48 protein-coding genes and 1 tRNA gene (1 of these 49 running past the window's edge) are annotated in these 57,671 nt (G+C 68.0%); 27 read left to right on the top strand and 22 right to left on the bottom strand.

Features of this window, described 5'->3' with window-relative positions; all coding sequences use genetic code 11:
- The 5 genes from LGR64_RS16945 to mdlC form a co-directional block, all read right to left on the bottom strand.
- Positions 1–1,083, bottom strand: the 5' portion of a protein-coding gene (locus LGR64_RS16945) for an efflux RND transporter periplasmic adaptor subunit (protein WP_230356281.1). 138 nt of this gene lie to the left of the window's left edge; 1,083 of the gene's 1,221 nt are visible here — the first part of the coding sequence; it begins with the start codon at positions 1,081–1,083; the stop codon falls past the left edge of the window.
- Between the two features lie 448 nt (positions 1,084–1,531).
- A complete protein-coding gene (locus LGR64_RS16940; protein ID WP_230356279.1) occupies positions 1,532–2,530 on the bottom strand; it encodes a Bug family tripartite tricarboxylate transporter substrate binding protein in 999 nt (332 codons plus the stop codon).
- Between the two features lie 78 nt (positions 2,531–2,608).
- Positions 2,609–3,583 carry a Bug family tripartite tricarboxylate transporter substrate binding protein gene (locus LGR64_RS16935; RefSeq protein ID WP_230356277.1) on the bottom strand — a complete coding sequence of 325 codons (975 nt, stop codon included), beginning with the start codon at positions 3,581–3,583 and terminating at the stop codon, positions 2,609–2,611.
- Between the two features lie 42 nt (positions 3,584–3,625).
- On the bottom strand, positions 3,626–4,564 hold the full coding sequence (locus LGR64_RS16930) for a ketopantoate reductase family protein (RefSeq protein WP_230356275.1): 939 nt from the start codon (positions 4,562–4,564) through the stop codon (positions 3,626–3,628).
- Positions 4,565–4,592: 28 nt separating this feature from the next.
- Positions 4,593–6,140 carry a benzoylformate decarboxylase gene (gene mdlC / locus LGR64_RS16925; protein WP_230356838.1) on the bottom strand — a complete coding sequence of 516 codons (1,548 nt, stop codon included), beginning with the start codon at positions 6,138–6,140 and terminating at the stop codon, positions 4,593–4,595.
- A gap of 229 nt (positions 6,141–6,369) precedes the next feature.
- Between mdlC and LGR64_RS16920 the strand changes: the two genes are divergently transcribed.
- Both LGR64_RS16920 and LGR64_RS16915 read left to right on the top strand, forming a co-directional pair.
- Complete coding sequence (locus tag LGR64_RS16920) at positions 6,370–7,299, top strand: LysR family transcriptional regulator (RefSeq protein ID WP_230356273.1); 930 nt, start codon at positions 6,370–6,372, stop codon at positions 7,297–7,299.
- Positions 7,300–7,474: 175 nt separating this feature from the next.
- The gene (locus LGR64_RS16915; protein WP_230356271.1) at positions 7,475–8,257 is read left to right on the top strand and encodes a 3-hydroxybutyrate dehydrogenase; all 783 of its coding nucleotides are present in this window, start codon (positions 7,475–7,477) and stop codon (positions 8,255–8,257) included.
- Positions 8,258–8,295: 38 nt separating this feature from the next.
- Here the strand turns inward: LGR64_RS16915 and LGR64_RS16910 are convergent, their stop codons facing one another.
- The 7 genes from LGR64_RS16910 to LGR64_RS16880 all read right to left on the bottom strand — a co-directional run bounded on the left by LGR64_RS16910 (position 8,296) and on the right by LGR64_RS16880 (position 15,103).
- A complete protein-coding gene (locus LGR64_RS16910; protein ID WP_230356269.1) occupies positions 8,296–9,300 on the bottom strand; it encodes a tripartite tricarboxylate transporter substrate-binding protein in 1,005 nt (334 codons plus the stop codon).
- A gap of 165 nt (positions 9,301–9,465) precedes the next feature.
- Positions 9,466–10,347, bottom strand: a complete 882-nt coding sequence (nadC, locus tag LGR64_RS16905; RefSeq protein WP_230356267.1) for a carboxylating nicotinate-nucleotide diphosphorylase — start codon at positions 10,345–10,347, stop codon at positions 9,466–9,468.
- Between the two features lie 124 nt (positions 10,348–10,471).
- The gene (locus tag LGR64_RS16900) at positions 10,472–11,422 is read right to left on the bottom strand and encodes an NUDIX hydrolase (RefSeq protein WP_013804059.1); all 951 of its coding nucleotides are present in this window, start codon (positions 11,420–11,422) and stop codon (positions 10,472–10,474) included.
- A 69-nt stretch (positions 11,423–11,491) separates the two neighbouring features.
- Entirely contained in the window at positions 11,492–12,472 is a 981-nt protein-coding gene (locus tag LGR64_RS16895; RefSeq protein ID WP_230356265.1) for an SMI1/KNR4 family protein, read from the bottom strand.
- Positions 12,373–12,915 carry a CbrC family protein gene (locus tag LGR64_RS16890; protein WP_230356263.1) on the bottom strand — a complete coding sequence of 181 codons (543 nt, stop codon included), beginning with the start codon at positions 12,913–12,915 and terminating at the stop codon, positions 12,373–12,375. The genes LGR64_RS16895 and LGR64_RS16890 overlap by 100 nt, the downstream gene beginning before the upstream one ends.
- A gap of 157 nt (positions 12,916–13,072) precedes the next feature.
- Positions 13,073–14,167, bottom strand: coding sequence for a redox-regulated ATPase YchF (gene ychF, locus LGR64_RS16885; protein WP_012203464.1), 1,095 nt, complete (start codon positions 14,165–14,167; stop codon positions 13,073–13,075).
- 69 nt (positions 14,168–14,236) lie between these two features.
- Positions 14,237–15,103: an MOSC domain-containing protein gene (locus LGR64_RS16880; RefSeq protein ID WP_230356261.1), complete on the bottom strand. Its 867-nt coding sequence runs from the start codon at positions 15,101–15,103 to the stop codon at positions 14,237–14,239.
- Positions 15,104–15,277: 174 nt separating this feature from the next.
- Between LGR64_RS16880 and LGR64_RS16875 the strand changes: the two genes are divergently transcribed.
- The 5 genes from LGR64_RS16875 (at position 15,278) to LGR64_RS16855 (ending at position 20,394) form a co-directional block, all read left to right on the top strand.
- Positions 15,278–16,423 carry an FAD-dependent monooxygenase gene (locus tag LGR64_RS16875; RefSeq protein ID WP_172642969.1) on the top strand — a complete coding sequence of 382 codons (1,146 nt, stop codon included), beginning with the start codon at positions 15,278–15,280 and terminating at the stop codon, positions 16,421–16,423.
- Positions 16,424–16,569: 146 nt separating this feature from the next.
- Complete coding sequence (locus LGR64_RS16870) at positions 16,570–17,286, top strand: DsbC family protein (RefSeq protein WP_096915224.1); 717 nt, start codon at positions 16,570–16,572, stop codon at positions 17,284–17,286.
- A 128-nt stretch (positions 17,287–17,414) separates the two neighbouring features.
- Positions 17,415–19,334 carry a M61 family metallopeptidase gene (locus LGR64_RS16865; protein ID WP_141830176.1) on the top strand — a complete coding sequence of 640 codons (1,920 nt, stop codon included), beginning with the start codon at positions 17,415–17,417 and terminating at the stop codon, positions 19,332–19,334.
- Positions 19,335–19,408: 74 nt separating this feature from the next.
- The gene (locus tag LGR64_RS16860; RefSeq protein ID WP_012203459.1) at positions 19,409–20,188 is read left to right on the top strand and encodes an enoyl-CoA hydratase; all 780 of its coding nucleotides are present in this window, start codon (positions 19,409–19,411) and stop codon (positions 20,186–20,188) included.
- 129 nt (positions 20,189–20,317) lie between these two features.
- Positions 20,318–20,394 (top strand) — tRNA-Met (locus LGR64_RS16855).
- Positions 20,395–20,488: 94 nt separating this feature from the next.
- Here LGR64_RS16855 and LGR64_RS16850 read toward each other — a convergent pair.
- From LGR64_RS16850 to LGR64_RS16835, 4 genes are all read right to left on the bottom strand, one after another.
- Positions 20,489–21,691, bottom strand: a complete 1,203-nt coding sequence (locus tag LGR64_RS16850) for a DUF1513 domain-containing protein (protein ID WP_141830178.1) — start codon at positions 21,689–21,691, stop codon at positions 20,489–20,491.
- Positions 21,675–22,760 (bottom strand): imelysin family protein, encoded by a 1,086-nt coding sequence (locus LGR64_RS16845; protein ID WP_328511979.1) that lies wholly within the window; start codon positions 22,758–22,760, stop codon positions 21,675–21,677. The genes LGR64_RS16850 and LGR64_RS16845 overlap by 17 nt, the downstream gene beginning before the upstream one ends.
- Entirely contained in the window at positions 22,760–24,259 is a 1,500-nt protein-coding gene (locus LGR64_RS16840) for a di-heme oxidoreductase family protein (RefSeq protein ID WP_141830183.1), read from the bottom strand. The genes LGR64_RS16845 and LGR64_RS16840 overlap by 1 nt, the downstream gene beginning before the upstream one ends.
- Before the next feature lie 104 nt (positions 24,260–24,363).
- Positions 24,364–25,560: an imelysin family protein gene (locus LGR64_RS16835; protein WP_071954426.1), complete on the bottom strand. Its 1,197-nt coding sequence runs from the start codon at positions 25,558–25,560 to the stop codon at positions 24,364–24,366.
- Between the two features lie 727 nt (positions 25,561–26,287).
- Between LGR64_RS16835 and LGR64_RS16830 the strand changes: the two genes are divergently transcribed.
- On the top strand, positions 26,288–27,445 hold the full coding sequence (locus LGR64_RS16830; protein WP_224986381.1) for an MFS transporter: 1,158 nt from the start codon (positions 26,288–26,290) through the stop codon (positions 27,443–27,445).
- Between the two features lie 94 nt (positions 27,446–27,539).
- On the opposite strand, the gene LGR64_RS16825 is transcribed toward LGR64_RS16830, so the two are convergent.
- The 3 genes from LGR64_RS16825 to LGR64_RS16815 form a co-directional block, all read right to left on the bottom strand.
- Entirely contained in the window at positions 27,540–27,950 is a 411-nt protein-coding gene (locus LGR64_RS16825) for a hypothetical protein (RefSeq protein ID WP_141830186.1), read from the bottom strand.
- 107 nt (positions 27,951–28,057) lie between these two features.
- Complete coding sequence (locus LGR64_RS16820) at positions 28,058–28,333, bottom strand: hypothetical protein (protein ID WP_012203452.1); 276 nt, start codon at positions 28,331–28,333, stop codon at positions 28,058–28,060.
- 181 nt (positions 28,334–28,514) lie between these two features.
- The gene (locus LGR64_RS16815; RefSeq protein ID WP_230356257.1) at positions 28,515–29,342 is read right to left on the bottom strand and encodes a TOBE domain-containing protein; all 828 of its coding nucleotides are present in this window, start codon (positions 29,340–29,342) and stop codon (positions 28,515–28,517) included.
- Between the two features lie 103 nt (positions 29,343–29,445).
- On the opposite strand from LGR64_RS16815, the gene modA reads away from it, so the two are divergent.
- The 9 genes from modA (at position 29,446) to LGR64_RS16770 (ending at position 39,498) form a co-directional block, all read left to right on the top strand.
- A complete protein-coding gene (gene modA, locus LGR64_RS16810) occupies positions 29,446–30,207 on the top strand; it encodes a molybdate ABC transporter substrate-binding protein (RefSeq protein ID WP_230356255.1) in 762 nt (253 codons plus the stop codon).
- A 155-nt stretch (positions 30,208–30,362) separates the two neighbouring features.
- Complete coding sequence (gene modB / locus LGR64_RS16805; protein ID WP_013804076.1) at positions 30,363–31,043, top strand: molybdate ABC transporter permease subunit; 681 nt, start codon at positions 30,363–30,365, stop codon at positions 31,041–31,043.
- Positions 31,040–32,170, top strand: a complete 1,131-nt coding sequence (modC, locus tag LGR64_RS16800; RefSeq protein ID WP_230356253.1) for a molybdenum ABC transporter ATP-binding protein — start codon at positions 31,040–31,042, stop codon at positions 32,168–32,170. Before modB ends, modC begins: the two co-directional genes overlap by 4 nt.
- A 52-nt stretch (positions 32,171–32,222) precedes the next feature.
- On the top strand, positions 32,223–33,155 hold the full coding sequence (fdhD, locus tag LGR64_RS16795; RefSeq protein ID WP_230356251.1) for a formate dehydrogenase accessory sulfurtransferase FdhD: 933 nt from the start codon (positions 32,223–32,225) through the stop codon (positions 33,153–33,155).
- A 73-nt stretch (positions 33,156–33,228) separates the two neighbouring features.
- Entirely contained in the window at positions 33,229–33,627 is a 399-nt protein-coding gene (locus LGR64_RS16790) for a hypothetical protein (protein ID WP_088166355.1), read from the top strand.
- A gap of 144 nt (positions 33,628–33,771) precedes the next feature.
- Positions 33,772–35,100 (top strand): tRNA (N6-isopentenyl adenosine(37)-C2)-methylthiotransferase MiaB, encoded by a 1,329-nt coding sequence (miaB, locus tag LGR64_RS16785; protein ID WP_012203445.1) that lies wholly within the window; start codon positions 33,772–33,774, stop codon positions 35,098–35,100.
- A gap of 203 nt (positions 35,101–35,303) precedes the next feature.
- Entirely contained in the window at positions 35,304–37,592 is a 2,289-nt protein-coding gene (locus tag LGR64_RS16780; protein WP_230356249.1) for a hypothetical protein, read from the top strand.
- Complete coding sequence (locus LGR64_RS16775; RefSeq protein ID WP_230356836.1) at positions 37,589–38,827, top strand: hypothetical protein; 1,239 nt, start codon at positions 37,589–37,591, stop codon at positions 38,825–38,827. The genes LGR64_RS16780 and LGR64_RS16775 overlap by 4 nt, the downstream gene beginning before the upstream one ends.
- Positions 38,824–39,498, top strand: coding sequence for a DUF1266 domain-containing protein (locus LGR64_RS16770; RefSeq protein WP_230356247.1), 675 nt, complete (start codon positions 38,824–38,826; stop codon positions 39,496–39,498). The genes LGR64_RS16775 and LGR64_RS16770 overlap by 4 nt, the downstream gene beginning before the upstream one ends.
- 48 nt (positions 39,499–39,546) lie before the next feature.
- On the opposite strand, the gene LGR64_RS16765 is transcribed toward LGR64_RS16770, so the two are convergent.
- The 3 genes from LGR64_RS16765 to ffh form a co-directional block, all read right to left on the bottom strand.
- On the bottom strand, positions 39,547–39,942 hold the full coding sequence (locus tag LGR64_RS16765; protein ID WP_141830204.1) for a helix-turn-helix domain-containing protein: 396 nt from the start codon (positions 39,940–39,942) through the stop codon (positions 39,547–39,549).
- A 62-nt stretch (positions 39,943–40,004) separates the two neighbouring features.
- On the bottom strand, positions 40,005–40,559 hold the full coding sequence (locus tag LGR64_RS16760) for a C40 family peptidase (RefSeq protein WP_012203440.1): 555 nt from the start codon (positions 40,557–40,559) through the stop codon (positions 40,005–40,007).
- A 106-nt stretch (positions 40,560–40,665) separates the two neighbouring features.
- A complete protein-coding gene (gene ffh, locus LGR64_RS16755; RefSeq protein ID WP_012203439.1) occupies positions 40,666–42,060 on the bottom strand; it encodes a signal recognition particle protein in 1,395 nt (464 codons plus the stop codon).
- Positions 42,061–42,317: 257 nt separating this feature from the next.
- Here ffh and LGR64_RS16750 point away from each other — a divergent pair, with 257 nt between their 5' ends.
- The 10 genes from LGR64_RS16750 to LGR64_RS16705 all read left to right on the top strand — a co-directional run.
- The gene (locus LGR64_RS16750) at positions 42,318–46,214 is read left to right on the top strand and encodes a response regulator (protein ID WP_141830206.1); all 3,897 of its coding nucleotides are present in this window, start codon (positions 42,318–42,320) and stop codon (positions 46,212–46,214) included.
- Positions 46,207–47,133, top strand: a complete 927-nt coding sequence (locus LGR64_RS16745) for a GGDEF domain-containing response regulator (RefSeq protein ID WP_034390527.1) — start codon at positions 46,207–46,209, stop codon at positions 47,131–47,133. The genes LGR64_RS16750 and LGR64_RS16745 overlap by 8 nt, the downstream gene beginning before the upstream one ends.
- A gap of 83 nt (positions 47,134–47,216) precedes the next feature.
- A complete protein-coding gene (locus LGR64_RS16740) occupies positions 47,217–48,032 on the top strand; it encodes a cytochrome C assembly family protein (protein ID WP_012203436.1) in 816 nt (271 codons plus the stop codon).
- The gene (locus LGR64_RS16735; RefSeq protein WP_141830209.1) at positions 48,029–48,289 is read left to right on the top strand and encodes a PP0621 family protein; all 261 of its coding nucleotides are present in this window, start codon (positions 48,029–48,031) and stop codon (positions 48,287–48,289) included. Before LGR64_RS16740 ends, LGR64_RS16735 begins: the two co-directional genes overlap by 4 nt.
- Before the next feature lie 2 nt (positions 48,290–48,291).
- A complete protein-coding gene (locus LGR64_RS16730) occupies positions 48,292–50,055 on the top strand; it encodes a sensor histidine kinase (protein ID WP_141830211.1) in 1,764 nt (587 codons plus the stop codon).
- Positions 50,055–51,602 carry a sigma-54-dependent transcriptional regulator gene (locus LGR64_RS16725; protein WP_141830214.1) on the top strand — a complete coding sequence of 516 codons (1,548 nt, stop codon included), beginning with the start codon at positions 50,055–50,057 and terminating at the stop codon, positions 51,600–51,602. Before LGR64_RS16730 ends, LGR64_RS16725 begins: the two co-directional genes overlap by 1 nt.
- Positions 51,589–52,224 (top strand): 1,6-anhydro-N-acetylmuramyl-L-alanine amidase AmpD, encoded by a 636-nt coding sequence (ampD, locus tag LGR64_RS16720; protein ID WP_013804091.1) that lies wholly within the window; start codon positions 51,589–51,591, stop codon positions 52,222–52,224. Before LGR64_RS16725 ends, ampD begins: the two co-directional genes overlap by 14 nt.
- 529 nt (positions 52,225–52,753) lie before the next feature.
- The gene (locus tag LGR64_RS16715) at positions 52,754–55,675 is read left to right on the top strand and encodes a ribonucleoside-diphosphate reductase subunit alpha (RefSeq protein ID WP_034390517.1); all 2,922 of its coding nucleotides are present in this window, start codon (positions 52,754–52,756) and stop codon (positions 55,673–55,675) included.
- Positions 55,676–55,881: 206 nt separating this feature from the next.
- Positions 55,882–56,973: a ribonucleotide-diphosphate reductase subunit beta gene (locus LGR64_RS16710; protein WP_012203430.1), complete on the top strand. Its 1,092-nt coding sequence runs from the start codon at positions 55,882–55,884 to the stop codon at positions 56,971–56,973.
- A gap of 177 nt (positions 56,974–57,150) precedes the next feature.
- Positions 57,151–57,671 (top strand): hypothetical protein (locus LGR64_RS16705; protein WP_230356245.1); only part of this gene is annotated, 521 nt, incomplete at its 3' end.

Genomic DNA, 57,671 nt, shown 5'->3' with positions numbered 1-57,671 from the left:
GACGCGCGTGCTGACCTGGCCCTGCAGCAGCGCCGCGGCCGGCACCATCACGGCCTGGCGCGCCGGGGCGTCGAAGCCCACGCGCGCAAACATGCCGGGGCGCAGCCGCCCTTCGGGGTTGTCCACCGCCACGCGCACCTTGACGCTGCGCGTGGCGGTGTCCACCAGCTCGCCCACGTACTGCACTCGGCCCTGCAGCTGCAGGTCGGGATAGGCGGCCAGCGCGATGTGGGCCTGCTGGCCCACGTCCACATGGGCCAGGTCGCGCTCGCTGACGCTGGCGCTGAGCCAGACCTTGCGCAGGTCGGCCACGGTCATGACGGAGGCATTCACATCGTTCCAGTAGCCGCCCTGCGAGCCCGCCATCTCGACCACGCGGCCGCTGATGGGCGACTTGACCACGTAGCTGCCGCGCGAGCCTTCCTGCACGGCCGCACCCAGCTGGGACAGGTGGTCGGAGGCGGCGCGCGCATCGGCACCTGCTGCGGCCAGCGACTGCTGCGCGGCCTCGTAGTCCTTGCGCGCGGCGATCTCGGCATCGAACAGCAGCTTCTGGCGGTCGAATTCCTGGCGCGCGTGCAGCAGCGCGGCCTGGGCCTTGGCGTGCTCGGCACGCACGCTGGAGATCTCGGAGGAGTCCATGGTGATCAGCGCATCGCCGGCCTTCACCGCATCGCCCAGCTGGTGGTGCAGGCGCACCAGGCGGCCCGCCACGGGCGGCGTGATGCGGACCAGCTTTTCAGGCTCGGCCTCGATGGTGGCGGGGGCCGACAGGCGGGTCTGCAGCGGCTGCAGCGCGATCTCGGCCACCTGCATGCGCTCGCGCAGCGGCGAGCCTTCGGGCACCACGATGAGGTTGCCTTCGCGGCGCACGGGAGCCGGCTGCGGAGCGGTGGTGGCTGCATGCGCGGCTGCCGTGGGCTCGGCCGGGCCGTTGCAGGCGGCCATGGCCACGCTGATCAGCAGCCCGCCCACAGGCCAGGCGGCCGCCAGCAAGGGATGGCGCTGTTGCAGGCCATGTGGTCGGCCATGTGGTTGGCCATGGGGTCGGCCTGGTCGTTCAGAAGCGAGAAAGCGGGTCATCCTGAGGTCTCCGGGCGCCACGGACCCGCGCAGACCTCTCGCCCCTTCAGGCGATCACAGGCCTCCGCCCGGGTCCGGGCAGATCAAGAAATGGAAGAAGGGAAAGACGGAAAGGGACGGCGCGGCAGCGCCTGGCAGGATCGGGATCGGAATCAGGATCGGGGTCCATGGGGTACTCCTTTGCGTGTGGGTGGCGCAGTCCCCGTGCAGGCCGGGAGCCCTGTTTGCTGCAGTGCAATATGTGCCCGGAATTATCAAAGGCGAAAGTGCCTGCGGCCAGCCTTTGTTGGGAAGGCTGGCCTGTTCATTGGTGGATGCGGGATATACCTTCGTATAGAAGATGGCCGGCACAAGGCCACCTCGGCCCGGCCCGGCCCGGACCGGACCGGAAAGAAAAAAGCCGCCAGCGCGGAGCGGGCGGCTTGCGGGCGATGGCCTGCGGGAAAGGTCAGTCCACTTTCAGGCCGATGGCTTTCACCAGTTCGCCAAAGCGCTCGCGCTCGGTGGCGTGGTGGTCGATGAAGGCCTTGCGGCTCAGCGGCGCGGGCGTGGCGCCCAGGGTGAGGATGACGTCGTTGACGTTCTTTTGCTCCAGCGCCTTGGCCACGGCAGTGCGAACGGCCTCGATCACCGATTCGGGCGTGCCCGTGGGCGCGTAGATGCCGAACAGCGTGTCCGCGTCAAAGCCCGGCAGGCCGCTTTCGGCCAGCGTGGGCACGTTGGGGTACTGCGGCGAGCGGTGCGGGCTGCCGATGGCCAGCAGGCGCAGCTTGCCGGCCTCGACCTGCTTGAGGCCCGGACCCGGGTCGAACCAGAACTGCAACTGCCCGCTGAGCACGTCGCTGAGCGCCGGGCCCGCGCCCTTGTAGGGGGCGTGCACGGCATCGACACCGGCCATGCGCTTGAACATCTCGCCGGCCAAATGGGGCGAGCTGCCCTGGCCCGGCGAGCCGTAGGACAGCTTGCCGGGGTTGGCCTTCAGATGCTTGATGAACTCGGCCACATTGTTGGCGGGCACGGCGGGATTGGTCTCCAGGAACACATGCACGCGCGCCACGGCAGCCACGGGCGTCAAGTCCTTTTCGGGATTGAAGGCCAGCTTGCTGTAGATCATGGGGTTGATGGTGATGGCCCCGCCCGAGCTGAGCAGCAGCGTGTAGCCATCCTTGGGCGCGCGCACGGTTTCGCTGATGCCGATGTTGCCGCCCGCACCGGGCTTGTTGTCCACCACCACCGACTGGCCCAGCACCTGGGACATGGTGGGCGTGATGGCGCGCGCCAGCACATCGGCCGCGCCGCCGGGCGCGAAGTTCACGACCAGGCGCACCGGGCGCTCGGGCCATTTGTCGCCGGTCTTCTGCGCCAGCGCAGGGACCGAGGCCGTCGCGCCCAGCAGGGCCAGCAGGCCCAGGCGGCGCCAGCGGCTGAAGGGGGTTGTCTTGTGCATGAGCTATGTCTCCTTGGGTTATGAGTTCTTGAAAACGGTGAGGGCGCCTGAAGCAGCAGCGGCGCAGCGGCGCTACGGTCAATCCAGCCGTATGCCCGCCGACTCGATGACCTGGCCCCAGCGCCGGCTTTCGCTGCGCCAGTAGTCACGCATCTGCGCAGGCGTGCCGGGCAGCGGCTCCAGCGACAGCGCCTCGAAACGCGCCAGCACGGCAGGCGAGCGCAGCGCCTGCTGCAGCGCCACGGACCAGGCCTGTACGGTGGCGTCGTCCGTGCCTGCGGGTGCGACCAGGCCCTGCCATGCATGGGCCTCGAAATCCTTCACGCCCTGCTCGGCCAGCGTGGGCACGCCCGGGTGGCTCTTGAGCCGCTCGGCGCTGGCCACGCCGATGACGCGCAGCTTGCCGGCCGCAATGTGCTGGGCCGCCGCCGCGCTGTCGGCCAGCATGAAGGGGATCTGGCCGCCGATCACGTCGATCAGGGCCGGCCCCGCGCCGCGATAGGGCACATGGGACATCTTCAGGCCCAGGCGCTGCGACAGCAGTTCGGTGGCCAGGTGATGGGGCGTGCCCAGGCCCGGGCTGCCGTAGCTGACGGGGCCTGGCTGGGCCTTCACCCACTGCGTGAACTCCTGCAGGTTGTGCACCGGCAACTGGTTGCCGACCACAAGGAACAGCGGAAAGCGCGCCAGCAGGCCGATGGGCACGAAGTCCTTCTCGGCGTTGTAGGCCAGCTTGCGAAACAGGTGGGGATTGGCCGCCAGCGTGGCGAAGTCGGCCGTGAAGACCAGACTGCCCAGCTCGCGCGTGCGCGCCGCGTATTCGGCGGCGATGTTGGTGCCGGCCCCGGGCTTGTTCATGACGACCACGGTGCGGCCCAGGGCCTTGCCAAAGGACTCGCCCACGGTGCGCGCCACGGCGTCCGAGCCGCCGCCTGCGGCAAAGCCCACCACCCATTCGACGGGCTTGCCGGTCTGGGCGCGTGCCGTGCCCATGCCCAGCAGGGGCGGGGCGCCTATGGCCAGTGCGGCCTTGAGTGCTTGTCTGCGCAGCATCTTGTCTCCTTCTTGTAGTGGCTCGTTTTGCCTTGAGCGCGTTCAGCGCGGTGCGACAGCGCCCGCGTTCTCGGACAGGCTGACCAGTGCATGCAGCGTGCGCGTCACGGGCACGGCAATGCCCAGGCGGTCGGCCACCTGCAGCACGGCGCCATGGATGGCGCCCGTCTCGGTGGCACGGCCGGCCAGCAGGTCCTGCAGCATCGAGGGCTGGTGGCCCCGGTGGTGGTCCAGCGCATCGCGCACGGCCGCGCCCACGCGCTCGGCACTGGCGGCGACGCCATGGGCATGGGCGACGGACAGCACCTCGTCCAGCACGCGCTGCAGCAGGGCCTCGCCCTGCGGATTGGCCAGTCCGTCCACGGTCTGGCGCGTCACGGCGCACACGCCGTTGAAGGCGGCATTGAAGGCCAGCTTTTCCCAGATGGCTTCCTGCACCTGCGGGTCGATGCGGCAATGCATGCCTGCGCGGTTGAGGTCTTCCGCCAGCAGGTCGAAGACCGCGCTGCGCTGGCCATCGCAAGGCATGAAGCGGATACCGCCCTGCCCCATGGAGCTGACCTCGCCCGGCGACATCACGCGCGCAGGCCAGGTGGTCACGCCCACGGCGATGCGCTCGGCCGGCACCCGCTCGCGCAGCACGTCGGCATGGCCTATGCCGTTTTGCAGGCTCAGGAAATGCGTGTCCGGCCCGATGAGATGGGCAATGCCCTGCAGCGCGGCCCGCGTATGGGCCGACTTGGTGAAGACAAGCCACAGCGCGGGCCCTGCCGTTAGCTGCTCGGCCCGCGCGGCATGCACGCGGGCCTGCAGCAGCCCCTCATCGGTGTGGCAGCGCGCGCCATCGCGGTTCAGGGCCTGCAGCAGCTCATCGTTCACGTCGACCAGGGTCACGTCCAGGCCGATGCGGGCCAGCCGCGCGCCGAACAGGGTGCCCATGGCGCCTGCGCCGAGGATGCCTATGCTTCTTGTGTTTTCCATTGCCGTGTCTCCTGCAGGGGGCTTCGCCTCAGGCGACTTCGACCTCGACCACGATGGGCCGGGGATGGGCCAGCGCGCGGGCCAGCACATCGGACAGCTCGGCCGCGTTCTCCACATGCACGCCGTCGCAGCCCTGGCCACGGGCCAGCGCCACGAAGTCGATGTCGGGCAGTTCCGTGCCCTCGACCTTCTCGCCTTCGCGGTAGCCGAAGACATGGGCGAAGTCCTGCAGCGCCGCGTAGCGGCGGTTCTTGAGGATCACGAAGCTGATGGGCAGGCGCAGCTGGGCTGCGCTCCAGAGGGCCTGGATGGCATACATGGCCGAGCCGTCGCCGATGACGGCGACCACCTTGGCCTCGGGCTTTGCCAGCGCCACGCCCACGGCGGCCGGCATGCTGTGGCCCAGGCCGCCGCTGCACATGGTGTAGAAGGTGCCCGAGTGGAAGATGGGCAGGTAGGTCTGGATGGTGGAGCGCGAGCTGGGCGCCTCTTCCACCACGATGCTGTGGCGGTCGCGCACCTGGGCCAGCGTGTGCATGGCAAAGGCCACCGACATGCGCTCGCCTGCGGCGGGCGCAGCCGGCACGGGCGCTGCGGGCCGGGGTGCGGGCGCCTGGCGCGGTGCGGGTGCGGGGCGCTGCAGCAGCTCCTCCACGCCCATGCGCACATTGCCCACGGCAGCCGTGCCCACGGGGGCCCATGCAGCAATGGCCGGGTCTTCGATCAACTGGTAGAGCGCCGTGCCTTCGGGGATGTGCGGGCCCTCGCCTTCCACGTGGTAGGTGAAGGCGGCCGCGCCCACGGCGAAGACCACGTCATGGCCGGACAGCAGTTGCACGATGCGCTCGCGCATGGCGGGCAGGAAGCCGGCGAACAGGGGATGGTCCTCGGGGAAGCTGCAGCGCCCGCTCATGGGGGCCACGAAGACGCGGGCCTGGTGGCGCTCGGCCAGCGCGACCACGGCATCCCAGCCCTGGGCCCGGTCCACGGCCGCGCCCACGACCAGGGCCGGGGCACGCGCGGCGTCCAGCGCCTGGCCGATGAGGTCCAGCGTGCGCGGATCGGGCCGCGTCTCGAAGCCCACATGGCGCAGCGTGACGGGTTCGGCCGGCTTGTCCCAGTCATCGGCGGGAATGGAGACCAGCACGGGGCCGCGCGGCTCCTGCATGGCGATGTAGTAGGCGCGCGCCAGCGCCTGGGGCACGTCTTCGGCGCGCGCGGGCTCGCAGCTCCACTTCACATAGGGCTTGGGCAGCTCGGCGGCCTGGTTGGAGTGCAGGAAGGGGTCGAATTGCAGCAGCGAGCGCGCCTGCTGGCCCGCGGTGATCACCAGGGGCGTGCGGTTCTTGAAGGCCGTGAAGATGTTGGCCATGGCGTGGCCCACGCCAGCGGCCGAATGCAGGTTCACGAAGCTGGCATTGCGCGTGGCCTGGGCGTGGCCGTCGGCCATGCCCACGACGACGGTTTCCTGCAGGCCCAGCACATAGGAGAAGTCTTCGGGGTAGTCGCGGAACAGCGGCAGCTCGGTCGAGCCCGGGTTGCCGAAGATGCGTGTCATGCCCAGCTCGCGCAGCATGGCGATCACGGCATGGCGCACGGTGTAGGTCGGGGTGGAGGTCGCGGTGGAGGGGGATGCCTCGGCGGGCTGGCTGCGCGGTGTGGTGGGTGCTTGCAAGATGGGGTCTCCTGGGGAATGGGCCGGCCGCCCGGTGCGTGCCGCGCAGTGGCCATGGAAATCGGCGCCCATGGTGCAGGCGCTTATGATTTCCAGCAATTGAATAAACCATCTAAGAGATATTCACCAAATGGATATCAAGAACCTGGACCTCAACCTGCTGCGCGTCTTTGACGCCGTGTACCGCCACTGCAGCGTCAGCCGCGCGGCCGAGGAGCTGGGCATGTCCCAGCCCGCCGCCAGCCAGGCCGTGACGCGGCTGCGCCTGCTGCTGGGCAATCCGCTGTTCGAGCGCGCGCACGCGGGCGTGCGCCCCACGCCGCGCGCCGAGCGCCTGGCGCTGGCCGTGCGCCAGGCGCTGGAGGTGCTGGAAGTCGCCATGTCCGAGGCCCAGAGCTTCGAGCCACTGCAGGCGCGCCAGCGCTTTCGCATCCACCTGAGCGACATCGGCGAGGCGCGCTTTCTGCCGCCGCTGATGCAGGCGCTGCACCAGCGCGCCCCGCATGTGCAGCTGGAGACCCTGCCCATGCCGCTGGACGGCATTGCCGATGCGCTGGACCGGGGCACGCTGGACATCGCCATCGGCTTTCTGCCGGGTGGCACGCGGACCCGGCAGACCGTGCTGCTGTCCGACCATTACGGCGTGCTGCTGCGCAGCGGCCACCCCGCACTGGCGCACCTGCCCGAAGACGCGCCACTGGCGCTGGCCACGCTGCGCCAGCTGGATTTCGCGGCGGTGCGCTCGCATTCGGAGACGCTGCGCATTCTGCAGGCGCTGCGGCTCGATGAGCGCATCCGCCTGTCGGCCGCGCATTTCATGGCCGTGCCCTCCATCGTTGGCAAGACCGACCTGGCGGTGATCATGCCGGCCGAGATCGCAGCCGGCTTTGTCGAGCGCGGCGGCTATGCGGTGCGCGATGCCGACCTGCCCGATCACCGCTTCGACGTGTCGCTGCACTGGAGCTGGCGCTTCGAACAGGAACCGGCCAAGCGCTGGCTGCGCGAACTGGTCTGCGAGCTATTCCAGCAGCCCCGGCACCGCGAGGCCGCCACGCCCTGAAGGGCCGGCCGTCACGGGCATGACTTGCGGGCTGCCAACACTAGCCTGGCCTGCCGACTCAGTTTCGTCTAAGAAACCGGCGCCAGACTGGTCCCTGCGCCGACAAGGGCACGCGGCCGGCCGCGCCGAAGATGGGCACCGGCCTGTTTCATCCACTCTCCAGGAAAGACTCACCATGCAACTCAAGGACAAGGTCGCCTTCATCACCGGCTCGGCCAGCGGCATCGGCAAGGAGATCGCCACGCTGTTTGCCAGCGAGGGCGCGCGCATCGTCATTGCCGACCTCAACAAGGAGGCAGCCGACGCCACGGCGGCCGAGCTGCGCGCCACGGGAGGGCAGGCCATGGGCGTGGCCGTGGACGTGACCGACGAGGCCCAGGTCAACGCCTCGGTCGAGGAGGCCGCCCGGGCCTTCGGCGGCATCGACATCCTGGTCAGCAATGCCGGGATACAGATCGTGCATCCGGTGGAGGAATTCAGCTTTGCCGACTGGAAGAAGATGCTGGCCATCCACCTGGACGGCGCCTTTCTCACCACGCGCGCCTGCCTCAAGCACATGTATGCGCAGGGCCGCGGCGGCAGCGTGATCTACATGGGGTCGGTGCACTCCAAGGAGGCCTCGCTGCTCAAGGCGCCCTATGTCACGGCCAAGCACGGCCTGATCGGGCTGGCCAAGACCGTGGCCAAGGAAGGCGCCAAGCACGGCGTGCGCGCCAATGTGATCTGCCCGGGCTTCGTGCGCACGCCGCTGGTGGACAAGCAGATTCCCGAGCAGGCCCGCACGCTGGGCATCAGCGAGGACGAGGTCATCAAGAACGTGATGCTCAAGGAAACCGTGGACGGCGAGTTCACCACCACCGAGGACGTGGCCCGCGTGGCCCTGCTGTTCGCGGGCTTTCCCAGCAATGCGCTGACCGGCCAGTCGCTGGTGGTCAGCCACGGCTGGTTCATGCAGTAAGTCGCCAGTCGGCCACCCAATCGGCCCTCAATCGGCCTTCAATCGGCCTTCAGGCCCAGCGCCCGGGTCACGGCCGCATAGCGGTCGATGTCGGCTGCGATCAGCGCCTGGAATTGGCCCGGTGTCTGCCGCGCCAGGGTGTAGCCCTGGTCGCGCAAGCCAGCGCTGACGGCGGGATCGGCCAGCGCCTGCTCCAGCGTGTCATGCAATGCCTGCACCGTGGCCTGGGGCGTGGCGGCAGGTGCCAGCAGGCCGTGCCACTGCTCCACTGCAAAGCCCGCCAGGCCGCGCTCGGCCACCGTGGGAACGCCGGCCAGCTGCGGCAGTCGCTGCGGCGCCGTGACGGCCAGGGCGCGCACGCGGCCTGCAGCGATCATGGCCGCAGCACTGCTGGCCGTGACCATGCCCGCCGCCACCTGGCCTGCCGCCACGGCCGTGATGGCCGGGCCGCAGCCCTTGTAGGGCACATGCTGCACAAAGCGCTTCGCCTCCCGGGCCAGCATCTCGCCGGCCAGGTGCTGGGGCGTGCCGTTGCCGCAGGAGGCGAACAGCAGCGGCCGTTGCTGGCGCGCCTGGGCCAGCGCATCCTCCAGCGTCTGCAGCGCGCTGTCCGCAGGCACGACCAGCACCGAGGCGATGGAGCCTGCGTTGAACACCGCCGTGAAGTCCTTGCGCGGGTCGAAGTCCAGGCGCTCGTAGACACCGGGGTTGATGGCGAACGAGCTGTTGGCCATCAGCAAGGTGCTGCCGTCCGCTGCGGCCTGGGCCACGGCATGGGCGCCGATGTTGCCGCTGGCGCCGGGACGGTTCTCCACCACCACGGTCTGGCCCAGGCGCTGCTGCAGCTGCTCGCCCAGGCGCCGCGCCAGCAGGTCCGTGCCGCCGCCCGGCGGAAACGTCACGACGATGGTGATGGGCCGCTCCAGGCGCGTGCCGGCCTTGCCCGGCGCCGCCAGCCACAGCCCCGATGCGCCAGCCAGCAGCGCGCAGGCCGCCAGCGTCCAGAGTCTCCGTCGCTTCAAGGTACGCCCTTCAAAAAACATGGCAACTGCTCCACTGGGCTAGGTGCAAAAAAACCGGCGCAGCCCAACTCAGGGACACCGAGCAAGGGCCTAAGCCGGCCGCGCCGCCCCGCAGCCAGGGTGTCGTTCCCCTCCCGCGCAGCGAGAGAGGGGGAAGCCGCGCAGCGGCTCAGGGGGTGCCTCATTTCAGGTGTCAAGGCCGATGTCGAGAACCCGGGCGCTGTGCGTGATCCAGCCCACGGCGATCTGGTCCACGCCGGTCTCGGCCACGGCGCGCGCCGTCTCGGGCGTGATGCGGCCCGAGGCTTCGGTCACCGCGCGCCCGCGCGCCATGGAGACGGCCGTGCGCAGCGTGTCCAGGTCCATGTTGTCCAACAGCACCACTTCCACGCCCAGGGACAGCGCCACCTCCAGTTGCTCCAGCGTGTCCACCTCCAGCTGGATCTGCACCATGTGGCCCACGCCTGCGCGCGCCCGGGCCAGGGCTTCGGCCACGCCGCCGGCCAGCGCGATGTGGTTGTCCTTGATCAGCACGGCATCGTCCAGGCCGAAGCGGTGGTTGCTGCCGCCGCCCACGCGCACCGCGTACTTCTGCAGCGCGCGCAGGCCCGGCATGGTCTTGCGCGTGCAGGTCACGCGTGCGCCCGTGTCGGCGATGGCCCGCGCGATTGATGCCGTGGCTGCGGCCACGCCGCTCAGGTGGCACAGGTAGTTGAGCGCCACGCGCTCGGCCGTGAGGATGGCGCGCGCGCTGCCGTGGATGCGCGCGATCTCCTGGCCGGGCGCCAGTTCGCTGCCATCGCGCAGCACCGGCTCGAAACGCGACTGCGCATCCAGCACACGGAACGCCAGCCGCGCCATGTCCAGCCCGGCCAGCACGCCTTCCTGGCGCGCCACCAGGCGCAGTTCGGCCTGTGCGTCGGCAGGGACGATGGCATCCGTGGTCAGGTCGCCCGCGCGGCCCAGGTCTTCCAGCAGGGCCGAGCGCACCAGCGGCTCCAGCATCAGGTCGGGCAGCGGCGGTACCGGCAGGCGGGCACTGAGGGCATTGGCAATATTAATGCTCATTTTGAGTATATGTAGATCAAAAAAATGTGGCGCGCGGCCTTGCGGGCTTGAGCGAGGAACTTATGCTAGATACGAGCATAAGTGCTGTCAAGCCATTGACACAATCGGGCAAGTGCCGTGCGGCTCAGGGGGAACCGTCGATGCCCTTGGCCAGGGGCAGCTTGCTGCCCGAGATGGCCCGCTCCAGCAGCACATCGCTGCGAAAGCGGAACAGCTTGGCGGGCCGGCCCGCCGAGCCCACCGTGAGCTGGCCGGTTTCCTCGACCAGATCCTGCTGCTCGATCAGGCGGCGGAAGTTCTGCTTGTGCAGCCCGCGCCCGGCCAGGGCCTCCACCGTCTGCTGCAGCTGCAGCAGCGTGAACTCGGGCGGCATCAGCTCGAAGACCACGGGCCGGTACTTGATCTTGGCCCGCAGCCGCGCCATGCCCGTGGCCAGGATGCGGCGGTGGTCGTGGTGCATGGCCTCGCCAGGCAGCATGGCGGCCGCGCCATGGACGCGGTGGGCCGCCTCCTGCACCAGTCCGGCCTCGTACAGCAGTTCGTAGCGCTGCAGCACCATGTCCTCGTTCCAGGGCCCGCCGTCCAGGCCGAAGGCGATGTCCGCGCGCTGGCGCCGCAGCGCACGCTGGGCGCCGCGCGCCTCGGCCATCCAGGCATGCAGGCGCGGAGCGATGTGCGAGCGCAGCAGGGCCGGCTCGCCGCCGCGCCAGTCTTCCCAGGGAAAGTAGCGGTACCAGTCCTGCCAGACGGCCTGCCCCGCGCTGCGGTCCGCGGATTCGCGCGTCAGCCCCAGGTAGCTGACCGAGATCACGCGCGCCCCGCTGGCATCGGTGCGATCGCCATCTGCAAAGGTGTAGAGCTGCTCCATGTAGCCCAGCGGGTGATGGGTCTGCTCCTCCACCCAGGCGCGCAGGCCGGCCTGCAGCGAACGGTGCCCCACCTCGAACGGCCCCGCCGGCAGCAACTGCCCGTCCGCCGTGGTCAGCACGCGCGGCGTACCCTGGGTCACCGCCGCCAGCACGGCAACGAGTTCGGCATGGATGGGAGAGGCTGCGGGACTGGTGGGGTGGGGCACGAAGGTAAGGGGCGGTCGGTTGGCGGGATGGGTGATTATGGTGGGTTGCAGGGGCCGGGTTGCCCGCGTTCACACAGGGCGGTCCAAGCTTCCGATGTACTGGTCCACCATGGCCTTGGCCTGTCCCAGGCTGCAGCCATGCTCGCTCTGACAGGCCCTGATGGCCGCCATCTTCTGCAGGGGATCGGCGGCGAGGGTGCGCCAGTCGATCTTTGCGGGCTCTGGCGCAGGGCCATGCCGCGCGTCTCCCTCCTCCACCGAACGCACCTCCCAGCGCGCCACGACGGGAAAGGAAAGGTCCACGGCAGGCAGCCGGTCCAGTTCGGCCGCCAGTTCATCTTGTGAAATCAATGAAGCCACCTGGCGAACACGCGCCCGGGGCCCGTCGCGCCAAGGCCTGATCTCCAAGGGGCGCCGGCAGAAATCCTGCAGATAGTCACCCAACTCCTGCGTCATGAAGCGAGTGGTCTGTGCGACATCGGCCCGCAACAGTTGCAAGGCCTCCGACTGCGAGAACTCATCCAGCTGATCGCTCAGGTCCGCAAAGGCCTGCAGAAATCCCGCGCAGACAAAGTCATCGAAGCAGGCGTGCGAAACACTGCTGGCCTCGTCATCGTGCAACACCAGCGCCACGCCCACGCCATGCGTGTCCAGCGGCGTCAGGCACCAGGCATCGCCGGCGCCCGACTGGGCGAATGGCAGAAAGCTCCGGCCGTTCTGTGCGCCAGGATGAAGCCAGCCCTCGATGATTTCCCGGCTGGCTTCGGCATCTATCCATTCGAAGTCCTGCCAACTCATGAACAAGGGTGGGTCCTGCAGGCAGCGCTGGCGCCAGGTATCAGCCCAATCCGGACCGTAGACGGTCTTTCCCGATGCCAGGAGGTCGCTCAACAGCGGCGGCAGCGCAATGCCGGTCTGGATGGAGAGATTGGCGTAGGTGGTCATTGGATTCATCCCACGTCCATATGCAGCCGATGCCTGCCGCAATGCACGCACCGGAAAAGACAGCCGGAAATCATGCCGTCCGTGGACATGCGCTCCAGCATCCACTGCGCATCGTTCCTGTAGCTGCCTTCGATGTCGGGCAGGACTTCAGCGAGGAAAGGCTCGACGGCCTGCCTGTCGGCGTGACCCAGGAAGACACAGGGTGCGTTGCAGTGCGTGAGCCACACGGGCTGCTGCCAGGCCCTGTAGCCGGGCGTGCGCAGCGCGATCTCCAGCAGCAGTTCCCTGGCGATGGCGGGTTCCGGGTCGGCCGGATCAGGCGACACGCCTTCGATATCGGTGTATCCCACAAATTCGCCGTCGTATGTCTCGCAAGCCTGCCCGCTGGCAATGCACCAGGGACACAGGTAGTCGGGGCTTTGCTGGCTGTAGAAAGGGCCTTCGTATTTGAGGCTGCGGTTTTGTCCGCAGCAGGAGCACACACCCTCTTCCTGCTCGAACACGGTTTCGTAGGCACCGGGATGGAATCTGAAATGCGGGCGGTCCATTTCAAGGTCTCTCTTTCCCCAAGGGAAAGGCGCCATTGTCCATGGCGGCTCAGCGTGTGGAAATGAAACGTTCCTGGCAAGAAAAAACCGCGCAAAGCGCGGTTTTTCCGAGAAGCGCGGGAGCTGCTTTAGCAGCCCCGCTGCAGCATGTGCCGCCTCAGACGTTGAACAGGAAGTTCATCACATCGCCATCCTTGACGACATATTCCTTGCCTTCGGCGCGCATCTTGCCCGCGTCCTTGGCGCCTTGCTCGCCCTTGAAGGCGATGAAGTCGTCGAAGGCGATGGTCTGGGCACGGATGAAGCCGCGCTCGAAGTCGCCGTGGATGACGCCTGCGGCCTGGGGGGCGGTGTCGCCGACCTTGATGGTCCAGGCGCGCACTTCCTTGACGCCGGCCGTGAAGTAGGTCTGCAGGCCCAGCAGGCCGAAGCCGGCGCGGATCAGGCGGTTCAGGCCCGGTTCTTCCAGGCCCAGCTCCTGCAGGAACATGTCGCGGTCTTCGTCGCTCATCTCGGCCATTTCAGCCTCGATCTTGGCGCAGATGGCCACGACGGGAGCGCCTTGTGCCTCAGCATAGGCCTTGAGGCTGTCGAGCAGCGGGTTGTTCTCGAAGCCGTCTTCGCTGACGTTGCCCACGAACATGGCGGGCTTGGCGGTGATCAGGCAGAACTGCTTTAGCAGGGGCGCGTCTTCCTTGGAGACGGGCACCGTGCGTGCGGGCTTGCCCTGGTCCAGGGCAGCCTGGATGGGGGTCAGCAGCGCCACCACCTTGGCGGCTTCCTTGTCGTTGCCCGACTTGGCGGCCTTGCTGTAGCGGTTCAGCGCCTTCTCGACGGTGGCCAGGTCGGCCAGACACAACTCGGTCTGGATGACCTCGATGTCGGCGATGGGGTCCACCTTGTTGGCCACGTGGATGACGTTCGGGTCTTCGAAGCAGCGCACCACGTTGACGATGGCGTCGGTTTCGCGGATGTGGGCCAGGAACTGGTTGCCCAGGCCTTCACCCTTGGAGGCGCCGGCCACCAGGCCCGCGATGTCCACGAATTCGACGATGGCCGGGACGATGCGCTCGGGCGTGATGATGTCGGCCAGCTTCTGCAGGCGCGGATCGGGCACTTCCACCACGCCGGTGTTCGGCTCGATGGTGCAGAAGGGATAGTTCTCGGCGGCGATGCCGGCCTTCGTCAGCGCGTTGAAGAGAGTGGACTTGCCCACATTGGGCAGGCCCACGATGCCGCATTTGAGGCTCATGGCAGGGCTTTCTACAGGGATTCTGGGGACAAACCCCGTATTTTAGTCAACCGGGCATTTCCTGTCGTTTCAGGCGAACTGCCAGTCGCCGGCCACGGACTGGCCAACGACCAGTTCGGCCCCGTCGTGCAGGCCTTCCAGCACGGCATTCATGCCGAAGGTGATGGCGCCATCGACACGGTCGTCCTGGCGGTAGGTACGGATGGCGTCACCCACGGCGGTGCCCTGCACGGCCGTGACGGGGTCGATGTCGGGAATGGGGCAGCGTGTGCAGGGCTTGGCCATGCGCAGCCGCAGGCCCTGGGCATCGAGCACGTCGAGCCCGTCGACCCGGTCCTCGTCATGGGCCTCCAGGCCTTCGATCACGATGTTGGGGCGAAAGCGCCGTGCGTCCACCGCGGCGTGGCCGGCCGCCTGCAGGCGCTGGTTGAGTTCATCCACGGCCGCCTGGCTCAGTACCAGCAGCGGATAGCCGTCCGCGAAGTGCACGGGCGCTGCCTTGCCCCCGGTCCAGCGCTCGCTGGTGCGGCGCGGCGCCGCCGGGTCGAAGCGCACCAGGGAGCAGTCCGTGCCCAGGGCCTGCGTCAGCCAGCGGGCGGCCTCCGGCCCCATGTCCCAGGCCTGCACCCAGTCCGACCAGACGCGCGCCCGACGCTCCGGCCCCGTGGCCTGCAGCGCGATGCGCAGCGGCGGCTGCTGGGGAAAGTGCAGCACCAGGTGCCCGGCCTCCAGCTCGGGGCGCATCCAGGCCATGCGCGGATGGTCGCGCTGGGTCAGGAATTCGCCCTGCGCATCGACCACCATCCAGTGGCGGTCCCAGGCCAGGCCGGTGGCGCCGACGCCGCTGCTTTGCAGCGCGATGCCCGCGCAGGATTTGACGGGATATACCCACAACTGGGCAATGCGGCCCTGCACGTCTCTTTCTTGGTCAAACATCGGATAGCTCTTTTTGGGAAATCTGGAGTGTGTATGCCATCCATGGTGCGAATGGCGCCATGCGATGGGCGGCAATATGCCAGATGGCGACGCAGACTGCGGCAGGTCATGCCAATGCCGGAGTTTGCGCCAGTTGGAATCCCCGGCATGGCCCGGACTCCTACAATGCCGGCCATGGCGCAAACCTTTGATGTATGTATACGCGGGGCCGGCATTGCAGGCCGGACCCTGGCTCTCCTGCTGGCCCGGGAACGGCTGCGCGTGGCCCTGGTGGTGGCCGCGCCGACCGGCAACGCGCCCGATGTGCGCGCCTACGCGCTCAATGCCAGCGCACGCGGCCTGCTGGACAGCCTGCGTTGCTGGCCCGATGACCAGCACGCCACGCCCGTGACGCAAATGGAAGTCTTTGGCGACCTGGACGGCCATGTGCTGTTCGACGCAGCCAGCCAGGATGTCGAGGCCCTGACCTGGATCGTCGATGTGCCCGCGCTGGAGCAGCGCCTGGCCGAGGCCGTGCGCTACCAGCCCATGGTCGAGGTGGTGGACCAGCCCGTGGCGGCGCCGCTGACGGCCATCTGCGAGGGCCGCGCCAGCCGCACGCGCAGCGAGTTCGGCGTGGACTTCGCCGTCACGCCCTATGCACAGCACGCCATCGCCACCCGGCTGCACTGCGAGCTGCCGCACGGACAGGTGGCGCGACAGTGGTTCACGCCCGAGGGCATCCTGGCCCTGCTGCCACTGGACGGCCCGCAAGGCCACAGCGTGGCCGTGGTCTGGTCCATCGCCCGCGAGCTGGCCGACGGCTGGCTGGCCGCCGACACACAGGATTTCACCGCGCGGCTGGAAGCCATCAGCCAGGGCGCGCTGGGGCGGCTGGAGCTGAGCGCACCGCGCATGGCCTGGCCGCTGCAGCAGGCCGTGGCCGACCACTGGTGCGGCTCCATGCCCGACGGCGATGCGCGCTCGGCCCGCAGCTGGGTGCTGGTGGGCGATGCCGCCCACAACGTGCATCCGCTGGCAGGCCAGGGCCTGAACCTGGGCCTGGGCGATGTGCAGGCGCTGGCACGCGTGCTGCAGGAGCGCGGCTACTGGCGCAGCACCGGCGATCTGCGCCTGCTGCGCCGCTATGAACGCGAGCGCAAGGCCGCGCTGGCGCCCATGGGCCTGGCCATGGACGGGCTGCAGCAGCTGTTCAGCCGCTCCGAGGTTCCGGTGCAGATGCTGCGCAACTGGGGCATGAAGGGCTTCGAGCGCTTCGGCCCGCTCAAGGACTGGATGGCGCGCCAGGCCATGGGCCTGGACCCGCGCAGCGGCGCCTGAGCCTGGAGCCAAGCCGATCCCGTGCCGTTGAACCCTTTGCCGTTTTGCGACTCGTACCCCTGCTCCGTGGCGCCCCGCGCCGCGCAATCCCCCTCAACCACGGCGCGGCCGGCCTGAACGCGGCCCCGCCCACCCACCGCATTGCCATGAAACTCTTCGCCTGCCTGCTGACGGCCGCCAGCCTGACCTGGAGCCTCAGCGTCCACGCCCAGGACGCCAACCTGCGCAAGACGCTGACCGAGCGCATCCCCCAGCTGGAAAAGATCGACGAAATCCGCCCCACGCCCATGTCCGGCCTCTTCGAGGTGCGCATCGGCACGGACCTGTTCTATACGGACGCCAAGGGCAACTACCTGATCCAGGGCGAGCTGATCGACACCAAGGCGCGCCGCAATCTCACCGAAGACCGCATGAACCAGCTGACGGCGGTGGACTTCAAGCAGCTGCCGCTCAAGGACGCCGTGACCATCGTCCACGGCAAGGGCGAGCGCAAGATGGCCGTGTTCGAAGACCCCAACTGCGGCTACTGCAAGCGTTTCGAGCGCGACCTGCAGACCGTGGACAACGTCACCATCTACCTGTTCCTGTACCCCATCCTGAGCCCCGACTCGGCCGAGAAGTCGCGCAACATCTGGTGCGCCAAGGACCAGGCCGGTGCATGGGCTGACCACATGCTGCGCGACAAGGTGCCGGCCGCCGCCCAGTGCGACACCTCGGCCGTGCAGCGCAACCTGGCCTTTGGCCGCAAGTACAAGATCACGGGAACGCCCACCGTCATCTTCACCAACAACACCCGCGTGCCTGGCGCCATCAGCGCCCAGGAAGTCGAGAAGAACCTGGCCGCAGCCGCAGCCGCGCGCTGACCGCCACCGGGCGGGCCCGGCGCCGGACGCCGGGCCCGCCCACCTGATCCCCCTCGGCCGGAGCTTCCCGGCTCCAGCCCGCCGCAGCGGGCCCGGGCAGCCTCCAGGCCACACCTGCAGGAGCCCGAATGACCTCTCCCCTCGCCGCCACCGCCACTGCCGCAGCGGACATCCACTACCGCGTGCAGGCCCTTGATGTGGACGCGCACCTGTTCAGCGTGCAACTGCACATCGCCCGCCCGGCCGCTGGCCAGACCCTGTCGCTGCCGGTCTGGATTCCCGGCAGCTATCTGGTGCGGGAATTCTCCAAGAACCTCCAGGGCCTGTCTGCCGAGCAGGACGGCCGCCCCGTCGCGCTGGCCCAGCAGGGAAAGAACCTCTGGCAGGCCGATTGCGACGCCAACACGCCCCTGGTGCTCAGCTACCAGTTCTGCGCCTATGACAGCTCGGTGCGCACGGCCTGGCTGGACCGCCGCCGCGGCTTTTTCAACGGCACCAGCCTGTGCCTGCGCGTGCACGGCCAGGAAGATACGCCGCACACGCTGCAACTGCTTGCGTCGGACGCCACGGCATCGTGGCAGGTAGCGACCGGCCTGGACGCCGTGGACACCGATGCGCGCGGCTGGGGCCTGTACCGCGCCGCCCACTACGACGAATTGGTGGACTGCCCCGTGGAGATGGGCAGCTTCTGGCGTGGCGACTTCGTGGCCGCGGGCGTGCCGCACAGCTTCATCGTCGCGGGCGCCGCGCCCAGCTTCGACGGCGCGCGCCTGATTGCCGATGCACGCAAGATCTGCGAGACCGTGCTGGCCTTCTGGCACGGTACGGGCGAGCAGGCCACGCCCGCACCCATGCAGCGCTACGTGTTCATGCTCAACGTGGTCGATGACGGCTATGGGGGCCTGGAGCACCGCAACTCCACGGCCCTGATCTGCGGCCGGCGCGACCTGCCGCGCGTGGGCGAGCGCAAGGCCGCCGAGGGCTACACCACCTTGCTGGGCCTGATCAGCCACGAGTACTTCCACACCTGGAACGTCAAGCGCCTGCGCCCCGCAGAATTCGCACGCTACGACTACGGGCAGGAGAACTACACCGAGCTGCTGTGGTTCTTCGAAGGCTTCACCAGCTACTACGACGACCTGCTGCTGCGCCGCGCCGATCTGATCGACAACGCCCAGTACCTCAAGCTCATCACGCGCACCATCAACCAGGTGCTGCAGACGCCGGGCCGACACCTGCAGTCCGTGGCCCAGGCCAGCTATGACGCATGGGTCAAGTACTACCGCCAGGACGAGAACACGCCCAACCAGACCGTCAGCTACTACACCAAGGGCTGCCTGGTCGCACTGGCCCTGGACCTGCAACTGCGCCGCGAAGGCCGTAGCACACTGGACGACGTGATGCGCGCGCTGTGGCAGCGCTGCCAGGGCGGCCCCATGCGCGAGGCCGACGTGCTGGCCGTGCTGCAGGACCTGGGCGGGCGCAGCTTCGCGCCCGAGATCACGCAATGGGTGCACGGCACCGACGACCTGCCGCTGGCCGAGCTGCTGGCCGCGCACGGCGTGCAGGCCAAGGCCGAACCGGCGCAGACTGCCCAGCGCCTGGGCCTGCGCGTGCAGGAAAGCCAGGGCATCACCATCAAGACCGTGCTGCGCGGCAGCCTGGCCGAGCGCGCAGGCTTCATGGCGGGCGACGAATGGCTGGCCATCGAGCTGCCCACCGGCGCCGAGGATGCACAGCCCGCGCGCTGGCGCATCACCCGGCTGGACGACGTGGCGCTGTACGCAGGCACGGCCCTGGACATCGTCGCCTGGGTGGCCCGCGACCGGCAGATCCTGGCCTTGACCCTGCCCTGGGGCTCGGGCCTGCTGTCCGAGGCCGCCGCCATGGTGGAGAAAGCGGACAACGGCGATGCAAAAGCTGCCACATCCGGCACCCTGGCGGCGCCCGCCCCCAGCAATCTCGGACTGGAAATCACGGACGAGGAGACCGCTGGACGCTGGCTGGCCGGGCACACGGGCACTGCGCAGGCGCCTGCCACGCCGTGAACGGCGCATGCCGTCCCGCGCCGCCGGCCGGTTATTCTTGAGGATCACGACGACAACCCCAGCAGGAGACTCCCTTGGCCTACGAAATGATTGAAGTTCGCGTCGAAGCCGACAAGGTCGGCATCATCACGCTCAACCGCCCCAAGCAGCTCAACGCGCTCAATGACCAGCTCATGGACGAGCTGGGCCAGGCCCTGCAGGCCTTCGATGCCGATGAGGCCATCGGCTGCATGATCATCACCGGCAGCGAGAAAGCCTTCGCGGCTGGCGCCGACATCGGCGCCATGGCCAAGTACAGCTTTGCCGACGCCTACAAGGGCGACTACATCACGCGCAACTGGGAAGCCATCCGCTCCATCCGCAAGCCCGTGATCGCCGCCGTCAGCGGCTTTGCCCTCGGCGGCGGCTGCGAGCTGGCCATGATGTGCGACTTCATCATCGCCGCCGACAACGCGAAGTTCGGCCAGCCGGAAATCAAGCTGGGCGTGATCCCCGGCGCCGGCGGCACGCAGCGCCTGCCGCGCGCCGTGGGCAAGTCCAAGGCCATGGACATGGCCCTCACGGCCCGCATGATGGACGCCACCGAGGCCGAGCGCGCCGGCCTGGTCAGCCGTGTCGTGCCCTTCGACAAGCTCATGGACGAAGCCCTGGGCGCCGCCATCATCATCAGCGGCTTCTCGCAGATCGCCGTCATGGCGGCCAAGGAGTCGGTGAACCGCGCCTTCGAGGGCTCGCTGGCCGACGGCGTCATGTTCGAGCGCCGCCTGTTCCACGCGCTGTTCGCCACGCAGGACCAGAAGGAAGGCATGGACGCCTTCGTCAACAAGCGTCCCGCCAGCTTCAAGCATCTCTGAACGGGCTGAAAGTCGCGCTACAATGCGCGTCTTCCGGCAAGGCGCAGCAAGCCTCTCGCAAAGAAATTTCGAGAAATTTGCACAACTTGCCGGATGGGCCGAAAATTCTGCATATAATTTAGGTCTTACGGCGCTTTAGCTCAGTCGGTTAGAGCGATGGAATCATAATCCACAGGTCCGCGGTTCGAATCCGTGAAGCGCCACCAAACAAAGAAAAGGGTCTACGTGCAAACGTAGACCCTTTTTCCGTTGGCGCTGCACTCCGCCAGAGCGCGCCGTTTGCGGCGCCGCCTCCGGCTGCTAGCTGCCGCGCTCCAACGCAATCCAGTGGTTGTCCAGCGCCATGCCGGGAACCGGCACCGTGCGCAGCACCTGGCCGCGCTGGCGCAATTGGGCCTGGCGTGCGCCGCCCATCCACAGCGCGGGCTCGGCAGGCAGGGGCCGGCCCTTGGCATCCAGCGAGACACTTGCGTTGGCCACGCAGTACACGCCCGGCATGGCATCGCCACGCAGCCAGCGGCCACTGGCCTGGCCGCTGTCGGGCACCTGCCACCAGGTGACGGTGTTCACGCGCGGGCAGCTGACGGCAAAGAGCTGGCCGTCGCAGCCTATGTCTCCGCCATAGCCGGCCAGGGGCTCGCGCCCTTCGGGCAGGGGCACGGCATGCAAACGGTGGCCATCGAACAGGGCCAGCACGGGCGCGGCGGCGCGCGCTTCGGTGTCGCGGTGCTCGGCCTGCAGCGCAATGCCCAGCCAGCGGCGTGCGGGCGCGTGGGCGACCTGCGGGCCCCAGGCCAGGTGGCGCAGGCTCAGGCGGTTGTCGTCCAGCTTCCACAGGCCGGCACGGGCGCCGCCTTCGGCCGGCAACAGCCGCGCGATGGACGAATCCATGTGGTCCAGCTGCAGCTTGCGCCGGCCGGTTTCGGACTGCGTGGGAATGCCGCCGTTGGCGACCATCAGCGTGCCGTCGGCGTCCAGCAGCAACTGGTGCGGGTCCATGCCGCCCGTGCGCCATTCGGCGATCTTCTCCAAGGTGATGGCATCGCGCACGCCGATCAGGCCCTGGGCATCTTCCAGGTCGGTCTCGGTGGTGTAGAGATGGCGGCCATCGGCGCTTTCGATGACATGGCCGTTGAAGAAGCGGTCGGGCTCGATCCACTGCCACTGCGCATCCTCGGCGGCCTGTCCCGGCTTCAGGCGCACCAGCCAGTCACCGGGGCGGCGGCTGGCGAAGACCACGGAGCCGTCGCGCAGCGCGGCCATGCCATGGGCGCGCGTGGGCACATCCAGGGCCTGCAGCACCTGCAGCGGCCTGTCCACCTGCGCACTGGCCTGCACGATGCCGACACGCATCTGCTCGCCCTGCATCCAGGCCGCAGCCAGCGACCGTGCCGGCCCGGACGGCCTGGCCGCATGGGAGGTTGCCAGCGGCATGGCAGCCAGCAGCCCCATGCCCTGCAGCCAGCGGCGGCGATTCAGCGCCTGCTCAATCCCCGTCGGCATCCGAGAACCCGATGTTGACTTCCAGCGCAGGCGCCACCTCGCCTTCCATGAGGCGCTTGAGGCGCGACAGCGGCTTGGTGGCGGCATCGACGGCCTTGGCGGTCGGCTCGGTCAGGGCGCGCATGCCGGCATCGGCCTCGTTGACGGCCTTGAGCCAGCGGTCGGCCAGCGGGTTCAGGCCACGGCCGCGCAGGTAGGACTCGATGGGCACGATGTCCACGCCGGGCTGGGGCACCTTGCGGTCCACGCTCACGGCCAGCGTGCGCAGGCCCTGCCAGTGCGCGCGCCAGATCTCCAGGGTGCTGCCGCTGGCGAGATGCTCCCAGGCAGGCGGTTTGCTGCCCGCACTGCCCGCACTACGCAAAGGCTTTTCCATGTCCGCCCAGCGCAGGCGCTCCAGGCCGCCCACCCACTGGTTGATGAACTCGGCCATGGCTTCGGTGGTGGCATCGCCGTCCTCGGACCAATCCTGGGCTGCGAGCTTGGCAAAGCCGTTGCTGAGGATGCCCATCTCGGCGCCGATTTCCTCGGCCACCAGGGTGGCATAGGCGCAGGCCGGCGTCTGCGGCTCAACGGGCTGGGTCCACAGCAGGTTCTCGAGCGCCGGGTATCCCTTGGCGGGTGCGCCGATGCGCTCCATGGCAGCCAGATCGGCGGGGGCCGACTGTATGGCCTTCTTGAGCAGGGCCGGGCGCATGGGGCGGAAGTCCACCAGACGTGCCGAGCGGCGCTCCACCAGCGGCCCCAGGGCCACGGCCGAGAGGCTGCTCCACTGCCGCGACGATTGCACATAGGCCTGGCGCGCCGTCTGCAGCGTGGCGGCAGCCGATCCCGCAGGTGCCGCGCAGTGCGCGCGCAGCGCTTGGTTCAGCGCCTGGGCGGATGCCTGCGCGGCCTTGGCCTGGGGTGAGAACCATTGGCCGTACAGCCCCTGCACGGCGTGGGCCGTGTTGTAGAAGGGAATGGCCATGTTGGCATCCACTTCCTGGGCATGGACCGGGGCAGCGGCCAGCAGCGCCAGCGCGGCGGCACAAAGGATTTGGCGAGGTGTCATGCGCATGTCTTGCATCAGAGGGACTCCACAAATTTGACCAGGGCTTCACGGTCTTCGGCGCTGAACTGGCGCACCTGTTCGCGCGCGGCTTCGGCCTCGCCGCCGTGCCAGAGGATGGCTTCGAGCACGCCGCGCGCACGGCCGTCGTGCAGCAGGCGCTGGTGGTTGTTGACATCGGGCAGCAGGCCTATGCCCCACAGCGGCGGCGTGCGCCACTGGCGGCCTGAGGCCTTGAAGTCGGGCCGGCCATCGGCCAGCGCATCGCCCATGTCGTGCAGCAGCAGGTCGGTGTAGGGCGCAATGGTCTGGCCCGACAACCCCTTGCTGCTGAGTGCCGGCGACAGCGCGGGAAACAGCTCCCCGCCCGTCTTGTACGAGGGCCGGTGGCACTGCGCACACTGGGCCTGGTGGAACAGTGCCTCGCCACGGCGCACGGCCGGGTCGCTGGCATTGCGCCGTGCAGGCGGCGCCAGCGTGGCCTGGTAGAAGATCACGTCGTCCAGCACGCGGTCCTCGATCTCCACGCCCTCGGCACCGTTGCCGTCGGGCGCGGCCAGGCAGTCCTTTTGTGCGGGCGTGCAGGTCTGGTGCGGGAAACGCTTCGATGTGATGCCGATATCGCCCAGGAAGGCCGAGGCCGTCTGGTGGGCAATGGAGGCCACGTTGGCCTTCCAGCCGAAGCGGCCCAGCATCATGCGTTCGCCGTAGGCATCCCAGACATAGTTGGGCTGGCCCTTGATGGGGCCGCCCAGGGCCGCCTGGGCTGCAGCGTTGGCCAGGATCTCGGACTCCGGGATGTGCTCCAGCAGGCCCAGGCCGATGACCTGGGGCGCAATGCGCGGGCTGGTCATCAGGTTTGCGGCCAGGGGGCCGTAGTTAAGCGCAGCCAGCTCGTAGACCGGCTTTTCCAGCGTGTAGGCCGTGCCGTCGGCAAAGCGGCCATGCACCTGTTCATAGCGGATGCGCAGCTGGCCCTCGCCCTTGACGCCCAGCACGCCCTCGGTATTGAACTGGTCGCCATAGACCGGGTCCGGCACCGGGCTGCCGTGCGGGCCTTCGCCCGGAATGGACAGCCGCATGAGCAGGCCCGCGAAGGGCTGGGGCTTGAGCGGGTTGTGGAAGTCGGGCGGCTGGGCACGGCCGTCCTGCACATGGCAGCCGCCGCAGGAGCGCGCCAGGAAATGCGGGCCCAGGCCATCGCGCGCCGTGGTGGAGGCCGGCGCCTGCACCCAGTTGCGCTTGAAGAAGGAGTTGCCGATGACGAAGCGCGTGCGCTCTGCATCCTCCAGGTTGGCGGCGGGCAGCGAGAAGGCGTTGCGGCCCGTGGCGTGGACCGTGGTCTGGCCGCCCGGGGGCAGGGGCTCACCGGGTGCCGCGAACAAAAGAGCTGGATCGGGAGCAGGCTGCGGTGCTGGCGCGCGCGCTGGAGCGGCAGCCACCGTGTCCTGCTGTTGGGCCGAGCAGCCCATCAGGACCAGGGAGGCAGCGACCAGCAGCGAGGGGGAGAGATTCATGGGTGGGGACGTCCCTGGAAAAGTCAGGGCCGCCGAACCCTTTCGGGGGCGGCGGCCTTGGCACATGGGCGCAGGAATGGATGGACGCTGGCGTGGATGTTCTTTTAGTTGGCCTTGGGGTCCACCAGGTTGAGCTGGGTGATGCCGACGGCATTGGCCGCCTCCACCAGATCCTTGCTCTGCTGGACCAGGCTGTCGATGGTGGCCTGGATCTTGGCGCGCGAGGCCGAGTCGCGTGCGCCCTGGATGGCTTGGTCGAACGGCGCGGGAATGGCCTGGGCCGCCTGCACCGACTGCATGATCTGGCGCGTGGTCCTGTCGGCCAGCGCGCTGTCCTTGGAGGCCACCCAGTCCTTGATGCCCGGGCCTTGCAGCTCGCTGCCATCCAGGCGCTTGTAGCTGCCCTGCCAGACGTTGAGGATGCCCTGGGCATTGGTCACCGCATCGCGGTGCGTGTTGTCCGAGAAGCAGGAGTGCTCGTCTTCCTGGTCGCGGCTGGCCAGGGCCACCTCCAGGCGCTCGCCGGCCAGCTCGCCGCGCGACAGCGAACCCAGGCCCACGAAGATGCGGCGCAGCGCGTCGTCGGGCTTTTTCTCGAACTGGGCGCGGAAGTTCTTGGGCGAGCCGGGCTTCCACTGGTCGGCCACGGATTGCAGGTCCTCGATCAGCAGCGCGGTCACCACCTTCAGGTACTCGCGGCGGCGGTCGGCATTGGACTTCTTGCCATCGACAAAGTCGGTGTACGGACGCGCGCCCGGCCCCTTGTCGTTCAGGTCCTGGCCCCAGAGCATGAACTCGATGGCGTGCCAGCCGGTGGAAACGTTCTCCTCGCCGTCATGCTCGTTGAGCTCGGCCAGGCGCTTCTTGGTGATGGCTTCCTTGCGGTTGTTGATGATGCCGGCGTTGGGATTGCCTTCCACATAGTCCACATAGGACTCGTCCATGGGCCAGGCGTTGATCTGGCCTTCGGGGCCTTCATCGTTGTCGATGGGACCGGCGTAGAAGCGGAAGGCCTCGGTCTGGCCGTAGTACTCCCGGGCATCCAGCCAGGCCTTGCGTGCCTGGTTCAGGCCCTGCTCGCTGGGCGCCGCCAGAAAGGCCGCAATGGCTTTCTGCATGGTCTTCGCGGAGCTGATGGAGTCCGAGTAATTGGCGTGCACCAGGGTGCCGTAATGCTTGACCACCTCCGCAACGGAGAGGCTCTTCTTCACGGGCTGTTGAACGGTGCCGGCGGCTGCGGCCTGGCTCATCGGGGCGGCCGCGCCCAGGGCCAAGGCGGCTGCAATCAGGATGGGATGCATGGCAGAAAGGATCGGAGGTTGGAGAACTCGGAATGCCAAACTGTAATGAGAATTGTTTTTATTGGCAAAACCTGCGAGATATCGCCGCACTGCACCGCAAGGTCATAGACGGACCCGGGCAGAAATGGGGCGCGCCAGCGGCGCAATGGCCGCAGCGGGCGCCAGCCTAGCACGAGCCCCCTTGGCGCCCCGGCCAAAGACCCAGCGCCCTGGCATAAGCCCTGCAGCTTGCCTTGGCTGGCGACTTGCCTTACCATTGCGCCCGCTCGCATGGGCCGCCCTCTCCTCGCAGGGCCTGCCCACGGCCTCCAAGCCCTGATCGCCCGGCCGATTTCAGGGCTTTCGCTTTTTGCAGAAGCGGTCTTTTGGCGCTGCACCTTGCGCTCTGTCTTTGCGCGCAGCCCCTGCCATGCTCCGGCATGCCGGCCGCCCAGCTTGTTTTCCCACCAGGATTTCCCGTGCCCATCGCCACTCCAGGATGCCGCACACGCGCAGCGTGCCCGCACGCCGGCCCAGCCGGCGGCGCAGGCGTTTTGCGTGGTGCCGCACCCCAGCGAGAGCGCGCGCCGTCCTGGCTTTCAAGGATTTTCACGTGACCACCACTTCCTCCGGGGCGCTCGCAGCCAATGCTGCCGGCGCCAGCACAGACACGCATGTCGGCACACATGCCACCCAGGTCAATGGCTACAGCTGGAAGGCCCTGGCCGGCTCGGCCGTCGGCTATGCCATGGACGGCTTCGACCTGCTGATCCTGGGCTTCATGCTGTCGGCCATCTCGGCCGACCTGCACCTCACGCCGGGCCAGGCCGGTTCGCTGGTGACCTGGACGCTGATCGGTGCCGTGTTCGGCGGCATCTTCTTCGGCCTGCTCAGCGACCGCTACGGGCGCATCCGCGTGCTGACCTGGACCATCATGCTGTTCGCAGTCTTCACGGGCCTGTGCGCCTTCGCCCAGGGCTATTGGGATCTGCTGGCCTACCGCACGATTGCGGGCATCGGCCTGGGCGGTGAGTTCGGCATCGGCATGGCACTGGCCGCCGAGGCCTGGCCCGCACGCCACCGCGCCCGCGTCTCGTCCTACGTGGCACTGGGCTGGCAAATGGGCGTGCTGGGTGCGGCGCTGCTGACGCCGCTGCTGCTGCCCCTCATCGGCTGGCGCGGCATGTTCCTGGTAGGCGTGATACCGGCCGTGGTGGCCTGGGTGATCCGCAACAAGCTGCACGAGCCCGAAGTCTTCGTGAAGCGCCAGCAGTCCGCCACGCCCTCGGCCCGCGTGCCGGTGCTGCAAAGCCTGAAGCTGCTGGTGAAGGACCGCGCCACGACCAAGGTCAGCCTGGGCGTGATCGTGCTGACCTCGGTCCAGAACTTCGGCTACTACGGCATCATGATCTGGATGCCCAGCTTCCTGTCCAAGCAACTGGGCTTCAGCCTGACCAAGTCCTCGATATGGACTGCCGTGACCGTGGTGGGAATGATGGTCGGCATCTGGGTCTTCGGCCAGCTGGCCGACCGCATCGGCCGCAAGCCCAGCTTCCTGATCTTCCAGCTGGGCTCGGTCATCATGGTCGTGCTCTATTCGCAGCTGTCCGACCCCACGGCCATGCTCTGGGCGGGGGCCCTCATGGGCCTGTTCGTCAACGGCATGATGGGCGGCTACGGCGCCGTGATGAGCGAGGCCTACCCCACCGAGGCCCGCGCCACCGCGCAGAACGTGCTGTTCAACATCGGCCGCGCCGTGGGCGGACTGGGCCCGGTGGTGATCGGTGCGCTGGCCATGAGCTATTCGTTCCAGGTGGCGATCGCCCTGCTGGCGGCCATCTATGTGCTGGACATGCTGGCCACGGCCTTCCTGATCCCCGAACTCAAGGGACGCGAGCTGTCCTGAGCGGCTCAGATTCTCCGGCTCAGAACGATGCCCCACAACGCAAAGAGCTGCCGATGGCAGCTCTTTTTTTGTCCGGCAACCGGCGTGCCCAGGTTCAGCCGCCTTCGCTGCACTCCAGGTTTTCGATGCGATCTGCCGCCTCGCGGATGCCTTCCTGGAACATCTGGTCTCCCAGCATCACGGAGACCTGGCCCTCAAAGCCGCGCAACTTGACCAGCGCTGCCTCGTAGCCGCCGCTGCCCATGCGCTTGAGCCCGCACAGCGCATAGAGCTTGGCCACGGGAGATCGGCGCGGATCGTCGATCACCGACAGCAGGACGGCATTGGCCTCGGGCCGCCTGAGCATGGCCTCCAGGTGCCGCTCCGCAGGCGAGATCTCGCCCGCGAACCCGGCCAGCCCCAGGTTGAACTGCGAGGCGTCCAGCGGCGCCGGATCCAGCGGTCGGGCCATGGCCGGGGTGGACAGGAACAGGCAGATCAGGGCGGCGGACAGGGTGGTCTTCATGGCAGGGGCAAGGCCGTGGATGGCCTGGTGAGGCAGTCGAAAAGGATCTTCGATGCAAAGCGTGGCGGCAGGTTCCCACACCACCGCTTTCACCGCCTTCACCGCCTTCATCCGCCAAACAGCCATCCTGCGGCCAGCGTGCCGGCATAAAACAGCAGCAGGGTCACAGGCACCAGATGCCAGCCCCAGACCCGGAACCACCAGTGATTGAACCAGGTCACCAGCGCACCGATGACGGCGCAGATGGCCAGCGCATCCAGCCGCTGCCGAAAACTGTCAGCAACACCTTCGGACGCGAAGAAGATGAACGCCGCGATGAAGGAACACAGCAGGGCGGTGTATACCGCCACTTTCTCTTGCCTGCGCAATTTCAGGATGCTCATGGAGGGCCAGGGAGGTTTCGATGATTCGGTCGCCAGAAAAGCCCGCGCCGCCAGAGCGCGCAGGTTTCACAGCGGCGCAATTCTTCGTATACCGCCCTGAATGCGCCATCAGACCCGTCCGAATCTGCAGCCACTGCTGCGCATGCGCAACGCGCTGCTGCTCCTTCAACACTCCATCCGCTCAATCAGCCACGGCCAGCACCACGGCGGACTCCGGCACCGTCAGCCAGACCTTGCGCCCTGCGCGCAAGGTCCAGGACTCGCCCTCGGCCGGCTCGGCCGCGTAACCCACGCCGCTACCGCCCCATGGCAGTTGTGCCACCACTTCACGCGGCCCCGCCCTGTCGGCCCGGGCCACGCGCTGCACCTGGGCGGGCCAGGCATTGGCCTGGGCATGCACATCGGAGCGTGGCGCCGAAGGCAGCACCTGCACGGCCGTGGCCTTGCACAGCGCCATCAGGGGCAGGCCCGGCGCCAGGCCCAGCAACTGGGCGCTTTCTTCGGTGATGCGTGCGGCAATGCCTGATGCATCCCCGCCGCCGTCGGGCAGCAGCCAGACGCGGACCTGGGCGCCCTGCGCCTGCAGGGCACCAACCCGGCAAGGCCACAGATTGCGCATGCTGGTGCGCAGGCCCAGCCCCAGCCCGGGAGCCGCAGAAGAAACGCCGGCGGGCCCGCCAAAGCGCTGCAGCACCTGCGCGCGCGCCTGCTCCAGCGCATCGGCCATGGCCAGCAGGGACTGCCCGGCCTCGGTGATGCGCGCGCCACCACCGCCGGCGCCGCCCACCGAGCGCTCCACCAGGGCACGGCCCGCCAGATTGGTCAGCACATCCAGCGCCTGCCAGGCCGCCTTGTAGCTGACGCCCGCCTCGCGCGCGGCCTGGGAAATCGAATGCCCTGCCGCGATATGCCGCAGGATGGCGATGCGCCGGTCGGCCAGGTCATGGCCCAGCGCGGGCACCAGGTCTGAGGGAGAAGCGGGGGTTGCGGCAGTCATGCGCAGCATCATGCCCGCCAAGCGTTATTTCCCGCCAAGCAAAACGCCTGCACCCTGCATGCGCATTTTCAGGTCGTTACACTGCGCTATTCACCAACGGAATAGCGAGAGACCCATGAACGTGAACCAGCCCCTGCGTGCCACCGCCTTCGCCGCCCTTGCCCTGTTCGGCTGGGCCGCTGCGCAGGCCGCCGAAGTGTCGGTGGCCGTCGCCGCCAACTTCACGGCGCCCATGCAGAAGATCGCCGCCGAGTTCGAGAAGGACACCGGCCACAAGGCCCTGCTGTCCTTCGGCGCCACGGGCAAGTTCTATGCGCAGATCGTCAACGGCGCGCCCTTCCAGATCCTGCTGGCCGCCGACGACACCACGCCCGAGAAGATCGCCAAGGAAGGCCGCGGCCTGCCCGATTCGCGCTTCACCTACGCCATCGGCCAGCTGGTGCTGTGGAGCCCCAAGGCCGGCTATGTGGACGACAAGGGCGAAGTCCTCAAGACCGGCGACTACAAGCACATCGCCGTGGCCAATCCCAAGCTGGCGCCCTACGGCACGGCCGCCATGGAAGTGCTGAACAAGCTGGGCATCACGGCCCAGGTGCAGCCGCGCATCGTCATGGGCGAGAACATTGCCCAGACCTACCAGTTCGCGGCCACGGGCAATGCCCAGCTGGGCTTTGTGGCCCTGTCGCAGGTGATGGAAAACGGCAAGCTGCGCGAAGGCTCAGCCTGGCAGGTGCCCGGCTCCATGCACGAGCCCATCCGCCAGGACGCCATCGTGCTCAACAACGGCAAGGACAACGAAGCCGCCGCCGAACTGATGAAGTATCTGCGCGCCGACAAGGCCCGTGCCATCATCCGCTCGTACGGCTACGGGCTTTGACCCCCTGAGCGGCTGCGCCGCTTCCCCCTGAAGGGCGACGACAGCCTCGCTGCGGGGCGGCGCGGCCGGCGTAGGCCCTTGCTTGCTGTCTCTGACTTGGGCCGCGCCGGTTTCTCAGGCTGTGTTTTCCTACGGACACCTGCTATTTGCCCCGCATGATTCTTACCGCCGACGACTACGCCGCCATACGGCTGACGCTGAAACTTGCCAGCGTGACCACGGTGCTGTTGCTGACGCTGTGCACGCCGCTGGCCTGGTGGCTGGCGCACACGCGCTCGCGCTGGCGCGGCCCGATTGGCGCCGTGGTGGCGCTGCCCCTGGTGCTGCCGCCCACGGTGATCGGCTTTTACCTGCTGGTGACCATGGGTCCCAACGGCCCCGTGGGGCAGCTGACGCAGGCGCTGGGGCTGAGCACCCTGCCCTTCACTTTTCCGGGCTTGGTCATCGGTTCGCTGGTCTATTCCATGCCGTTCACGGTGCAGCCGCTGCAGCGCGCCTTCGAATCCCTGGGCACGCGGCCCATGGAGGCTGCGGCCAGCCTGGGCGCGGGGCCGCTGGACCGCTTCTTCACCGTGGCGCTGCCGCTGGCGCGGCCGGGCTTCATCACGGCGGCCGTGCTGACCTTTGCGCACACCGTGGGCGAGTTTGGCGTGGTGCTGATGCTGGGCGGCAATATTCCCGGCGTGACGCGCGTGGTCTCGGTACAGATCTACGACCATGTGGAGGCCATGGAGTACGCCCACGCCCACTGGCTGGCGGGTGGCATGGTGGTGTTCTCCTTCCTGGTTCTTCTGGCCCTGCACCTGTTGCAGCCGCGTGAGGAGCGCCGCGCATGATGACCGCCTTCTCTCCCTCCCTGATGTCCGACGCCGCGCACTCCCATCCCTCCTCGGAAATCATCGCAACCCTGGCACTGGAGCGTGCCGACTTCCGCCTTGACGTGCAGCTGCAGTTGCCCGGGCGCGGCGTCACCGCCCTGTTCGGCCCCTCGGGCTGCGGCAAGACCACCTGCCTGCGCGCCCTGGCAGGACTGGAGCGCGCGCGCGGCCGCGTCGCCGTCAACGGCGAGGTCTGGCAGGACGATGCGGCCAGCCAATGGCTGCCAACGCACCGCCGTGCGCTGGGCTATGTGTTCCAGGAAGCCAGCCTGTTCCCGCACCTGACCGTGCGGCGCAACATCGACTACGGCATGCGGCGCACGCCGGCCGCGCGGCGCAAGGTATCCCAGGACCAGGCCGTGTCCCTGCTGGGCATAGGCCACCTGATGGACCGCATGCCCTCCACCCTGTCGGGCGGCGAGCGCCAGCGCGTGGCCATTGCGCGGGCGCTGGCCACCAGCCCGCGGGTGCTGCTGATGGACGAGCCCCTGGCCGCGCTGGACGCCCAGCGCAAGGCCGAGGTCCTGCCCTACCTGGACCAGCTGCGCCGCGAACTCGACATTCCCGTCCTCTACGTCAGCCACTCCATCGACGAGGTCGCTCGCCTGGCCCAGCACCTGGTGCTGCTCAAGGCAGGCGGCATCGTCGCGGCCGGCGCCACCAGCGAGCTGCTGGCACGGCTGGACCTGCCCCTGAGCATGGGCGACACGGCAGCGGCCATGGTCAGCGCACAGGTCCAGCAGCACGATCCCGATGCACACCTGAGCACGCTGTGCTTCGATGGCGGGCGTCTGCGCCTTGTCATGGTCTCCCCGCGCCCCGTCGGCGAAACCGTGCAGTTGCGCGTGCAGGCACGCGATGTGAGCCTGAGCCTGCAGCACCCGCAAGACAGCAGCATCCTCAACATCCTCCCGACCACCGTGCAGGAGCTGCGCGAGGACGGCCCGGGCCAAGTCATGGTCTCGCTGCAGCTGGGCCCGTCCCGCCTGCTGGCGCGCATCACCCTGCATTCCGCCCGGCAACTGGGCATTGCGCCGGGCATGCATGTCTTCGCCCAGATCAAGGGCATGGCATTGCTGGACTGAGCACGCGCGGCGGCGCCGATATCATGCGGAAGCCGCCTGCGCGGCCCACGCCATGAACGCCACCACCGAACACGCCCCCGCACCCGTCCCCGCCCCAGACGCAGGCCCCGGCGCAGCAGATGCTGCATGCGCCGCCCCGCCTGCCATTGCCGCGCTGCGCACGCATGCGGTGGCGCGCCACCGGCTCGGTGAAGACGGCGCCGTCAGCATCCAGGCCGAGCCGCAGGTGCTGGCCAGCGAAGTCCCCATCGCCCTGGTGTTCAATGGCATCTCCCATGCCGTGATGATGGGCACGCCCTCGGACCTGGAAGACTTTGCGCTGGGCTTTGCGCTCACCGAAGGCATTCTGGACAGCGCTGCCGACTGCTACGGCATCGAGGTGCGCACCGTGGCTGCACAGGCCGCAGGCCTTCCGTCCGGCATGGACGGCATCGAGGTGCAGCTGGACGTGGCCTCGCGCTGCTTCGCCCGCCTCAAGGACCGGCGCCGCAGCATGAGCGGGCGCACGGGCTGCGGTGTCTGCGGCGTGGACAGCTTCGCGGCGCTGGACCTGTCCTTCGACCCCCTGCCCGCGCACGACTGGATCGCCCGTGTCGATGCCGACACCGTCTGCGCAGCCATCGCGGCACTGCCGCCGCTGCAGTTGCTCAACGCCGAAGCCGGCGCCGTGCATGCCGCAGGCTGGGCAGGGCTGGACGGGCAACTGACGGATGTGCTCGAAGACGTGGGCCGCCACAACGCGCTGGACAAGCTGGTCGGCCGCCTCTCCCGCACAGGCCGCCTGGGCGAGGCCGGCTTTGTCGTGCTCTCCAGCCGCGGCAGCCATGAGCTGGTGCGCAAATGCGCCAAGGTCGGCATCGCCGCCCTGGCCACCATCTCCGCGCCCACGGCCATGGGCGTGCAGATGGCCGAACTGATCGGCCTGCGCTTCTGGGGCCTGTGCCGCCCGCCCAAGGCGGTGCTGTATACGCCGGGCCGCACCTGACCCAATGCCCGAGTGCCGCGCCTGCGCAGCGGCAAGTTCGTAGAATCGCGGGTTCAGCCCCTGGATGTACACCATGAACCGCTGCAAGCCCCATTTCTCTACCGTTCGCCGCCTGTGTGCCGGCGCCCTGCTCGCCGGCCTGGCCTGCGCCAGCCTGGGCGTGGCCGCGCAGGGCCTGCCGTCTAACGAGACGCGCAATTTCCCGCCGCAGGCCCAGTTCGGCGAGCTGGTCGTGACCCAGTTCCCCGAGGTGGAGATCGACGGCAAGACCATTCGCACCAGTCCGGGCTTTCGCCTGTTCAGCCCTGAACGCACGCTGGTGCAGGCCATCAATTACCGGGGCAGCAAGCTCGTGGTGGGCTATGTGATCGAGCCGCAGACGCAGTGGCTGCACCAGGCCTGGATCCTGACCAAGGCCGAGGCCGACAAGCACTACAAGCCCAAGTCGATGCTGCAGCGCATCTTCAACTGAGCACAGCACGTACACGGCTGACGCGGCCCGCGCCTTGCGGGGCGCAGCGGCCCGGCCATGGGGCACGCCGCCCCCTGGCCGAGCCACCTTCATTTTTTGCAGACCGCCGCTTGCAGTGCGGCGGCTGCCTGACGGAACCCCACCATGTCCAAGAAAGTCTTTATCAAAACCTTCGGCTGCCAGATGAACGAGTACGACTCGGACAAGATGGCCGATGTGCTGGGCGCAGCCCAGGGCTACGAGTCCACCGACGATCCCGAGCAGGCCGACCTCATCCTGTTCAACACCTGCTCGGTGCGCGAGAAGGCGCAGGAGAAGGTGTTCAGCGACCTGGGCCGCTACAAGCACCTGAAGGAACGCGGCGTGCTCATCGGCGTGGGTGGCTGCGTGGCCAGCCAAGAGGGCGAGGAAATCATCAAGCGCGCACCCTATGTGGACGTGGTCTTCGGCCCGCAGACCCTGCACCGCCTGCCCGAGCTGCTCAATGCACGCGCCGCCAAGCACAAGCCCCAGGTCGATATCAGCTTTCCCGAGATCGAGAAATTCGACCACCTGCCGCCCGCGCGCGTGGAAGGCTCCTCGGCTTTCGTCTCCATCATGGAAGGCTGCTCCAAGTACTGCAGCTACTGCGTCGTGCCCTATACGCGCGGCGAGGAAGTCAGCCGCCCGTTCGAGGACGTGCTGATCGAGGTCGCCGGCCTGGCCGATCAGGGCGTGAAGGAAGTCACGCTGCTGGGCCAGAACGTGAACGCCTACCTGGGCAAGATGGGTGACACGGCCGAGATCGCCGACTTTGCCCTGCTGCTGGAATACGTGTCCGAGATCCCCGGCATCGAGCGCATCCGCTACACCACCAGCCACCCCAACGAGTTCACGCCACGCCTGATCGAGGCCTACGCTCGGCTGCCCAAGCTGGTCAGCCACCTGCACCTGCCCGTGCAGCACGGTAGCGACAAGATCCTCATGGCCATGAAGCGCGGCTACACGGCCATGGAATACAAGAGCACCATCCGCAAGCTGCGCGCCATCCGGCCCGAGATGGCCATGAGCAGCGACTTCATCGTGGGCTTCCCCGGCGAGACGGAGGAAGACTTCCAGAAGATGATGAAGCTCATCCACGACGTGCGCTTCGACAACAGCTTCAGCTTCATCTTCAGCCCCCGCCCCGGAACGCCGGCCGCCAACCTGCACGACGACACGCCGCACGAGGTCAAGCTGCGCCGTCTGCAGGAGCTGCAGGCCGTGATCAACAACAACATCAAGGACATCAGCGACGAGCGCGTGGGCACGGTGCAGCGCCTGCTGGTGGAAGGCCTGTCCAAGCGCGATGGCAGCGAACTCATGGGCCGCACCGAGTGCAACCGCGTGGTCAACTTCCCGGGCAACGAACGCCTGATCGGCCAGATGATCGACGTGAAGATCACCGAGGCCCGCACCTTCACGCTGCGCGGTGAAGTCGTGGTGCGCCACTGAGCCCAACCCGGCCCCGGCGGCCCAGCGACCTCCTTCTTAACTAAAGCCCGGCAATGCCGGGCTTTTTTGCATGTAACAGGACGTGAAAACAGCCCGACCACTCTGGCATGGTGCCGGCTGGCCCGCTAGCATCGCGGGGTCGCCGCCCTGAGGTCCGTCGGCCTGCATGGCTTTTCCAGCTTCGCTTGCTTGCTATCGATTCCATGAACACCTTCCAGCCCGCCACCGCCCAGGCCGTCCTTGAGGGCGAAGCCCTGCATGCCTTCATGGACCAAGCGCACGACCTGCTGCAGCAGGAGGAGGATGCCAGCCCCATCGCCCCGGCCGAACGCCAGGCGGCCGTCATGGAGCTGCTCTCCCAGCAGCGCTTCGCCCCGGCCACGGTGGGCGAACTGGAGCGCCTGCACGATCTCTGGCTGGACCTGGAACGGCCCGAAACCGCCAACGCACTGCTGCGCGAACACCGCGCTGCCACGCTGCAGCCCTTGCAGGGCGACAACCACCTGCTGGCCACGGCCAGCCTGGCGCTCAGCGACATCCAGAGCCGGCTGCGCTTTGACCGTGAAGGCGGCGTGGCCCTGCTCGCGCCCGCCGCCGATCTCATGGGCCGGCTGCCGCATACCAGCGAGCCCTACCGCTACTGGAACGGCTGGCACTACCTGGCCCGCGAAGCCCAGGCCTGGGAGCTGGCCGAGCAAGGCGTGGACCTGCAGCGCAGCCACGAACGCAGCGACCCGGATGGCGAGGCCTCCCCCGCGCGCCGCGACGCGCGTGCCTGCCTGCGCAAGGCCGAGCTGGCCCGTCTGCGCGGCGATGTGCCCGCCACCGTGCGCCAGGTGCAGGCCGCCACGGCGCTGCTGACCCAGGCCGATGCAGAGCAGAACGTGGACTTCGACGACTGGCTGCACCTCGCGCGCGAGGTCCTGCCGCTGGCCCCGCAAAGCGTTCCGGCCGTGCTCATGGCGGCAGAGCAGCACCTGGCCCGCACCGAAAGCCCCGCCGCATCGCAGGCGGTGCGCACGCACCGCAAGGTCCATGCGGCCCGGCTGCAGGCCATGGCCTGCCATGCCATGGGCCAGCCCGAGGCCGCGCTGCAGCTGGCCGCGCTGGGCCGCTTCGGCCTGGTGGATGACTCCGACGATGCCTTCAGCGGCCTGGTGCTGCAGTGGCTGGAAGAGGCGGGCCGCCTGGCCGATGCGGCGGACCTGGCGCTGGAAAGCGTGCTGCACAGCCGCCCCGGATCGGCCCGTCAGGGCTATGAACTGGCCTTGCGCAGAGTGGACAGCGACACCGCCCATGCACCGACCTGGGCGCTGATCCTGGCCTGGGCGGGACTGGATTCCGACATGCAGGAGATCCTGGAAGACAGCCCGGCTGCTCCGCGCAGCGCCGACGACTACCTGACCCTGGCGCGCACCCAGGCGCCCGGCCACCCTCTGCTGGACCTGATCGACGGCTGGCGCCTGGCCAAGGACCGCCAATGGGAGCAGGCCCTGCCTCTGCTAGAGCGCGGCGTGACCGAGCAGCCCCGGCACGCCAACTCCGAGCTGCTGCCCATGCTCTGGGCCGCGCGCTTCGCCGTGCTGCCCGCCGCGCAGGCGCTGCAGCGCCCCTTTGCGCAGGGCCATGGCGCCCACTGGTGCTATGCAGCGGGCGTGACCCTGGACGACGAGGACGACCTGGCCGCCATCATGGGCGAAGGCCGGCAGGTGCCGAACGACGAGTTGCGCGAGCCGCTGGTGCAGCGTTACTACGAAGAGGGCCTGGCCCGCTTCGAAGCCTTCTGGGCCACCGGCCAGGGCCGGTACAAGGACGCGCACCTGCACGTCTACTCCATGCTCTGCAACAACCTGGCCATCAAGTACCGCTCGCAGCAGCGCTATGACGAGGCGGCGGCCCTGCACCACAAGGGCCTGTCCAGCAGCCCCTTTGCCGAACACCACGACGGCCTGCTGTGGTGCGCCATCCGCCGTGACGACCGCCCCGGCATCGTCACGGCGGCCGAGCAGCTGTGGCACTTCACCCAGGACTACGGCTACAGCCGCCACTGCCCCACGGACTACTTCCCCAGCGCGGCGCTGGCGCTCTACCAGCTGGGCCGCGCAGGCGAAATCGGCATCTGGCTGGAGCGCCTGGACCAGTGGTTCGAGGAACTGGACGAGGACGACCAGCGCGAACAGCGGCGCGACTACCTGGCCTCGCTGATGTCCCTGCTCGACTTCTTCTCCGAAAACCATGGCGAACTGGTGCGCCCGCGCCTGGACGCCCTGCTGCCCGAAGTGCGCGCCCTGGGCGAGTGCTACACGCTGCGCCGCCTGGCCTGCGCCATGGAAAGCTGCGGCCCCATCGACCAGGCCGTGGCCCTGCACCGTGAGGCCATCGCCAAGCTCACGCCCGACGACGGCGAGGCCGAGCACAGGATGGCAAAGGACGGTCTCAAGCGCTGCCTCAAGCTGCGCTCGGACAGCAAGCCCTGGTGGAAGCTGTGGTGAACCCGGGCGCCGGTGCCAACGCCGCCAGCGCCTATCGGCCGCGCGACGTGGTCAATGCGCCGGCCATCAAGCAGCGCATCCGCGAGCGCAGCGCCGCACGCGGCGACAGCGAGGAGATCGCCGCCTGGCTGGCCAACCACTTCTACCGCCATGTGATCGGCAACCTCGACGCCGACCCGCCTGCCGTGCAGCCCGTGTCCACGCAGGCCGAGCTGCTGCGCCTGCACCGGCGCGCCGAGCCCGCCGCCTGGGCACTGGAGCGCCTGCGCGAACATGCGGCCCGCCAGTCGCTGTCACCGGACAGGCCGGCGGCCGACGGCAGCGCGCCGCTGTGGTGGGTGGAGCCCGACAGTGCACCCCTGCTGGCGCTGGAGAGCCGGCTGCTGGAGTTCCTGTCCACCCGGCGCGGCACCGCGCTGGAGGGCAAGCTGCAGCGCATCAACTGCCCGCAGGCCCTGGCGCGCTGGACGCTGGAGCACCTGGCCTTCGCCCGGAGAAGCGACAGCGGCTGGGCCGAGCACCGGCCCGGCGCCGTGCGCCCGCTGCTGCGTGGCCAGCTGGGTGTCTTCGTCGAATTCGATGCCCAAAGCCCGGACCTGCGCGCCGAAATGGCCTATGAAAGCCAGATGATGCGCCACTGCCTGGGCCAGTTCAGCGAGCGCGGCGCACTGCGCGGCGGCTATGGCGAGCACTACGCCGAAGCCTGCGAGCAGGGCCGGCTGCGGCTGTTCAGCTACCGCACGGGCACGGCCCAGCCGCGCATCACCGTCAGCGCCCAGGTGCGGGAAGACGGGCGGCTGCGCATCGACCAGATCAAGGGCAAGCAGAACCGCCCGCCGATTGCGCGCTACCTGGCCGATGTGCTGGCCCTGCTCAATCACCTCGATACCGATGGCGAGGCGCCGGCGGACGCCCTGGCCATGGGCATCGTGCGCCGACCGGCACAGCTGCTGGCCACGGGCAGCGCGGCTGCCTGGTGCGCGGCCAGCGAGCTGCACACCGAGGCCGAGCAGCTGTGGCTGCTGCAGTCCCACCCGGCGCTGCTGGTGCAGTTGGACATCCGGTCGCCCCTTATGCAATGGCTGGTCGCGGCACGCCGCGACACCGTGCCCGTGCCCGCCTTCGAGCGCATGCCGCGCAGCGCGGCCCTGCAGCAGTCACTGGAGCTGGCGCGCCGCCGGGCGGGATCGCCGGCAACACCGGGAACACCGGGCAGGACAGGAAATCCGCGATGAACGCCTTCACCCTTGTTGTGCTGTCTGCATTGGTCTGGTGGGCAGTGCGCGCCGGCCTGCGGCGCATGCGTGCGTCGCGCCAACGCGGGGACTTCAGCAGCTACCGCAGCGGTGACGCGGCACTGGACTGGGCCCTGGCCCTGGCCCATCCCATGGCCTTTCACGCCATTCAGGGCGGCTTTGCGGACCGGCAGCTCAACGGCGCCGACTCCGCACTGACCACCCAGCTGCGCCCCATGGTGCTGCACCACCTGGGCCTGCGCACCGACCTGGACGATGCCCAGATCGCACGCCAGTTGCCCGACGGCCTGCGCCAGCGCTGGTTCACGCTGGACCTGCAGCGCCTGCAGGCCGGTGACGATCCCCATGCCGCCATGGCCTTTGCCTGCGCGCGCGTGGCCTTCCATGTGCGCTGTGCCTGGCTGCTGGGCTGGGTGGACGAGGCCCTGCACCAGCAGATCCTGCACCTGAACGCATGCCGCGCGCGGGACTGCTTTGACAGCTGGCAGGCCTTCGGCCTGGCCTACGCACGCGGCCGCAGCCAGTGGCTGGCCCGTGGCCGCGCCGATGTGCTGGGGCGCAGCGTGACGCCCGAGCAAGTGCAGCGATGGGTGGCCGATCCGCGCCACCCCTGGCATGCCATGCCCTGGCAGCAGCAGGCTGTCCGGTGACTGCCGCCAGGTGGGTGCGCCGCCTGCGCTGCCTGCCCTGCCCGGTGCTCAGCCTTCGCCATGCACCTTGGCGAAGGTGAGGATCACCTCCCGCACCACCTGGCGCTGAGGCGCGGGCAGCTTCAGAAAGGCATCGAAGGTTTCGCGTTCGAGATAGCCCACGCCCGGCTCCTGGCATTCGAGCGGCGACGGCAGGGACGGCGAGGCTGATTCGCCATAGCGCAACACATCGGGCTCGACCTCGAGCAAACCCGCCAGCAGCACCAGCTTGTCCTGCTCGGGAACGGCCTCGCCGTTCAGCCAGCGCGAGACCGCCTGGAACGAGATCGGCCGACCCCAGTAACTGGAATTGAACAGCTTCAGAAGCACGCTGGGCCGGGGCTCCAGTCCCGCAGCCTCGATGGCCTGGCGCAGGCGCAGTGCGAATTCGAGCTTGTTACGCATTCCGACACCCTGGATTTCCCTGGAATCTTGATTGAATCATCAGCCCGTCGCCCGGCCAGCGTTCAGGCGAAGATGCTGCGCGCCTCGGTGAAGCGCTTGGCGAAATAGGTGTTGTCCATGCGCACGCGCTGCACCGTGCCGCCGCTGGACGGTGCATGCACGAACTGGCCGTTGCCCACGAAGATGCCCATGTGCGAATAGCGCGCGCCCAGGGTGTTGAAGAACACGAAGTCGCCGCGCTGCAGGCTGCGGCTGCCCACGGGATTGCTGAACTGCGCCCACTGCGCCGTGGTGCGCGGCAGGCGGTTTTCGGTGATGCCGCCCACGGCCCACTGGATCAGGCCGCTGCAGTCGAAACCGCCTTCGGGCGAATTGCCGCCATAGGTATAGGGCGTGTTGACCACAAGCATGGTGCGCGCCAGCAGCGCCTCGCGCAATTCGCCGTCCAGATTGAGCGCCTGCGGCGAAGGCACGGGCGCCGGGCCCGAGCCTTTGCGTGGTGCGGACGAGCAGCCAGCCAGCAGCACGGCGGCCGCCAGCAGACCCCAGTCACGGCGCGAGAGCCGCGCCCCGGTCACCGGAGACACCGCAAGGGAAGTCGAAACACCAGCCTTCATGGCGCTGCATGTTCTCACAAAGCCCTCGCGGCCAAAAGAAAAGCCGCAGGCTGCGCTGCGGCTTGGCGGGAAAGAGCGCGCGGCCCGGCGGCTCAGGCGGTGCCCATCAGAACGGGAGCTTGGGCATGCCGCCGCCACCGCCCATCATTCCCTTCATGGCCTTCATGCCGCCCATGCGCTTCATCATCTTCATGAGGCCGCCGCCCTTCATCTTCTTCATCATCTCCTGCATCTGCTCGAACTCCTTGAGCAGGCGGTTGACTTCCTGGACCTGCACGCCCGCGCCGTCGGCAATGCGCTTCTTGCGCGTGGCCTTGATGATCTCGGGCTTCTTGCGCTCCTTGGCGGTCATGGAGCAGATGATGCCTTCCTTGCGGCGGATCTCGCGCTCGGCCTTGTCCATGTCCACCTGGCCGGCCTTGGCCGTGAGCTGGGCCGGCAGCTTGTCCATGAGGTTGGACAGGCCGCCCATCTGCTTCATCTGCTGGATCTGGGCCAGGAAGTCGTTGAGGTCGAAGCCGTCACCGCTCTTGACCTTCTCGGCCAGCTTCTGAGCGGCCTCCATGTCCACGCCCTTGGTGACCTGCTCGACCAGGGCCACGATGTCGCCCATGCCCAGCACGCGCTGCGCGTGGCGGTCGGCGTCGAACACCTCCAGGCCGTCGATCTTCTCGGACACGCCGGCGAACTTGATGGGGGCACCCGTGATCTGTCGCACCGACAGCGCCGCGCCACCGCGCGAGTCGCCGTCGAGCTTGGTCAGCACGATGCCGGTCAGGGGCAGCGCTTCCTTGAAGGCCTTGGCCGTGTTGATCGCATCCTGGCCCTGCATGGCATCGACGACGAACAGGGTCTCGACCGGCTTGAGCGTGGCGTGCAGATCCTTGATCTCGGCCATCAGCAGCTCGTCGATGGCCAGGCGGCCGGCCGTATCGACCAGCAGCACGTCAAAGAAGTGGCGCTTGGCGTAGTCCAGCGCGGCCACGGCGATGTCGTGGGGTTTCTGGTCGGGCGTGGAGGGGAACCACTCGGCACCGGCCTGGGCGGTCACGGTCTTGAGCTGCTCGATGGCGGCGGGGCGGTACACGTCGCCCGACACGGTGAGCACCTTCTTCTTGCGCCGCTCGATCAGGTGCTTGGCCAGCTTGGCCGTGGTCGTGGTCTTGCCGGCGCCCTGCAGGCCGGCCATCAGGATGACGGCCGGCGGCTGGGCGTTGAGGTTGATGTCGGCCACGCCCTCGCCCATGGTGGCGGCGAGTTCCTTGTTGACGATGGACACCAGCAGCTGGCCCGGCTGCAGCGAGCCCAGCACCTCCTGGCCCAGCGCCTTTTCCTTGACGCGCGCAACGAAGTCGCGCACCACGGGCAGGGCCACGTCGGCCTCGAGCAGGGCCATGCGCACTTCACGCAGCATGTCCTGCACGTTGGATTCGGTGATGCGGGCCTGGCCGCGCATCTCCTTGACGAGTCGCGAAAGTTTGTCGGTCAGAGCGGAGGCCATAAGCGGGGAGGAACTGGAGTCGTCGGAAAGGAAAAGGTGTGCTGCAGCGAGCCAGCCGGGGCCAGGTGGCCAAGTGGGACCGGGTCGCGGCACGGACCCTGCAGATCCCGATGATTCTACCCGCTGCCCCTGCCGGGGTAAGTACCGGCCTTCCGTGCCCCACGGCAGGCACCGGCCAGCAGTAACATGCGCAATGTTTCCATAGTTTATGGCTATCACATTCCGCAATGCTGGCTTGCTACCGCCTGGGAGTCTTCATGCCTGATACGCCGTATCGCCAGTTCCTGGACCGTGTGCCCGACGGGTTTCTTCTGTTTGACGAGCAGGGCGGCCTGCTCGATGCCAATGCCCAGGCCTGCGCCAGCCTGGGCCATCACAAGGCCGCCATGCTGGGGCTGGGCATCATGGACGTGTGGCTGGACCTGGATGGACGGCCGCGTGATTTCTGGCGGGACATGGTCGTGGACAGCCAGGCCCGTCTGCGAGGCCGGCTGACCCGCCGCGATGGCACCAGCTTGCCCGCCGAGATCCATGTCCATTGCCTGTCACTGTCGGGCAGGCGGCTTTTCTTCACTACCTGGCACGACCTCAGCGAACGCACCGGCCAGGACGAGCCGGTCGGCCAGCCCAATGCGCAGCTTGAGCCGCACCTGCAAAACCGCACCTGGCCGTGGCAGGACTCGACGCGCCTGCTGGAGACCGTGATGCGCGAGACGCCCGACCTGGTCTTCGCCAAGGACCGGCAGGGCCGCTACACCTTCGCCAACCCCGCCACAGCGCGCTTTGCCGGGCACGCGCCCGAAGACATCGTGGGCAAGACCGACCAGGAGCTTTTCTCCGACAGCAGCTTCACCGACGGCGACCGCCGGGTGCTGGACAGCGATGCGCCCGTGGTGATGGACGATCATCTGCTGGTCGACGGGCAGCGCCGCATCTTCCAGTCCACCAAGATTCCCTATCGCGATGCCGAGGGCCGGACCGTGGGCGTGCTGGGCATTGCGCGCGACATCACCCTCATGCGCCAGACCGAGTCCCAGCTGCAAAAAAGCTACGACGTGCTGCGCCAGGCTGAACAGCTGGCGCGCCTGGGCAGCTGGACATGGGAACTGGACACCGGGCACTTTCAGGCCTCGGAGATGATGTATGTGATGAACGGCCTGGACCCCCAGGGTCCGCCACTGACGCGCCATGCCCTGCGCGCCATGCTCGGGCCGCAGGATCTTGCCCGGCTCGCCGCTGCCGTGGATCTGTGCATCAGCACCGGCCAGTCCTACAGCATCGATGTGGTCCAGCGCTGCCCGGACGGCCGGCAGTTCGCTGCCCGCCTCATGGGCCGGGCCCTGCGCGACGAGCAAGGCCGCATCGTCGCGCTCAGCGGCACGCTGCAGGACCTGTCCGAACGCGAGGACGCACGCATGCGCCTCGAAGCCCTGGCCGACAACCTGCCCAGCGGCGCCATCTACCGCCTGGAAGGCGGCTTGACGCAACTGCGGCTCAGCTACATCAGCGCCGGCATAGAGAACCTGATCGGCGTGCCGGCCCACGCCATCATGGCCGATCGGCAGGTCTACCTGAATGCCATCCATCCCGAGGACCTGCCGCTCTACCAGGGGATGATGCAACGCTCGATCGATACGCTGCGGGTCTTCGATTGCCGCTTTCGCGTGATCAGGCCCGACGGAGAGATCCGCTGGCTGCGCTGCCGCTCGGCCCCCCGGCGCTGTCAGGAGGGCATGGTCTGGGACGGCATCATGCTGGACATCACCCGCGAGCGCGAGGCCGAGCAGGCGCTGCGGCAGGCCAAGGAAGCCGCCGAAGCGGCCGAACGCGCCAAATCGGATTTCCTGGCCATCATGAGCCACGAAATCCGCACACCCATGAATACCGTCATCGGCATGACGCGCCTGGTGCAGCAGACCGCGCTGACATCGCGCCAGCGCGGCTACCTGGAGAAGGTGGAGCGCTCGGCCAGCGCCCTGCTGGCCGTGATCAACGACATCCTCGATTTCTCCAAGATAGAGGCGGGCATGCTGGCGCTGGAGGAAGTGGACTTCGCCCTTGACGATGTGCTGGAGACCGTGACGGCCTCCACGGCGCTGCGCGCAGAGGAAAAGGGGTTGGAAGTGGTCTATGCGCTGGACCCGCACCTGCCGCCCCGTTTGCGCGGCGACCCAATGCGCCTGGGCCAGGTGCTGACCAACCTGGTCGGCAACGCCATCAAGTTCACCGAGCATGGCGAGGTGGTGATCTCCCTGCATCTGGAGCCGCCACCGGTGGACGCGCCTGCGGATGCCGATGCGGACACCACGGCAGCGCCCCTGCACCACCTGTGCGTGAGCGTGCGCGACACCGGCATAGGCCTGGATGCATCGCGGGCCGAGCGGCTGTTCCAGCCCTTCACCCAGGCCGACATCCAGACCACGCGCCGCCACGGCGGCACCGGTCTGGGCCTGGCCATCTGCCACAGGCTGGTGCAGCTCATGGGCGGCGAGATCGGCGTGTGCAGCCAGCCCGGCCAGGGCAGCGACTTCCGCTTCACGGCCAAGGTCCGGCTTGCCACGGATGCGCTGCTGGACGGCCACGACAACCTGGGCAGCACCGGCGTTCTCATCGTCGATGACAACGCCAGCGCGCGCGAGGCGCTGGCCGCCATGGTGCGCAGACTGGGCATGCGCTGCGATACGGCGGCGGACGGCATGCAGGCGCTGCACATGCTTCAAGAGGCCGCACGCCAGGAATCCCCCTATGGCCTGGCCCTGCTGGACTGGCGCATGCCCGGCATGGACGGACTGGAGCTGGCACGCGGCATGCGCGAGCGACAGGACCTGGTCAAGACCCCGGCCGCGCTCATGGTCACGGCCTTCGGGCGCGACGAAGTGCAGCTGCGTGCCGCGCAGTTTGGCCTGCGGGGCCTGCTGATCAAGCCCCTGACCGCATCGGCACTGAGGTCCTCCATCCTTGAGGCGCTGCGGGACCCCGAATCGACCCAGCCTGAAGACCCGGCGGCCGGCCCGTCGCCACAGCAGCGCTACCCGGGCCTGCCTGGGCGCAGGGTGCTGGTGGTGGATGACAACGTGCTCAACCGCGAGGTGGCCACCGAGTTGCTGGAGCAGGCAGGCATATCGGTACAGACTGCGCAAGACGGTCTGCAGGCGCTGCAGCTGCTCGACAGCCAGCCTTTCGATGCCGTGCTCATGGACGTGCACATGCCCGGCATGGACGGCCTCAGTGCCACGCGCGCCCTGCGCACGCGCAGCGCGCTGCGGCATCTTCCGGTGATCGCGCTGACTGCACAGGCCTATGTCGAGGAGCGCGCCCGGATCGAGGCCGCAGGCATGAATGCCCATCTGACCAAACCCGTTGACGATGTGCTGCTGTACGAGACGCTGCAGCGCTGCCTGCGCGCAGCCCCCCCGCCAACGGCAGCGCCTGCGCCGGCCCCGCCCTTCCAGCCCACGCCGCCAACCCCTGCCCCGGCCTGGGATCCTGTGCAGCTGCGGCAATGCCTTGCCAGCCAATCGCCGCGCATGCTGCATGCGATCGAAGGCTTTGCCCAGGACTTTGCCGATGCGCCGCAACAGCTGCGCCGCGCCGCGCGCAGCGGCAACTGGGCAACCGTGGCGTCGTTGGCGCATACCTTCAAGGGCAGCCTGGGCTACCTGGGCGCGAACCTGCTGGAGCAATGGTCGGCCATGGCCGAGACCGGCGCGCATGCATGCATGTCAGGCGACGGCGATGGCGGGAATGCCCGGCCCAGCGGTGATCTGCCATCCCTGGTCCAGGCGCTGGCCGATGGGCTGCAGGGCCTGCTGGCGGAAATCGCCGTGCGGTCCAGGCAGGCGGCCTTGCCTCCCCTGGCCACGGTGTCCAGCGCTGCGCCCTCGCAGCAGCGGCAGCGGCAGCCGATGACCGCAGAAGAAGTCTCATCCACGCTGGCTCGGCTGCGGCTGCAGATTGCCGACAGCGACTATGCCGCCGTGGCCGAACTGGAACGGCTGCGGCCCCTGGTCAGCGGGCGCCATGCATCCGTGCTGCAGCGCATCCAGCGCTGCGCCGAGTCCCTGGAAACCGAGGCGGCGCTGCAGGCGCTCGATCAGCTGGCGCGGAGCATGGCTGCGAACCGGATGGCCCTACAGGGAGCTGCAGATGCTTGACGCCCTGACCGGGTCGGAGCTGCCCACGGTCCTCATCGTGGACGACGAGCGGCTGAACCGCAGCATGCTGGCCGAGCTGCTGAGCCCCCACTACCGAGTGCTGCTGGCCAAGGATGGCCCTGGCGCCCTGGTGATCGCCCACCGCGAAGCCCACCGCCTGCAGCTGATCCTTCTGGACCTGGCCATGCCCGGCATGAACGGCTACGAGGTGCTGGGTGCGCTGCGCGCGCAGGAGCGCACCGCCCATATCGCCGTCATCTTCATCACCGGACAGAGCAATGCCGAGGCCGAGGAATACGGCCTGCGCCTGGGCGCGGCCGACTATGTCTCCAAGCCCATACGCCCTGCCGTGGTCGAGGTGCGCGTGCGCAACCAGATACGGCTGGCCCTGCAGCGCCAGGCCCTGGAGCGCCTGGCCATGGTGGACGGGCTGACCGGCCTGGCCAACCGGCGCCACTTCGACGACGTGCTGGAGCGCGCCTACCGCCGCAGCCTGCGCACGGGCGAGCCCGTGGGCCTGGCTCTCATTGATATAGACCACTTCAAGCAATACAACGACTGCTATGGCCATCTGCAGGGGGACGAGGCGCTCAAGGCCGTGGCTGCCACACTGCAGCGCCATGCGCGCCGGCCCTACGACCTGGCAGCGCGCTTTGGCGGCGAGGAATTCGCGCTCATCCTCCCCGGCGAAAGCGATGCGCCGGCCATGGCCGAGCATTTCCGCCAGGAAGTGCTGCGCCTGTCCATCGCCCACGCCGCCTCTCCCACGGCGCCGCAGCTCACCGTCAGCTGCGGCGTACTCACCGTGCGGCAGCCGTCTGCCGCGCCTTTGGAAACCTGGCTGCAGAAGGCGGACGGCCTGCTCTACCAGGCCAAGGCCCAGGGGCGCAATCGCATCGAGGCAGCCGTGGAGCCCTGAAAATGCGCGCCGAACCACGGCATGGCACCCGGATTCTGAGCCTGCACAACCGGCGGCAGGAAAGCCACAGCTATCATTGAAAGATGCTCTCCGTCCCCCTGATTTCCGCCAACGTATCGCCCCTGGGCTGGATGCTGGCGCTTGCCGCAGCCGTGGCCTATGCCGTGCCAGCCGCCGGCGCCCGACGCATCAGCCAGGCCGGCGCCCGCATTGCCCTGCGCCTGGCCTGGGTGCTCCACGCCCTGGCCCTGGCCTGGGGCCTGCTCGGGGAGCAGCCTCACTTCGGCTTTGCACCGGCCCTGTCCATGACGGCCTGGCTGGTGCTCACCGTCTATGGCGTCGAGCAGCAGCTGTTCCCCAAGATGCGCGCGCAGCTGGCGCTGTCCGCGCTGGGCACGGCCGCCGTGCTCATGGCCGCGCTGTTTCCGGGAACGCCCCTGCATGTCAACGCCTCGCCCTGGCTGCCGCTGCACCTGGCACTGGGCATTGCCTCCTACGGACTGTTCGCGGCCGCCGTGGTCCACGCCTCGCTGATGACACGCGCCGAGCAGCACATGCGACTGGGCGGCGGTGGCCATGACAGCGGCCTGCCGCTTCTCACGCTGGAGCGCCTGACCTTCCGCTTCGTGTCCGCAGGCTTTGTGCTGCTCACGGCCACGCTGGCCGCAGGCTGGCTGTTCGGCGAACAGCTCTATGGCAAGGCCTGGGTCTGGAACCACAAGTCTGTGTTCTCGCTGCTGTCCTGGCTGACGTTTGCCGTGCTGCTGATCGGCCGTGCGCGCTTTGGCTGGCGTGGCCGCAGCGCCGTGCGCATGCTCTATGCAGGCGCCCTGCTGCTGCTGCTGGCCTATGCGGGATCGCGCTTCGTCATGGAAGTGCTGCTGGAGCGCACCACATGAAGTACCTGCTGGTCCTGATCGTCATCATCATTGCCGTCGGCGTCTGGCGCAGCCAGCGCCGTGCCGAGGCCCGCGAGCGGCGCCAGGCGGCTGCGCCGCGCAACCCGGCCAACCCGGCCAATGCGCCGCTGACGGCTCCACAGGACATGGTCGAGTGCGCGCACTGCGGCCTGCACCTGCCGCGCAGCGAGGCCATCGAGGCGGCCGGCCGCAGCTACTGCAGCGCAGAGCACCGCACCCTGGCGCAACGGCGCTGAGCATGCAGGACGCGGCCCCCCCCCAGCCACCCACCATCGACGAGGCCGCGGCGCAGTCGCCGCACGACGCCAACGCCCCCTTTGTCCGGCTATGGCAGGGCTTCCTGACCGGCCGCGTGCTCATCGCCACTGCGCTTTTACTGCTGCAGCTGGCGCTGCTCAGCGTGCAGCCTGGCGGCAATTCCCTGGTCTGGCTGGTCTGCCTGGGCTACCTGGGGCTGACGCTGCTGCTGCGGCTGACGGCACGCGCCCAGCCGCCTTCGCCCCGCGCCGGCGTGCACTGGCTGCCCGTGATCGGCGTGGACATCGCAGTCATCTGCCTGCTGCAGATGCTGCAGACCGGGCCGCTGAACTACTCGGCCCTGCTGGCCATTCCCATCCTGATCTCGGCCGTGCTGGGCAATCTGACGCTGGCCCTGGCCACCACGGCCAGCGTCACGCTGCTGACCCTGGGCTGGGTGGCATGGCAGGACGTGGCTGGCCGCATAGAAAGCACCCAGGCCTACTACCAGGCCAGTTTTGCCTGCGCAGGCTATTTCGCGGTGGCCTATCTGACGCACGAACTGGCACGCCGCGTGCGGCGCGAGCGCCACCTGGCCCAGCACAGCAGCCGCAAGGCCCAGACGCAGGAACAGGTCAATGCCCTGGTGATCCGCCACCTGGGCGAAGGCGTGCTGGTGGTCGATCCCCAGTTCCGCGTGCAGCAGGCCAACCCGGCCGCGCTGCACCTGCTGGGGCTGGCCGACGCGCATGCCCTGCCCTTCGCCCTCAAGGAGCATTCCGGCTGGCAGCGGCTGCAGGACGCCGTGGCCCAGAGCTTTGCCCAGAACCTGCCCATCTCGGCCGCCATCCATCTGCAGTCCATCGGCCAGGAAGGCATGACGGGCCTGCACCTGCGCACCTGGCTGACCGAAGTCGCCACCCCATCCGACGCCGCCGACGCGGCCGAGCCCGCGCTGCTGCAGCAGCTGTGCGTGGTCTTTTTGCATGATCTGCGTGAGATGGAGGCGCGGCTGCGCACGGAAAAGCTGGCCTCCATGGGCCGCATGTCCGCCGCCGTGGCCCACGAGATCCGCAATCCGCTGGCCGCCATCACCCAGGCCAATGCCCTGCTGGCCGAGGATCTGGCGCAGGACCCGGCCCAGCAGCAGCTGTGCCGCATCGTGGGCCAGAATGCCGAGCGCCTGGCACGCATCGTCGAGGACGTACTCAACATTGCCCGGGCCCAGCAGCACATTGGCGAGGCGCATGCCGGTCTGCTGGCCCTGGACCAGCACGTGGCCCAGGTTTGCCAGGAATGGCAGGCCCAGGGCCAGCCCGCGCACAGCATCCAGCTCCTGCTGGACGCCAGGGACAAGACTGTGGTGTTCGATGGCGAGCATCTGCGCCGCATCCTGGTGAACCTGCTGGACAACGCCCGGCGCTACCGCAGCAACGCCCACGAGGCACACACGCTGCAGGTGCTGACCGGCGCGCCGGCCGGCGGCCAGATCTGGCTACAGGTCTGGAGCGACGGCGCCGCGCTGGAGCCCACGGTCCAGCGCCATCTGTTCGAGCCCTTCTTCTCTTCGGAAAGCCGCTCCAGCGGCCTGGGCCTGTATATCTGCCGCGAGCTGTGCCAGCGCTACGATGCCAGCATCAGCTACCAGCGGCTGTCGCGGCCCACGCCGCACGGCCCTGTCGAGGGCAATGCCTTCAGCATCGTGTTCCGTGCCGGCCCGGCCTCGGCCCTGCCGGCCTCCCTGTTTGATCAGATTGTGGTGTGATGCCTTTGAACTCCCTGCCCGCTGCCGCATCGATCCTTGTCGTGGACGACGAGCCGGATCTGCGCACCCTCTATGAACTGACCCTTCTGCGCGAAGGCTACCGCGTGGAAACCGCCGCCAGCGTGGGCGATGCGCGCGAGCAACTGCAGACCCAGCGCTTCGACGTGGTCATCACCGACATGCGCCTGCCCGACGGCATGGGCATGGAGCTGCTGCAGGACCTGCGCAGCCAGCAGCGGCGCGAGCGCTGCGTGGTCATGACGGCCTACGGCTCCGCCGAGAACGCCGTCGAGGCCCTGCGCTCAGGCGCCTTCGACTACCTGACCAAGCCCGTGGACCTCAAGCAGTTCCGCCTGGTCGTGGCCTCGGCCGCCCAGGGCGTGGGCGGTGTGCCGGCCCCGGGCGTGATGCCGGCGCGCAGCCCTTCGGCCGCTCCCGCCGCCAGCCCGGTGCTCAACGGCAGCGGCGCACTGGACGCCATGGTCGGCGAGTCGCCCGCCATGCAGGCCGTCAAGCAGCGCATTGCCAAGGTGGCGCGCGGCATGGCGCCGGTGCTGGTGCATGGCGAGTCGGGCACGGGCAAGGAGCTGGTGGCCCGCGCGCTGCATGCCTGCAGCCAGCGCGCCCATGGTCCCATGGTGGCCGTGAACTGCGGCGCCATTCCCGAAAACCTGCTGGAGGCCGAGTTCTTCGGCGCGCGCAAGGGCTCCTATACCGGCGCCACCCAGGACCGCGACGGCTACTTCCAGGCTGCGCGCGGCGGCACCTTGTTTCTGGACGAGATCGGCGACCTGCCCCTGGCCATGCAGGCCAAGCTGCTGCGCGCCATCCAGGAGCGCCGCGTGCGCCCCCTGGGCTCCGCACAGGAGGAAGCGGCCGATGTACGCATCGTCAGCGCCACCCACCGCGATCTGGCTGCCGATGTGCAGCAGGGGCGCTTCCGGCAGGACCTGTACTACCGCCTCAATGTCATCGAGGTGCTGCTGCCCCCGCTGCGCGAACGCCGCGAGGACCTGCCTGCCCTGTGCCGCGCCCTGCTGGCACGGCTGTCGCAGGAATCCGGCCTGCCCATGCCCGAGATCGACGAGCGTTCAGTGCAGCAGATCGCCCGCCTGCCCCTGCCCGGCAATGTGCGTGAACTGGAGAACCTGCTGCACCGCGCCATCACGCTGGGCGAGGACGGACCGCTGCGCATAGATCCCGAGATGCAGCTGCCCTGCGGCACGCCACCAGCCCCGCCCGCACCGCCTGCATCCGCCTCGCCCTCTCCTCCGCTCTCGCCTTCGCGCCCCCTGCCGCAAGGCAGCCCGCTATCGCCAGAGCCAGCCGATGCCGACCTGCCCCGCGACCTGCAGGCCTGGCTGGACGAGCGCGAGCGCAGCATCCTGGTGCAGGCGCTGCAGGAAAACGGCTTCAACCGCACGGCCACCGCCGCGCGCCTGGGCCTGAGCCTGCGCCAGATCCGTTACCGCATCGACCGGCTGAACATCGCCCTGCCCGGCGATGCCAGCGCCGAGGCGGACGGAGGCGGCCATGGCAAGTCCTGATCCGCAGGCGCAAGCCACCCAGGCCCCGGCCTGGACCTGGCAAGGCGGCTGGCTGCAGCAGGCCCGCCACCTGCCCTCGCCCAACTTTGGCGAGCGCCCGGCCCAGGCGCTGGTCGATCTGGTCGTCGTGCACTCCATCAGCCTGCCCCCCGGCGAGTACGGCACGGGTGCGGTCCAGCAACTGTTCACCAACCAGCTCGACTGGGATGCCCATCCTTACTACCAGGGGATACGCGGCCTGGAGGTGTCGGCGCATTTCTTCATCACGCGCCAGGGCGAGGTCTGGCAGTTTGTGGACTGCGATGCGCGCGCCTGGCATGCAGGCGCTTCCTGCTGGCGGGGCCGCGACCGCTGCAACGACGACTCCATCGGCATAGAGCTCGAAGGCCTGGAGGGCCTGCGGTTCGAGCCGGCCCAGTACGCGGCGCTCGATGCCCTGTGCAACGCCATCGCGGCGCGCTACCCCGTGGCCCATCTCGCAGGTCATGAGCACATCGCGCCGGGCCGCAAATGCGATCCGGGCGCAGGCTTCGACTGGCACCGGCTGCGCGGGCTGCTGGCCCATCACCCCGCCACGGCGAACTGGCAGCTGCCGCCGGGCGCGGGCCAGCCCTCCACGTAAGCGCACACCCTCATCGCAGGCACCGCCAGGTCTTGCGCAAAATCCCGCTTGTCCACAGGCAGAGGACAAAGGCTGTGTCAATCCAGAAAGCAACCGATGTGGCGCGCCAGGCGCACGCAGCGGCTGCCTGATCATTTTTTACAAATTCACGCATGTGTCGCAGCCCCACTGTCCATGGGGCTTTCAGCGGTCCGACCGGCGCAGGGCCAAGGCTGCAGCGGCTTGCGGCGGACCATCGCCCGCAAGTCACGGCGCAGCGGGCCTTTGCTGCTATTGGCTTGTAGGTTGCGCACCCGTTTGGCGCAGCGCAAACAGCGGTTTTCCGGCTGTGAGTACCCCGTGTACATGAGACGGCGATACACTACAGGTAGTGCCCAGAAGCACGCTGGACACCATATCTAGTGTTCACAAGCTGTGCACACCCTGTGAAAACGGTGTGTACATCCGACCCCGATTCCATCTCCCAGCAAGCCTGCCCCAAGTGCAGGTCCGCGTCCGTTCTATCCACAAACACCCGTTGAGGAAACTCATGCAAGAAGCACTGAATTCTTTGGCTCCCGCTGCGCACGGTGATGCTGCCAATCCTTCCTCCGCCCATCACCTGTCCGTGCAGGACGGCTACCAGATCATCCGCCGCAGCGGCGATGTGGTGCCCTTCACGCCGCAAAAGATCGCCGTCGCGCTGACCAAGGCCTTCCTGGCCGTGCGCGGTGCCCAGGGTGCGGCCTCCGCCAGCGTGCGCGAGACCGTGGACGAGCTGACCCAGGCCGTGGTTCGCGCACTGCTGCGCTCGCGTCCGGGCGGCGGCACCTTCCATATTGAAGATGTGCAGGACCAGGTCGAACTGGGCCTGATGCGCGGCGGCCACCACGACGTGGCGCGCGCCTACGTGCTGTACCGCGACCGCCGCAACCAGGAACGTGCCGAGCAAAAGAAGGCCGCCGAGGCCGCAGCGGCTGCCGCCGCCGCACCGGCGCCCGTGCTGCATGTGACCGACAACGGCCAGCGCGTGCCGCTGGACCAGGCCCGCCTGCTGGCGCTGATCGAGGCGTCCTGCCGCAACCTCAACGCCGATATCCAGGCCGCCCCCATCGTCGCCGAGACGCTGCGCAACCTATACGACGGCGTGCCGATCGAAGAAGTCTTCAAGGCCTCCATCCTGGCCGCTCGCACGCTGATCGAGAAAGACCCCGACTACACCTACGTCACCGCCCGCCTGCTGCTGCACACGATCGTGCGCGAGGTCATGGGCCGTGACGTGCACCCGGCCGACATCCAGGCGGCCTACGCAGAGTACTTCCCCGGCTTCATCCGCAAGGGCGTGGACAACGAGCTGCTCAACCCCGAGCTGCTGAACTACGACCTGCCCCGCCTGGCTGCCGCCATCAAGGCCGAGCGCGACGAGCAGTTCGACTACCTGGGCCTGCAGACCCTGTACGACCGCTACTTCCTGCACGTGCGCAAGACGCGCATCGAGCTGCCCCAGTCCTTCTTCATGCGCGTGGCCATGGGCCTGGCGCTGCAGGAAGAGGACCGCAATGCACGCGCCATCGAGTTCTACGAGCTGCTGTCGTCCTTCGACTTCATGAGCAGCACGCCCACGCTGTTCAACAGCGGCACGCTGCGCTCGCAGCTGTCTTCCTGCTACCTGACCACGGTGCCCGACGATCTGGACGGCATCTATGAGTCCATCAAGGAAAACGCCCTGCTGTCCAAGTTCGCCGGCGGCCTGGGCAACGACTGGACGCGCGTGCGCGCCCTGGGTTCGCGCATCAAGGGCACGAACGGCGAGTCGCAGGGCGTGGTGCCCTTCCTCAAGGTGGTCAACGACACGGCCGTGGCCGTGAACCAGGGCGGCAAGCGCAAGGGCGCCGTCTGCACCTACCTGGAGACCTGGCACCTGGACATCGAGGAATTCCTCGAACTGCGCAAGAACACCGGCGACGACCGCCGCCGCACGCACGACATGAACACGGCGAACTGGATTCCCGACCTGTTCATGAAGCGCGTCATGGAAAAGGGCCACTGGACCCTGTTCTCGCCCTCCGATGTCGGCGACCTGCACGACCTCTTCGGCGCCGCCTTCGAGCACGCCTACAAGGCCTACGAAACCAAGGCCGACAACGGCGAACTCAAGCTGTTCAAGCGCATCCCGGCCATGGACCTGTGGCGCAAGATGCTGTCCATGCTGTTCGAGACCGGCCACCCCTGGGTCACCTTCAAGGACCCCTGCAACGTGCGCTCGCCCCAGCAGCACGCCGGCGTGGTGCACTCGTCCAACCTGTGCACCGAGATCACGCTGAACACCAGCGACACCGAGACCGCCGTCTGCAACCTGGGCTCGGTCAACCTGGCGCGCCACATCGTCGATGGCGCCATCGACCACGGCAAGCTGCGCAAGACCATCACCACGGCCATGCGCATGCTGGACAACGTGATCGACATCAACTACTACGCCGTGCAGAAGGCCAAGGACTCCAACCTGCGCCACCGCCCCGTGGGCCTGGGCCTGATGGGCTTCCAGGATGCGCTCTATGAAATGCGCATCGCCTACGCCAGCGACGCGGCCGTCGAGTTCGCCGACCAGTCGATGGAAGCCATCTGCTACTACGCCTACTGGGCCTCCACCGAGCTGGCCAAGGAACGCGGCCAGTACTCCAGCTACAAGGGCTCGCTGTGGGACCAGGGCATCCTGCCGCTGGACACGCTGAACCTGCTGGAGAAGGCACGCGGCGGCTATGTGGAAGTGGACCGCTCCTCGCGCCTGGACTGGGATGCCCTGCGCGCCAAGATCGGCCAGCACGGCATGCGCAACTCCAACTGCGTGGCCATCGCGCCCACGGCGACCATCTCCAACATCGTCGGCGTCGATGCCTCCATCGAGCCCTCGTTCGGCAACCTGTCGGTCAAGTCCAACCTGTCCGGCGAGTTCACCGTCATCAACCAGTACCTGGTGCGTGACCTGAAGCGCCTGGGCCTGTGGGACGACGTGATGGTCATGGACCTCAAGCACTTCGACGGCTCGCTGCGCCCCATCGACCGCGTGCCCCAGGACGTCAAGAGCCTGTACGCCACCGCCTTCGAGGTCGAGCCCACCTGGCTGGTCGAGGCCGCTGCGCGCCGCCAGAAGTGGATCGACCAGGCCCAGAGCCTGAACATCTACATGGCCGGTGCATCGGGCAAGAAGCTGGACGACACCTACAAGCTGGCCTGGCTGCGCGGTCTGAAGACCACCTACTACCTGCGCACCACCAGCGCCACCAACATCGAGAAGTCCACGGTGCAAAGCCGCGTGCTCAACGCCGTGCCCTCGGCCGCCGCCGCACAGCCTGCCGCCGTGAACACCTCCAGCGCCCTGGAAGCCGCGGCAGCCGCCGCGCGCGCCCAGGCACCGGCGACGGACATCAAGTTCTGCGCCATCGACGATCCCGGCTGCGAAGCCTGCCAGTAAGCCGCGCAGCGCGGGGCCTCGCCACGGCGCAGGCCCCGCGCCCTGCCCGCCAGCCAGCGCCATGCGCAGGATCTTCGCCATGGACCTTGGGCCTGCTCAACACGCCAGGCCACCCATGGTCCTACATTGACCGGAGCAGAAAGAGAGGACTCTTTCGCACCGAATGAACTGAACATATGCCCCAGGGCATGCCGGAGAAATTTGCAATGCTGACCTTTGACGACGACGCCACTCTCTCGAACACGCCCAGCGGCGCGGAGGCTGCGCCGAGCACCACACACAAGCGCGTGAATGCCGCCGACAAGCGCATCATCAATGCCAAGACCGACGTCAATCAGCTGGTGCCGTTCAAGTACAAGTGGGCCTGGGAAAAGTACCTGGCCACCTGCGCCAACCACTGGATGCCGCAGGAAGTGAACATGAACCGCGACATCGCCCTGTGGAAGGACCCCAACGGCCTGACCGAGGACGAGCGCCGCATCATCAAGCGCAACCTGGGCTTCTTCGTGACGGCCGATTCGCTGGCCGCCAACAACATCGTGCTGGGCACCTACCGCCACATCACGGCGCCCGAGTGCCGCCAGTTCCTGCTGCGCCAGGCCTTCGAGGAAGCCATCCACACCCACGCCTACCAGTACATCGTGGAGTCGCTGGGCCTGGATGAGGGCGAGATCTTCAACGCCTATCTCGAAGTCCCCTCCATCCGCGACAAGGACGAATTCCTGATCCCCTTCATCGAAGCGATCATGGACCCCGCCTTCAAGACCGGCACCTTCGAAACCGACCAGACCCTGCTCAAGTCGCTGATCGTTTTCGCCTGCCTGATGGAGGGCCTGTTCTTCTACGTGGGCTTCACGCAGATCCTTGCGCTGGGCCGCCAGAACAAGATGACCGGCGCCGCCGAGCAGTACCAATACATCCTGCGCGACGAGTCCATGCACTGCAACTTCGGCATCGACCTGATCAACCAACTCAAGCTCGAAAATCCACAGCTGTGGACACCCGAATTCAAGGAAGAAATCACGGCGCTTTTCGTCAAGGCCGTCGAGCTGGAATACCGCTACGCAGAGGACACCATGCCGCGCGGCGTGCTCGGAATGAACGCATCGATGTTCAAGGGCTACCTGCGCTACATCGCCAATCGCCGCGCCACGCAGATCGGCCTTGAGGCCCTGTTCCCCAACGAGGAAAACCCGTTCCCCTGGATGAGCGAGATGATCGATTTGAAGAAGGAACGTAACTTCTTTGAGACACGCGTCATCGAGTATCAAACCGGCGGCGCACTTTCCTGGGATTAATCGCTTCTCTGCAGGCACAATGCGAACCATGACGCGCTTCACGCTTTTGCAATACCGATGGTGTTGCGGCGTGGGGCGTCTCCGTGTTCATTGCGATGCGTCACTCCACATCGCTTTGGATCGCTTCGGAGCCCCGTACCCCGAAGTGTTTTGTGCAAATCAACGAAGGAGAAGATGATGGCAACTGCGAAGAAGACGGCCTCCACCAAGGCCCCCACCGACAAGAAGACCACTGCCAAAAAGGCGGCTGCTCCCAAGGCTGAAACCGTGAAGAAAACCACGGCCACTGCCAAGGCAGCACCCGTCAAGAAGGCTGCTGCACCTGCTGTGAAGAAGGCTGCAGCTCCTGCTGCCAAGAAGGTCGCTGCACCTGCTGCAAAGAAGGCTGCCGCTCCTGCCAAGAAGGCTGCTGCTCCTGCTGCGAAGAAGGCTGCCGCTCCCGCCAAGAAGGCTGCTGCTCCTGCTGCGAAGAAGGCTGCCGCTCCTGCCAAGAAGGCTGCTGCTCCTGCTGCGAAGAAGGCTGCCGCTCCTGCCAAGAAGGCTGCTGCTCCTGCTGCGAAGAAGGCTGCCGCTCCTGCCAAGAAGGCTGCTGCTCCTGCTGCGAAGAAGGCTGCCGCTCCTGCCAAGAAGGCTGCTGCTCCTGCTGCGAAGAAGGCTGCCGCTCCTGCCAAGAAGGCTGCTGCTCCTGCTGCGAAGAA

Origin of the sequence: Delftia sp. Lp-1 (assembly GCF_020523835.1) — a bacterium.
Classification (GTDB): domain Bacteria; phylum Pseudomonadota; class Gammaproteobacteria; order Burkholderiales; family Burkholderiaceae_C; genus Comamonas; species Comamonas acidovorans.
This window is presented reverse-complemented; position numbering and strand designations above follow the sequence as displayed.

Coding starts and splice junctions, on each gene's coding strand:
- LGR64_RS16770 (WP_230356247.1), top strand. CDS start 38,824: ATGAACGCCTTCACCCTTGTTGTGCTGTCTGCATTGGTCTGGTGGGCA.
- LGR64_RS16765 (WP_141830204.1), bottom strand. CDS start 39,942: ATGCGTAACAAGCTCGAATTCGCACTGCGCCTGCGCCAGGCCATCGAG.
- LGR64_RS16840 (WP_141830183.1), bottom strand. CDS start 24,259: ATGAATCTCTCCCCCTCGCTGCTGGTCGCTGCCTCCCTGGTCCTGATG.
- LGR64_RS16740 (WP_012203436.1), top strand. CDS start 47,217: ATGCTCTCCGTCCCCCTGATTTCCGCCAACGTATCGCCCCTGGGCTGG.
- LGR64_RS16835 (WP_071954426.1), bottom strand. CDS start 25,560: ATGCATCCCATCCTGATTGCAGCCGCCTTGGCCCTGGGCGCGGCCGCC.
- LGR64_RS16790 (WP_088166355.1), top strand. CDS start 33,229: ATGAACCGCTGCAAGCCCCATTTCTCTACCGTTCGCCGCCTGTGTGCC.
- LGR64_RS16935 (WP_230356277.1), bottom strand. CDS start 3,583: ATGCTGCGCAGACAAGCACTCAAGGCCGCACTGGCCATAGGCGCCCCG.
- LGR64_RS16745 (WP_034390527.1), top strand. CDS start 46,207: ATGCTTGACGCCCTGACCGGGTCGGAGCTGCCCACGGTCCTCATCGTG.
- LGR64_RS16920 (WP_230356273.1), top strand. CDS start 6,370: ATGGATATCAAGAACCTGGACCTCAACCTGCTGCGCGTCTTTGACGCC.
- LGR64_RS16735 (WP_141830209.1), top strand. CDS start 48,029: ATGAAGTACCTGCTGGTCCTGATCGTCATCATCATTGCCGTCGGCGTC.
- modA (WP_230356255.1), top strand. CDS start 29,446: ATGAACGTGAACCAGCCCCTGCGTGCCACCGCCTTCGCCGCCCTTGCC.
- LGR64_RS16865 (WP_141830176.1), top strand. CDS start 17,415: ATGACCTCTCCCCTCGCCGCCACCGCCACTGCCGCAGCGGACATCCAC.
- LGR64_RS16725 (WP_141830214.1), top strand. CDS start 50,055: ATGCCTTTGAACTCCCTGCCCGCTGCCGCATCGATCCTTGTCGTGGAC.
- LGR64_RS16830 (WP_224986381.1), top strand. CDS start 26,288: ATGGACGGCTTCGACCTGCTGATCCTGGGCTTCATGCTGTCGGCCATC.
- LGR64_RS16880 (WP_230356261.1), bottom strand. CDS start 15,103: ATGTTTGACCAAGAAAGAGACGTGCAGGGCCGCATTGCCCAGTTGTGG.
- LGR64_RS16715 (WP_034390517.1), top strand. CDS start 52,754: ATGCAAGAAGCACTGAATTCTTTGGCTCCCGCTGCGCACGGTGATGCT.
- LGR64_RS16750 (WP_141830206.1), top strand. CDS start 42,318: ATGCCTGATACGCCGTATCGCCAGTTCCTGGACCGTGTGCCCGACGGG.
- modC (WP_230356253.1), top strand. CDS start 31,040: ATGATGACCGCCTTCTCTCCCTCCCTGATGTCCGACGCCGCGCACTCC.
- LGR64_RS16940 (WP_230356279.1), bottom strand. CDS start 2,530: ATGCACAAGACAACCCCCTTCAGCCGCTGGCGCCGCCTGGGCCTGCTG.
- mdlC (WP_230356838.1), bottom strand. CDS start 6,140: ATGCTGCGCGAGCTGGGCATGACACGCATCTTCGGCAACCCGGGCTCG.
- ffh (WP_012203439.1), bottom strand. CDS start 42,060: ATGGCCTCCGCTCTGACCGACAAACTTTCGCGACTCGTCAAGGAGATG.
- LGR64_RS16910 (WP_230356269.1), bottom strand. CDS start 9,300: ATGTTTTTTGAAGGGCGTACCTTGAAGCGACGGAGACTCTGGACGCTG.
- LGR64_RS16870 (WP_096915224.1), top strand. CDS start 16,570: ATGAAACTCTTCGCCTGCCTGCTGACGGCCGCCAGCCTGACCTGGAGC.
- LGR64_RS16710 (WP_012203430.1), top strand. CDS start 55,882: ATGCTGACCTTTGACGACGACGCCACTCTCTCGAACACGCCCAGCGGC.
- ychF (WP_012203464.1), bottom strand. CDS start 14,167: ATGAGCCTCAAATGCGGCATCGTGGGCCTGCCCAATGTGGGCAAGTCC.
- LGR64_RS16780 (WP_230356249.1), top strand. CDS start 35,304: ATGAACACCTTCCAGCCCGCCACCGCCCAGGCCGTCCTTGAGGGCGAA.
- fdhD (WP_230356251.1), top strand. CDS start 32,223: ATGAACGCCACCACCGAACACGCCCCCGCACCCGTCCCCGCCCCAGAC.
- LGR64_RS16760 (WP_012203440.1), bottom strand. CDS start 40,559: ATGAAGGCTGGTGTTTCGACTTCCCTTGCGGTGTCTCCGGTGACCGGG.
- LGR64_RS16730 (WP_141830211.1), top strand. CDS start 48,292: ATGCAGGACGCGGCCCCCCCCCAGCCACCCACCATCGACGAGGCCGCG.
- LGR64_RS16845 (WP_328511979.1), bottom strand. CDS start 22,760: ATGCAAGACATGCGCATGACACCTCGCCAAATCCTTTGTGCCGCCGCG.
- LGR64_RS16825 (WP_141830186.1), bottom strand. CDS start 27,950: ATGAAGACCACCCTGTCCGCCGCCCTGATCTGCCTGTTCCTGTCCACC.
- LGR64_RS16815 (WP_230356257.1), bottom strand. CDS start 29,342: ATGATGCTGCGCATGACTGCCGCAACCCCCGCTTCTCCCTCAGACCTG.
- LGR64_RS16850 (WP_141830178.1), bottom strand. CDS start 21,691: ATGCCGACGGGGATTGAGCAGGCGCTGAATCGCCGCCGCTGGCTGCAG.
- nadC (WP_230356267.1), bottom strand. CDS start 10,347: ATGAGCATTAATATTGCCAATGCCCTCAGTGCCCGCCTGCCGGTACCG.
- LGR64_RS16930 (WP_230356275.1), bottom strand. CDS start 4,564: ATGGAAAACACAAGAAGCATAGGCATCCTCGGCGCAGGCGCCATGGGC.
- LGR64_RS16820 (WP_012203452.1), bottom strand. CDS start 28,333: ATGAGCATCCTGAAATTGCGCAGGCAAGAGAAAGTGGCGGTATACACC.
- LGR64_RS16915 (WP_230356271.1), top strand. CDS start 7,475: ATGCAACTCAAGGACAAGGTCGCCTTCATCACCGGCTCGGCCAGCGGC.
- miaB (WP_012203445.1), top strand. CDS start 33,772: ATGTCCAAGAAAGTCTTTATCAAAACCTTCGGCTGCCAGATGAACGAG.
- modB (WP_013804076.1), top strand. CDS start 30,363: ATGATTCTTACCGCCGACGACTACGCCGCCATACGGCTGACGCTGAAA.
- ampD (WP_013804091.1), top strand. CDS start 51,589: ATGGCAAGTCCTGATCCGCAGGCGCAAGCCACCCAGGCCCCGGCCTGG.
- LGR64_RS16875 (WP_172642969.1), top strand. CDS start 15,278: ATGGCGCAAACCTTTGATGTATGTATACGCGGGGCCGGCATTGCAGGC.
- LGR64_RS16890 (WP_230356263.1), bottom strand. CDS start 12,915: ATGGACCGCCCGCATTTCAGATTCCATCCCGGTGCCTACGAAACCGTG.